Below are 54801 nucleotides of genomic sequence, written 5' to 3' on the forward strand. Positions count from 1 at the left end.
CGTCGCGGCGGCTGGCTTGACGATGCCCAAGACCTCGTCGCGTGCCGTGACCTCGCCGGCCGGGACCGCAGACGTCGTGGAGGTCTTCTGTGACGTCGAGTTTTCGATGGACGAGATCGAGTCGATCGTCGCGGAGACGAACGGCTGTCTCGTCTGGGGCGGCGGCGTCGACCTCTCGCCGGTCGACGACGCGATCATCCGCGCCGAGAACCCACTGTCGATCGACCCGCCGGGCCAGCTCATGGCCTCGGTGCTCTCGAAAAAGCGCAGCGCCGGCTCAACACACGTCGTGATCGACATCCCCTACGGCGAGGGCGCAAAAGTCGAGAGCCTCGCCGACGCCCGCGAACTCGCCGACGACATCAAGCGCGTCGGTGCCCACCTCGACGTGGCGGTCACCTGCGCGATCACCCACGGAACGGAGCCGATCGGTCGCGGTGTCGGCCCTCTTCTCGAGGCCCGGGACGTCCTCGCCGTCTTGGGCGGGGACGGCCCGGAGTCGCTCCGTCTCAAGTCGGTTCGGCTGGCCGAGATGCTCCTTGCACACTGTGGCGTCGACGCATCAGCGACCGAGATCCTCGAGTCGGGCCAGGCGCTCGATCGGTTCCGACGCATCGTCGCGGCACAGGGTGGCGATCCGGATGTCGAGCCCGACGACCTCAAGCCGGGCTCCGAATCGACGACCGTCCAGGCCGACCGGTCGGGCGTCGTAACGAGCGTCGACAACAGGCAGCTCTGTGACCTCGCGCGGCGGGCGGGCGCACCGAAGGACGCTCGTGCTGGCCTCGTCATCCACACGTCGACGACCGAGCCGGTCGAACCCGGTGATGACCTCTATACCATCTACGCGGAGACGGCGAGCAAACGCGCCGCGGCGGAGACGCTGGCTGCGGACCGCGAGCCGATCCGGGTACGGAGCAAGACCGACGCGCTCGTCGAACAGCGGTGAGATCGAGTCGATTAGCGCGTCTCCGAGCCGCGAACCACGCTGACGCTCACCGGCGAGCGGCGAACGACCAGTTCGGCGACGCTCCCGAGTAAGGTGCGACTCGTCTCGGAGCGACCGTGGCTCCCGATGACGATCTCGTCGATGTCGTGTGCGTCGGCGTAGTCGACGATTTCGCGTGCCGGGTCGCCGACTGCCGATTCGGTCGTGAGCTCGCCATCAGCGCCGGCGTCGGCGGCCACCTCGCGTGCCTCGTCGAACAGCTGTGTTTCGACCTCGTGGGCACGGTCGTACCAGGCGTCGGATCCGTGAAGCGGTTCGGTTCGGACATCAACATCGACGGCGGAGCTGTAGCCAGGGTCGTTCGGGTCGATCACGTGGAGCACGACGACGTTTCCATCGTCGTATTCGTCGAACGCGTACTCGAGTGCGCGTTTGGACAGCGGCGACCCGTCGAACGGGACGAGGAGATTCTGTGGCATCGTCACTTCGTGCCACCCCCAGTCTCAAAAGAGTATTCCGGGTCGCTGGACGTGGTTCTGTCAGCCGGAGAGATCGCGTCGCTCGAAGAATTCGCTACTCGCAACGACGAGGACGACGACGGCGATCACGAGGAGTGACAGATCCGGCCACGCAATCTCGCCGTCGACGAGTATCGCGCCCGGATCGAAGTAGCGTGAGAACGCGATATCGCCGAGCCACTCGTACTCGGTGTCGAACGTAAACGTATCGAGCAAGAACAGCCCGAAAACGGCTCCCGCTCCCACGGTCTGTGCCCGACGGATGGAGTCGAACGCGACCGAGGCGACCAGTCCGACGCCGGCACAGGCGAGTAAGTACGCGATCGAGTACGCGTGGACAGCAAACAGCCGGGTCACGGACACCGATTCGCCGACGAGTTCCACGCCGAGATAGATCGCCAGAAAGGTGATCGCGTTGACCAGGACCAGTCCCGGCACGAGTGACAGAAACTTCGCGACGACGAACCGCGTACGCGAGATCGGCAACGACAGCATCACTTCTGCCGTGCCGCGTTCGATCTCACCGGCGACCGTCGATGCGGCGGCGTACGCATAATAGATCGCGAGCAACAACACCCAGCCGAACTGATAGAGCTGTGAGACGAGATACCCCTCGATCGTCGTCAGCGTCGTCACGCTCCCGACGAACGCCCGCGTTGCCTCGGGTGGCAACGACTCGAGATAGGCGTCGAAATCGACACCCGTCTCCTCGATCGACGGAAAGAGCGCGACCGTAAGGACGATCAACGCGATCAGCGCACCGGCGAGCAACAGCGATCCGCGGAGCCGACGACCCGCCTCGAAGGATGTCATCTCGAGCATGCGGCGTCGAATCGTCGCGTTCCGATGCGTGACAGCATCTTATAGGTGCAGGACTGTCAGGCGAGACGACGCGACGTAACGCAGTGTTGGTCGCCGAGCGCTCGAGTAAGTAAGTCGTTCGCGGCTGGAACGGGCCTCGTGGTTTATCCTGTAATCGATCGTTTCGGGTCGGATATGACGGGCGCGGAGCGTGATACGGTCTGCTACCACTGTGTACCGGTGCACCCGCATGACGGGCCGCGGGTGCGCCAGACATGACTGGGAGGAGTCCGTATGAGCCGACACGGCGACACCGCCGCATTGTCGCCCTCTTGCTCGTCGCAGTGGTGGTCGCCAGCGGCGTCGGCAGTGTCGCTGCGCTCCCCGATGGCAGCAGTGTCACGCCGCAAGTTAGCGCGCCAGACAACGCCACGGAGCGCAACGAGGCGGCCACGACGGTCGACGGAGACAGCACTGCCGATGGGACGACCATCCGTCCTCAACCCGGACCGCCTGTGCCCGAAGGTAACGAGACGATCGACACTTCGGAGACGGGAGCATCGACGGCGGAGACGGCAGGCCTCCCCGTGCTACGACCGGCTGACGACAACGTCACGGTTGCCGTCGCGGAGAACGAGTCCGTCCGTGCGGGTGAGACGACGACGATGACCTTCGAGGTGACAAACGACGGCGACGAGGACGTGACAGACGTCGTCGTCACGTTACAGTCGACAGGGACGGTCACGTTCGGCCCGCCGACTGCACCACAGCCGAGCCAGTCGATCTCGATCGAGGAACTCGACGACGACGAGACCGAGACCGTTACCATCGACGTCAGTGCAGCCAGCGTCGAGTCGGGGACGTATCCGGTGTTTGCAACCGTCCAGTACACCATCGACGAGGACGACAACGACGATGATGACGATGACACCGACGAAACAGTCGTGACTGGCGGTCCCTCGCCAGTTCCGATCCCGGTCGACGATGCCCACTCGTTCGACATCACACCGGTCCGTGACCGGATTCCAGTCGACGGGTCTGGAGTCTATACGGTTCGGGTGACGAACGACGGCTCCGAGACAGTGACCGATGTCGTCGCCGCGCTGAACGTGACGCCGCCACTCTCGAGCGAGTCGCCGACTGCGTACATCGGAACGCTCGAGGCCGGCGAGTCGGAAACGGTTCGGTTCGCCCTCGAGTCGTCGTCGGACGCGATCGAGACGACGACCGGCGTCGCGGTCACGCTCAGCTACGATACCGAGACCGAGGATCGCACGAGGACGGACCCGGTGACGACGCCGGTCACGATCGCTGACACCGACGAGCCGACCGACGTCGACTCGGTCGCTCCGTTTGCCGCCGTCGCGGTCGTGTTCGTGCTCGCGGCTATCTGGTGGCTTCGCAGGCGGTGAGCGATCAAGAAGGGGCTGGGCACTCTCAGGCGTCGGACTCCGATCGCGCTGTGCGCTCTCGATCGTCTTCGTCGGACTCGCCGTAGAAATGCATGAACACGTCCTCGATGGACGCCTCACGGACAGTCAGATCGAGAACGGTGTACTCGTGCAAGCGATCGATCAGCGCGTCGAACTCCCGTGCGAGCACGAGCCGGTACGTCTCGTCCTGCCGTTCGACGTGTGCCGTGCCCGGGAACTCGAGCGCCGACACCGGCGGGTTCTCGTCGAGTCGGACGGTAACGACCGTCCCACCCGCTTCGAGGATGTTGTCGACGGTGTCGAGTTCAATCAGCCGACCCTTCCTGATGATCCCGACGCGATCGCAAACGCGGCGGACCTCGCTCAGAATGTGCGAGGAAAAGAAGCTCGTTCCACCTTGTTCCTGGCGTTCATCGAGCAGGTCGTAAAACTCGTTCTGGACGAGCGGATCGAGCCCCGACGTGGGCTCGTCCATGATGACCAGCTCTGGATCGTGCATGAACGTCGCGATGATGGCGAGTTTCTGTCTATTGCCGCTCGAGTAGGCCTTGACGTTGCGCTCGAGGGGAACCGGAAACCGCTCGAGCAGTTCGGCCCGTCGCTCGTCACCTCTGAGTTGACCGAAGTAGTCGAGGACCGCCTCGCCGGTCACCCGGTCGTAGAACGTCACGTCGCTCGGTAGATAGCCAAGGTGTCGTTTCGCCTCGCGCAACCCAGTCCGGTCCGTGACGTCGTGTCCCAGCAGTCGGGCTTCGCCCTCAGTGGGTTTCAACAGCCCGAGCAGGACACGAATCGCCGTCGACTTTCCCGCGCCGTTCGGGCCGAGAAAACCGAAGATCTCACCGCGTTCGACAGCGATCGAGAGGTCCTCGAGCCCGCGGACATCTCCGTAGTACTTCGTCAGCCCGTCGGTTTCGATCGGCGGTGGCTCGGCGCTAGTCACGGGTGTCGAAACGACGGCTCGAGGCTTATAGTGACGACCCGCCGCATACTGGCAGCATCGCCTCGATTCGTTCGCCACGCGGTGGCTGCGTAACCCGCGTACAACCGGGTACTGACCGCGTGACTCGACAGTGACGGCCTATCGCAGAACGATAAGCAATAACGGGACGATCAACAGTGAGATGAGAAAGCCGATAAAATAGCCTCTGTTATCGACAATTTCCTCATACACCATGGTAATACCGCTGACATACCTGTTGTAGAATAGTAACGGCAGCAACGAGATGAGAAACCCGAGACCGAGTAACAACGCGACAGTTAGCACGCCAACAGGAACGTCCAGCGCCACTGCGATAATGAGTGTGTCGACCAGCGTTCCGATATTTGCGCCCAGAATATACGGGATAATCTCACGTCGTTTGATATGGCCGCGGTTGTAGAGTGGTACGATCACGCCGAGAGAGAACGCGACACTCATCGTGAGCCCGGTGAAAACGAGTCCGATGGTAAACGAGGTCCACTTGTCGTTCAAGCGTTTCACATACCGCTCTCGTAACCGCTGTTTGTCGACGCTGTCGAGTATGCGGTCGAAAAGCCGCATACTCAAGAAAATCAACCCAAACGCCAGGAGAAACGCAACGACTGCGCCGACAGCATTGATAATCCACTCAGTGAATACCGGAACGAGATCTGGAACGTTCACATCCGTTTCGGGAACCAGTCGATCGGCGATTCCCGTCTCGCCGGCAATCACGGGATGGGAGACGTTCCACGATTCGACGACGGGGAGTAAGACGTATCCGACCACGAGCACCGGCAGATAGATCGAGTGAGTGAGCAAAAACGTTAGCAGTCCGAGTCGCACCGACTCGCTTACCGACTCGAGTTCTTCGTTCAGATAATCGAACGCCCCGATAAAGAGCACGATCGCAGCCCCACCGAGTCGCGAGCCGACGACCATGAGAAACAACTGCGACGGGATGACGAGTTCAGACCGGAACAGTGTAAGTGACAGGGCAGCGACGATCGAGCCGTTCGCTAACACGTACGACGCGATCCAACTGACGCCGAGCGCCGAGCGATCATTGACGATGATTTGCTCGAGGCTTCGTCTGAGAAGCGGTGAGAGCGTCTCGACCGCTGATCCAAGCAGCTGAATCGCAAAGAGGAACAGAACGACCGTACCCAGTATCTGAAACGAGAGCGGTACTGATGACTGATTGGACAATCCCGCCACCTGTCCGCAGGGATGCGCCAAGCCGACTAAAGAATTGTCAATGGTATAAACAAAAATCACTGAAACGCGACTGTTTCGCGGCGAATTATAACTCGATGTTCTATTTCTGTGCCGCCGATCAGGACTGCGAGTCCGATTCGATTCTGGGTCGGAACTCCTCGCGTCATCGTGTGTGGCAGTCGATACGATTTCGGCTGGGGAGTCGGCGTCACCGTCACGGATCGCTCCCAACAGTGGACGATCACGACGGCTGTGACGAACAGTCGCCAGCAGCAGTCCAAACCGGGTCCAACCTATTTCGGTCGTCCCGGTGTCAGACACACTACGATTATGACGCAACCGACAGCCGGCACCTTCGACCCCCACGATCGTGCGCTGTTCACCGATCGGTACGAACTCGCCATGCTGCAGGGGTACTACGAGTCGGGTCACACACCGACGGCGACGTTCTCACTGTACTTCCGCGATCTTCCGGCAGATCGCGGCTACGCGATCGCTGCCGGCCTCGAGCAGGTGATCGACTACGTCGAAACCCTCGGGTTCGACGACCGGGCGCTCGACTACCTGGCCGAGGAAGGGTTCGACGCGGAGTTTCTGTCGTACCTGGACGCGTTCGAGTTCACCGGCGAGATTCGGGCGCTTCCCGAGGGAACGCTCGTCTTCCCGAACGAGCCGTTGCTCGAGGTCACTGCGCAGATCCACGAAGCACAGTTGTTCGAGACGTTCGTGCTCAATCAGATCGGGTTCCAGACGCTCGTTGCGACGAAGGGGGCGCGCATGGCCGACGTCGTTCGCAGACACGGCGACGGACAGGACCTCGTCGACTTCGGGTCTCGTCGCGCCCACGGGACCGATGCCGGACTCAAGGCCGCGCGGGCGGGGTACATCGGCGGCTTCGATGGCACCTCAAACATGCTGGCCGGCGAGCGATTCGATATTCCGACGTACGGGACGATGGCACACTCGTGGGTGCAGAGTTTCGAGAGCGAACGCGAGTCGTTCGCGGCGTTCGCCGACGTCTACGGCGACGGCGCGATCTACCTCGTCGACACCTACGACACGGTTGCCGGTGCCGAGCGAGCGGTCGCCGTCGCCGCGGATCGCGATCTTGACCTGGGTGGCGTGCGCCTGGATTCGGGCAACCTGATCGAGCTTTCGAAACGGGTCCGCGAGATCGTCGGCGACGCATCCATCGTCGTCTCGTCGGGCGTCGACGAGTTCTTCCTGCGTGAGTTTTTCGACGACGGCGGCGTCGCGACGGCGTTCGGCCCGGGAACAGCGCTGACGACGAGCGCGGACGCACCGAATAGCGGCGTCGTCTACAAACTGACCGCCGTCGAGCGCGACGGGACGCTCGCCCCAAGTATGAAGCTCTCGCCCGGGAAGGTCACCTATCCCGGACAGAAAGCACTCCATCGCGTCGAACGAGACGGGCAGTATCAGTACGACGTCCTGGCACGACGTGACGAAGCGCTCGAGGCCGGTGAGCCCCAACTCGAGCCGATTTTCGAGGACGGCTCGCTCGTCTACACGCCGCCGGAGCTCGAGGCGATCCAGCAGCGAGCTTGCCGGGAACTCGAGACCCTGCCCGACCGCTTCCGGCGCGTGACCGATCCCGAGTCGTACGAGGTCCGAATCAGTGACCGGCTCGAGGAGATTACACAACGGACCGAACGCACGATTCAGGAGCGTGAGCTGTGACGGGTGTCCTTTATTCGGCTGGCGAGCGTTAGCATCTGTAATGGTCCAAACGATCGAACTCGATGACGACCTCGTCGAACGTATGAACGGCCACCTCGAAGACGACGAGACCCTTGAGGAGTTCATCGAAGAGCTGGTCTCGATCTACGAGCAGGAGGGGCGATTCCTGCAAGAAGGCGCATAAGAGCGCACTCACGCAGGACACACGGCTCGAGACTGAGAAGAGAGCCCCCCGTCTATAGTCCCAACTGAGACGGGCTGCTGTCCCGATGTCTCGGTGTACCCGCAGGACGGTCGCAGACCCGCCACCGCCATGTGGATGCGCCGAGATACCGTGACAGCAGACTGTATGATCCGACCGGTCTCTGAGGGCGAACGGTGGTTCAGTACGGTGGCCGCTGTGCCCGGATGACTTCTGCCAGTTCTTGGTGTTCCTCGGCGAGGAGTTCGTTGAGATCGTCGGCCGTGATGATTCCCTCCAAGGCACCGTCTGCAATGACGGGAAGCCGCCGGACACCGTGTTCGCTCATCAGTTCGGTGGCTTCGTAGAAGCCGGCGTCGTGCTCGATCGTCTCGAGGCCGTCCGACATCACGTCTTCAGCGGTCAGTCCATCCGGATCTGTCTGCTCGGCGAGCACCCGCATCGTCAGATCGCGATCAGTGACGATTCCAACTGGCTCGCCGTCAGTAATGACGATGCTCCCGACGTCTTCGTCGTGCATCGTCGCTGCGAGGTCGTGGACGGGTTCGTCAGTTGAAGCTGTAACGACATCACTCCGTGCAAGGTTATCGATAGGCATGGTACCTCTATCATCCGTCCCACAACGAGTGACATAGTGTTTCGCGGTGATCGCGATGACAGTCAACTCGTCTCGACTGCCCCCGACTACACCGAACGTCGATTCGAACACGATGGACAGTACATCAGTCCGTCTCGAACGATCATATACGACTGCTCACAGTGTGGGCACGAACAGCCGAGTGTGACATCCGTTTCACGGGCCAGTCCGCGAATCGTATTTCGCAGCCGTCGTTGTTCGGCTTCGGTCTTCGCTAGTTGTCGTTTCAGCCGCGAGAGTTCTGCAGACACCCGCTGGTCGCGGGTCTTTTCGCCTCTGGATTGGCGTGGTAACATGAATCACAGTACGCGGTGGATCATCAAAAGGGTACGCTAACGTGATACCGGGCCTGAGTGTGGGCAACCTCACTCCCTACTCCTCGAACTCGCGTGCCAGCGGTCACACCGCCTCGCCGTCGCTGTGACATCCCCGAGGACACGACGCGATCGACCGTCAACGACACAACACAGACACCAGCCGAGAGAGCCACGATTCTGCCAGCTGACCGCGGTCGGTTCGCGTGAATCGACTCACGGCCCGGGCTCGATCGGCGTCTGTGGCAGTTGCGATTCTGGCCGTGACTCGAGCGTCACTTCGACCGACTGCTCGTCACCCGACCGCACGACCGTGAGTTCGACCGTGTCACCCGGCGCGGTCTCGAGTGCGAGAGTCGACAACAGCTGTGCCTGGTTCTGAATCTGCTGGCCATCGATGGCGACGATCACGTCGCCGCTGTCAGGGCTATCGACTGTCGCCGACTGGAGGACGCCGTCGGCGGGCGAGTTCGGGACGACCTCCGTGACGAGGACGCCGGTCGCTTCCTCGAGGCCGATCGCGTCGGCGATCTCCGGGCCGACGGGCTGGACGGCGACACCCATGTAGGGGTGCTCGTACGTGCCGTCCTCGATGAGCGCCGGGATGACGCGATTGGCGAGTCGCGGGGAGATGGCAAAGGCGAGTGTCTGGCCGACGCCAGACGAGACGATTCCGTACACGTCGCCCTCGAGGCCCACTAGCGGGCCACCGCTGTTGCCGGGGTTGACCGACGCGTCGGTCTGGATCGCGGCCGGAATCGAGAACCCCGACGGACTGGGCAACACCCGATCGACGCCGCTGATGATTCCCTGCGAGACCGAGGCGTCGAGCCCGAGCGGATTGCCGAGGGCGAGCACCTCCTGTCCGATTGTGGGTTCACGGTCAACGACCGGAAGGCCGGACGCCACATCGGGCATGTTCTCGACGCGCAGGACTGCGAGATCGCTGTACAGATCGGTGCCGACGATCGACGCGGTTCGCCACTCTTCGTTGCTATACTGAATCTCGACGCCATCGTCGCTCGCTGTCTCGACGACGTGGTTGTTGGTCACGACGTGTTGCTCGTCGATGACGAACCCCGATCCGAGACCGCCACTGCCGCGTGGACCGGTGACGGTAACCAGGACGACCGAGTCAATGGTGTCGCGATACACCGCCGTGTACGGACTGTCGACGCCGTCGTCGCCCTCGCCGCTCGACCCGTCTTCGCCGTCCTGTCCGTTCTGTGCGACGCTCGAGCCGAGTCCGATCCCACCGACTGCGACGGTCGCTCCGATCATCCGCAGCGCTCGTCTGCGGGTTGGGTGATCCGAAGACATGGCCATAGCGACCCCGACGAACAGCATAAAAGGGCAACCAGCACACTCACCTGATCGGCGTTCGACCGGTGTCGAACCGTCGCGAGGGCAGTCAGTCAGCGCTCGCCACGAGGCGCTATGCCTCCTATGCCTCCTATGCCTCGTCGAAGAGGTCCTCGCCGTCGACCATGTGCGCCTCGACGGCGTCCATATCGAGCGTGACGCCCAGCCCGGGCGCTTCTGGCACTTCGATATAGCCGTCCTCGATGACAGCCTCCTCGACCAAGTCCTCCCACCAGCCGAGTTCGTAGGAGTGATACTCGACTGCCAACGCGTTCGAGATCGCCGCGCCGACGTGGGCGCTTGCGACCGTCGCGACCGGTGAGGCGACGTTGTGCATCGCGACGGGAACGTAGTAGAGGTCCGCCAGGTCGGCGATCTTCCGGGTCTCGCGCATCCCGCCGACCTTGGGCATATCCGGCGCGATGATGTCGATGGCCTGCTCCTCGAGCAGTCGCCGCTGGCCGTGGGTTCGATACACGTTCTCGCCGACAGTGATCGGGGTCGTCGTCGACTGGGTGACTTCCCGCTGGACATCGTGGTTCTCGGGGGGCACCGGGTCCTCGAGCCACCAGACATCGTACTCCTCTAAGCGCTTCGCGAGCCGTTTGGCGCTGCCAGCCGAAAACGTCCAATGGCAGTCGAAGGCTACGTCGGCCCGGTGGCCGACGCGTTCGGTAACTGCCTCGACGATCGAGGCCTTGTGTTCGATCTCGGCGGGTCGAAGGTGACGGTTCGCGCGGTCCTTCTCGTGGCCGCTTGGCACGTCGAGGTCGAACTTCAGCGCGTCGTAGCCCAGTTCCTCGACGACGCGCTCGGCTTCGTCAGCGCAGGCGATCGGATCGGCTTCCTCCTCGGTGTGACAGTCGCAGTAGACCCGCACCTCGTCGCGGTACTTGCCCCCGAGCAGCTGATAGGCTGGCGTCTCGAGGATCTTCCCGGCTAGATCGTGCAGCGCGACCTCGATGCCCGAAATCGCCGTCACCGTGACGCCGCCAATCGAGCCCTCGCCAGACATCTTCTGGACGAGATGTTCGGTCAGCCGGTCGATGTCTAGCGGGTTCTCTCCCTGCAAGAAGGCTTTCATCCGCTCGATCAGTTCCGGCGCGCCGGCACCCCAGTAGGCCTCGCCAGTGCCGGTGATCCCCGCGTCGGTGTAGATCCGCACGAGCGTCCATGGGAAGTTGCCGTCGACCATCGTCGTCTGCACGTCGGTGATCTCGACATCCCGCCCCTCGCCGCGTTCGCGCGTGACCCCCATCGTCTCGCTCGAGAGGTCCCGCATCGTGTACTCGGCGTTCGGGTCGTGGAGCTGTGAGTAGTCGATGCCCATGGGTTGGCGTTCACTCCTAAGATAGTAATAGTTTCCACCCTCCGTGAGCAAGGTGACCCACACGTGGCCGAGCAGTGAACTACTGCTGGGAAACACGGGGTACACGCCGACCGGAAGGTCACAATCGGATGTGTGTACCCTTGTCATTTATGCTCGCAGGAGAGATAGAATCACCATGGTGGGTGATAACGCACCTGGGCGGCCTGACGACATCGATGAGTGGAATCGGCGGGCGTATCTCGCTGCCACTGCTGGCAGCACCGCAGGAATCGTGTGGTTGAGCGGATGCGTCGATGACACGGGCAATGGTGATAGCGGTGAGGGCGGGACAGACGAAAACGGAGAGGCAGATTCGGAAGCCGAGGAAGAGCTCCCAGAAGGCGTCTCAGAAGAGGAGTTCGAACGCGGCCCGGTGCCGGAAGAATACCGAACGGCGCTGTCGCTCGGTGACGAAGAACGAGATCCCGACGACCTGACCGCGAAAGCGGATGTTGGCTTCTCGGAGTACGACGAGGCCGATGAATACTCGGCACACGAGCCGGGCATGTGCTGTGCAAACTGTGCCGACTACATCCCCGACAAGAACGGCGACACGTTCGGTGCCTGCGCGGAGGTCGAAGGCTACATCGACGGCGCGGATTGGTGTACGATCTACGAGGAACTGCCCGAACCGGCGGTTCCAGACGGGCTATCCGAAGACGAATTGGCCACGGCTGCGGTTCCGGACGAGTACCGAACGGCGACCTCACAGGCTGATGAGGAACGGAACCCCGATGACCTGCAGACGCAAGCGGACGTGAACCTGATGGAGTCCGTCGAGGCGATCGCAGAGGAAGTCACACCCCCTGGCCAGTCCTGTGGGAACTGTGCGGAGTTCATTCCCGATCAGAACGGGGACACATGGGGTGCCTGTGCGAAAGTCGAAGGCTACGTCGCAGTCGAAGACTGGTGTAACCTCTGGGAACACATTAGTGAAGAGGGCTGACCGTGACGACCGGCCACAGCCGGTTCGAGTGACTCTCCCCTCGAGCAATCCGGGATCAGGACCGACATTCCAGCAGCACTCACACGCGCTCGAGTTCGTCGCTAACCCCCTCGAGATCGACGTCTAGTGCCGACGTCGCGGCGAATGCGGCTCGCTTCTCGGCGAGTCGACGGCTGATCGCCTGCGGGCCGACGGCGAACTCGATCCGGATCACGCCCTCGACCGGACGCGAGCAGCCGAGCACGGTGACGGGGCCGATTTCACGGGTGTTCCGGACGTGAGTGCCACCACAGACCGTCACGTCCCACGGGTTCGCCGGCCCGGTCGGTCCGGACAGGCGGGTTTTGTTCTGCGTGTCGGTCTCTTGTTCGATCGTGACGACGCGAACCCGGCCCTTTTCGATGGCACCCTCGTCGGCCTCGGCGTCGAACGCGATCTCGTCGCGCTCGCGTGCCGCCGCGATCGGCATGTCGTCCCACGAAACCGGTCGGGACTCCCAGATCACGTGGTTGACCGTCCCGTCGAGTTCGATCAGCGTCTCGTCGTCGACGGTCGCGTCCGTCTCGAGGTCGACGTGGACCGTCTCCGGGCCGATCTCGAGGCCAGTGTACGAACAGTCCGCGAGCCGCCGGCGTGCGGCCCCCGCGAGGATGTGACTGGCGGTGTGGGCCCGCATGCAGTACATCCGAAACGCCCAGTCGACCGAACACAGCACGCGGTGACCCACCCGAAACGACGGCTCCGTAGCCAGCACGTGAACCGGCTCACCACCGACCAGTTCGACATCGGCGATGTCGATGTCGGCGATCGTCCCGCGATCGGCCGGCTGGCCGCTGCTCGCACCGTAGAAGTGACTGCGCTCGAGCCAGACGCGCCGACCGTCGATAGATGTCACTTCCGTCTCGAACCGCGTGGCATACGGCTCCGCTGCCGCCCGTTGCCCGGTCATCGGTCACAGTCTGTCGGCTGCCGTTAAAAGTCTGCCCGAGGTGACTGTCACCGAATCCGAAAAGAGGTACTTACTCGGACAGCGTCACGTCGAGTCGCTCCTCGAGGGCGTCGATCAGGCCGCCGCCGATGCCAGCCTGGGTCGCACGACCCTGTTCGACGGCGAGAATGTCCGTCTCCGGTGCGCCGAGTTCCGCAGCGAGTTCCTCGCGCTGGAGGCCGGCGTCCCGGCGGGCCTCGACGACGGCTTCGCCGTAGTTCGAGACGAGATACGGGAGCGGATCGTCGTCGTAGTTCGTGCCCTCACTTTCCCAGTGTTCGGAGTCGCCGTCCCAGACCGGGTTCGCTTTCGCGACGTTCTGGGCTGCCTTCTGCGTGCGGCTTGGCTCGTCGGTCGAGCCGCCGTGTGCGTCCCCTTCGCTTCGAGTTCGGTCCCGCTCGTGGGTCTGCGAATCGTCGTGTGGTGCACAGTCCGGACAGACCTCGAGTTCGGCTCCCGCGACCGACGCGAGCCGAAGCGAGTCGCTCTCGGCACCACAGAGTTCGCAGTTCGTCCCGCCACCGCCGCCGGACGAACCGGTCGAATATTTGGCCATGCGACACATTGACCCCTGTCGCATTTTAACCGTTCGGTACAGGGGGCTGCCCGGCGGTATCGACCCGCGAGCGTCGCTCGAGGCCGCGAATTCAGACGGACTGCTGAGAGTCAGTGTCGGTGCATCCGCAGTCTGTCGCAGGGGACGGGACAGAATGACAGCACCCCATCTCAGCGACCGACGTGTTTCCGGATGGTCGCTCGCATCGGTAGCGCGAGCCCACCGAACAGCGGGACGAGGACGAACGCAGCGAGGTCGACTGGCAGCGTAGCCGCGCCCGCTGTGGCAGCGACGAACCCGGCTGCTGGGGCGAGGACGGGCACGACGTACAGATACGACGGCGTCCAGCCGGGCAGCCGCCGCGTGTGGCGAACGATCACGCCGAACAGCAGCGGCATGAGGACCGCTCCCGCGAGCAGTGGCCCGCCAACCAGCGTCGTCGTCGCCCCAAGCGCGAGCGCGACGACGATCGTCTCGTCGATCGTCACTGCCCCCCAGGTATTCTCCCGCCGGACGAGACGCGCCACGAGCAGGGAACCCAGTGCGAGCGCGACCACGCCCGCTAACGCGGCATACCACCGGGTCAGTTCCAGCGGTGGCGCCACGAGTTCGACGCTCTGGACGAACACCACGGTCGTCTCGAGTCCATGGCGACTCTCCGAGAGCAGCGACCAGACGCCAGCCGGATCAGTCCCGGCGGCGCGTACGTCGGCCCAGAGCGATGCAAGCGCCGATTCGTTCGCGAGCGCGAAGTGTGCGAGGCCACCGACGTAGACGAACAGCGAGAGCCAGAGCAGTGGCAGCGAGAAGTTCTGCCGACGCCACCAGCGAGTGACGGGGTTGCCGGTCGTCGTCTCCGGTCGTGACCCGGTCTGCGTGTCCGTCTCGCTCGAGCGACCCGTTCCCCGAGCCGTCCCGCTTGCGGCGTTCGCCGTCCGCCCGTCCGTCTCCGTGTTGTTCCCACCGGCGGCCCCTGTTCCGGTTTGCGTTCCCGTTGCGCTCGAGGCCCCGCTTGCGGTCCCGGCAGACGCCGTTCCTGTCGCCGACCCCGTGCCACCAGCGCTGGTCGTCGTCGACGAGCGACCCGCCGTACTCGAGCCGGCTGTCGCTTGGGAGGTCGCTTTCGTCTCCGATTCAGAATAGCTCAGTTCCGTGTCGTCGGTCTCCTCGTCGTCTCCATCGTCGCTTTTCCAGACGTCGGGCGAGGGCAGGCCACTGGTCCGTTTGGCGACGTAGTCTTTGTGACCGAGTCGGTCGTAGGCCTGTCGTTCGACTGGATCGCCGAGAATATCGTAGGCGGTTTTGACCGCGGTGAACTGGGCCTGTGCGCGGTCGTCGTCGTTCAGGTCGGGATGATAGACCCGGACCTGCTCGCGATAGGCGTCTTTGATTTCGTCCTGGGAGGCGTCGGGAGGGATCTCGAGAAGGTCGTAGAAGTCCTCTGTCATATGAGCGTGGAGACGATGTCGTCTGTACCGTGATTGTTGGGGAGGGGTTATAATTTCAATGTTCTTTTCGGTTCGGATTCTTGCCACTCGTCAGTCGGCTGTCGCTGTGGCTGTGTCAGCCGTCGGAAGCGGCTTCCTCATGAGAAATCGGTCAGCGACGACTGCCCGACCGAGCGATCGTCACTGGCTGGCTTCTCGGCGGGCGACTCGCCAGCAGAATCGGACCCTGAGGCGTCCCCGCTTCGCTCCCAGCTCTCGAGGCTGGCCTGATCGGTAGCCGCGAACTCGAGGTTCGCCACGCGAACGCCGAGTTTGCGGACGGGTGCGGTCTCGAACTCGGTAAAAAGGTCGCGAGCGATGCGGTCGACGAGGTCCGGGTCGTCGACCGGCCCGGGCAGCGATCGCTCGCGTGTGTTGATATCGTACGGCGGCGTGACGGCTTTGACGCCGATCGTCCGGTAGAGCGCGCCTTCTCGCTGAGCGCGATCCGCGACGGCCGCCGCGAGGGTCTCGATCTGCTCGTACTTCGGACTCGGCTCCGTGACCGGCTCGGCGAACGCCGACTCCCGGGAAAAGCTCTTGGGATCGCCTTTCGGCTCGACGCGGCGGTCGTCCTCGCCGCGGGCGCGGTCGTACAACTCCCGGCCCCGCTCGCCGAAGCGCTCGACCAGCGGCACCGGCTCGGTCGCAGCGACGTCGCCAGCCGTCTCGAGGCCCATCTCCCGAAGCTCGCGGGCAGTTACGGGACCGACGCCGTGGAGGAGATCGACCTCGAGCGGGGCCAGAAAGTCACGGACCTCGCCGGGCTCGACGACGGTCAACCCGTCGGGTTTGTCGAAGTCGCTGGCGATCTTGGCCGCGCTCATCGTCGGGGCGACGCCGACGCTGACGGTGACGCCGACCTCGCGGCGGATGCGGTCTTTGATGTGACGGGCGAAGCCGTCCGCGACCTCCCAGGCCGTGCGGTCGGTCACGTCGAGGTAGGCCTCGTCGATGCTGACCTCGCGGACCACGTCGGCACAGTCGTGGAGAATCTCGCGGACGTCGACCGCGACCGACTCGTAGTAGTCCATGTCCACGGGTCGGTAGTAGCCGGTATCCGCACGCTCGAGGTCGTCAAGGTCGCCAGCTTCGTACGCCGCGCGCCTGGGAAGCCGCTCGAGGGCCGTCGAGATGGCCTGGGCGCTCTCGACGCCGAACTCGCGGGCCTCGTAGCTGGCGGTCGCGACCGCGCCGACGGTCTCGCCGGCCTCGTAGCCCATGCCGACGACGAGGGGCTCGCCGCGCAACTCGGGGTCGCGCAGTCGCTCACAGGAAGCATAGAAACAGTCGGCGTCGACGTGACAGACGATGCGATCCTCGTCGTCCTCGCGTTCGACGCCCGGCAACCGCGGGCCATCGGACATTCGTCTACCCGTCGGTTCGTGCGAACAGACGTGAACGTTGCGCCCCAATGGAGGGGACGGGGCCGTTCACGACGGTGGCGACTACACCTCGTAGGCCATCATCACTTCGTCGACGTACTCGTCGTCGATCGTGTAGTGATCCTTGCGGATCGCCTCGGTGTTCCACCCGTGTGCGGTCAGGAACTCGAGCGCGCCGTCGTTGACGACCGGCACGCTGTTGTAGACTTTGCGGTAGCCGTTGGCTTCGGCCCACTCGATTCCCCGCTGTAAGAGCGTGCTCCCGATGCCATGTCCCCGGTAGGCTTTGCGGACGCCGACGGTCTGCTGGGCGACTTCGCGAACCGGATCGACCTGGTGGAGATCGAGGTGAGTCCAGCCGACGACATCGCCGTCGACGGTCGCGACGAAGAATACCCGGGACTCCACTGCGTTGTGTCTGCTGACGGTGTCGTCGTACAGGAGCTGCTCGGCGATCGTCTCGGCGACGACGTAGGTCTCCTCTGCGGTGACGTCCCGGATGGTCTCGATGAGACCGTCGAAATCCTGCTGGCGCGCTGGCCGGACGGTGACGGTGAACTCGCCCAGGTCGTGCTTTTCGATGGCCCCGAACTCGAGTGCGATCCGGAGCGTCCCACCGTCCTCTTCGAGGTAGCCGTCCGTTTTCAGCTCCTCGAGCCGGTCCTGAAACTCCTCGGTCGGGAGCGAGACGACATCCCGAAGCTTGTGCCGTTCAACAGTCCCGTGTCGTTCGACGTACTCGTAGATTCGCCTGCTGGCGTCAGACGCAAACGTCGGCCGATCTATCGCGTCCATACGCACTGTATGGAGAGCCACTGCTTATTCCTTGTGTATTGATACCACATACCTAACTAGTCGTCGAGCGATCCGCTAGTGTCCCAGTCGCCGCAGCCGCCGAAAACGCGGTGTTAATTATAGCCGCGCCACTTCTTCCCGCACTCAGTACACTTGAAAAACCGCGTCGGCGGCTCGTCTGCCGAGGCGGTCTGCTTGAGGGTGTACCACGCCTCCTCGTTGCCACACTCGTCGCAGATCACGTCGGTCGCCTTCGGTTTGCCCTCGAAGTTCGCGTTCTCGTCGGATTCGATCACGTCATCGTCGGTCTGTGACTCGGTCGTGACGAACGCGTCTTCCTGCTCGCGATCCCGTTCGCTCGAGGCCCCACAGTCGTCGTTCGTACAGACCATGCGGTCGCCCTGGGCTTTCATCATCGAGCCGCAGTCGTCGCAGAATTGCATATCGGTCGACTACGGACTCGGCACGCAAAAACGCACCACTTCGTTCGATCCGTGTTAGTCCGGGCGCTCGAGTGCTTCGTCCTCGAGGACGAACGGACAATCTGCAACCCGAAACGTCGTCATCGACGGAACCGCGAGGATCTCGGACCCATCGCGGGTACACGCGAGAGCGGGTGGGTCCGCGAAGTGTTCACAGCCGTGGCAGTACGACCCCTTCTCGACCTCGCGGATCTCGCGATCGCCCGACCGGTCTGGAATCTCGGTCTCGGTCGCGTCGGGATCGTCGGTCTCGAGTTGCGCCCAGAGTTGGTCGGCGTCGAGTTCGTCACCATCGTTTCGGTCGAACGAATCGTCATGCGGCGTCGGTCGATCGCTCGGGTCCGCTTCGGTCTCGTCGATCAGGGCCTCGGTTTCGTCGTGGGTGAGTTCCGTTCCGTCCGCGTTGGCTGGGTCTTCGTCATCGTCGTGACTCGAGGTGTCGGTCATCGATCGTCGCCTCTGAACGCTGTCGGCCCCGCGACGCTTTCGCAAGCGTCAGTGCGGCCTGCGGATGTAGCGGCGGTGATCGTGACGGCCAGCCGGTCGTCGACCGTGGCTGGCAATGCAAACGAGACACCACCCTCGTCGTAGTTCTGGCCCGACATGCGTTCTCGTAGGAACATCAGTCGGATAAGCATTTGTGCCAGCGGGGCTCCGATCGCTGTCCGCATCCGGCGCTTCAGCGCTATCGAATCTTTCGAACGTTGCTGATGTCGAAGCCACCGTCGTGGATCTCGGTCTCGAACCGGACGATGTTCTCGTCCTCAAGTCGGGAGAGCACGCCGCGAAACTGCTCGACGACGAGCGTTCGGGACCGCTCGGAGCCTCCGGACTCCCACTCGAACAGCAGCGTGCCGTCGGTCGCCTCCTTGAGCCGCCCCAGATCGGTCGGCTCGAGGGGGTCCGAGTTGATCAGCAACAAGATCACGCCGCCCCAGCGGTGTGACGCCCGTTTGAGCCCTTTCAACAGGACGGTCAGATCCGAGAGATCGAGTCGATCGTCGGCCAGCGCGATGAGGTCGGTCAGCGAGTCGATCACGACGAGGTTACCCGTCGCGTGTTCGGTCAGGTAGTCACCCAGCGCTTCGAGGACGTCGGTGCGCTCGTTATGCGTGCCGAGTTCGGTGATGTCGGCCATCCCGTCGGCGTACCAGTCGGTCGGGACCGGCGTCAGTTGGAAGTACTCCTCGGCGAGTTCGACGAAGGAGACGTCGTCCACCCCCGACCGGACCAGGTCCTCGTCCATGACGACTTCCATCTCGTCGACGATGGCGCGTCGTTCGTCCGTAAACGAGACGTAGTGGACGGCGTCAGGGACCGTCACTTCCGGCTCGAGGTCGCCGTAGTAGAGGTCGAACAGGTCGGCGTCGGTTTCGACGAGGCCGTTCATCGCGGCGCTGGTGTAACAGAACTCGCGTGCGCCGGCTCCGGATTCACCGGCGAGCAAGACGACGCTCCCCACGGGTGCGCCACCGCCGATGATCCGGTCGAGCCGCGAGATTCCAAGCGGCATCCGCTCCATACGGGTTCGTTCGGTCGGATCGGCTTACCAATTGTGGGCCAACGTTTTACCAAGGGACATCGCAAGCGAGGCGCTGTGTCCCTCGGTAAAAGGTTGCTCAAAAACCTCCTCTCTCCCTTACAGGTCGGCTGTCGGCCCGCTCGCTCAGCCTGTCTCACGGCCTTTGGCCGCTCGACTGTTCGCGGTGCGTCGGGCACGGCTTCGCTCGCGGATGCACCACTCTACTACTGCTCCGCTATCTGCGACTATCGCTGTTCGTCGTCCGTCCGAACGCGAGCCCCGGTTCGTGCCGCTTCTGTGAGAATTACTCGTCCCTCGAGCCCGCGCTCGGCGAGTGCGTCTCGCGCCGCGGCCTCGGCTTCCGCGGCGTGGGCAACGTCGGTGACGCCGTAGACGACGGGCCCCCACGACGACTGGCCGACGCCCGACAGCACCGGACAGCTCTCGAGCGATTCGACGAGCGCGCCCGCAGGCGGCCGAAAGACACCGCCCTGCGCGTCGGCGTACCAGACGCCGTTCTTGCGACCGATTTCCGCGATCGCCTCGCCGAAGGCCTCGAGCCGGCCCGCGGCGGCGGCTGGCAGTAGTTTCCGGATGACGACGCAGGCGATCTCGTCGGCGACGGCGGGATCGGCGCGTTCGACGACCGCGCGCATACTCGCATCCTCGTCGTCGCCGCTGCGACCGGGGTCGGCGTCGGGAACGACGACGAGGAATCGCCACTCTTTGGGCAGGTCGTGGCGGGCGACGACCGGCGGGACCGTCCAGTCGCCTTCGGCCGGTGGCTCGGTGGTAAACCGGTTCGTCGGGTGGCCGGCGTCGACGACGAACCCCCCCTCCTCGAAGGTCGCGACGCCGACGCCGCTGCGACCGCCCCGCCCCATCGCCGGGGCGTGTTCGCGGACACGTGGCTCGAGGCCGTGGGCCCGCGCCGTCGCCGTCAACACGGTCAGCGCCAGCTGGGTGCCGCTGCCTAAGCCGACGTGGCGGGGCAGCGATTCCTCGAGCGTGACCGCGACGCCGGGAACGGAGAGCACGTCCGCGGCTCGGCGTGCGTATCTGTCGACCAGCGGATCGTCGGTCGCGATGTCGGCGGCCGGTTCGGCGATGACGGTCACCCGCGGCTCCTCGAGGCCGACGCCGATGCCGCCGTAGAGACGCTCGCGGGCGAGCGAGAGGTTCTGGAAGCCAACGTGGAGTCGTGCGCCCACGCTGACGGTCGCGGTCGTCATGATCGGTATCTTGCTCCCGGCTATGGAGGCCCCCGGGAAGGGGGTTTCGACGGTGGCAACGACTGACGACGGCTCGCCAGCGGGACAGTTCGGGAAGGCGAACCGAACGACATTCCCGGGTCTCGATCCGAACGCGTTCGGTAGAACCGCTGTCCCGGGAAGGGCTGACCGAGAAGGGGTGACTTATGCCCTTTCAACGTAAGGTCTGACTATGAGCGGCGATAGCGAGTTCGACTATGGCAAAGACGAGGCATTGCGGAGCCGCGAGGTGACCGAGGGCGCAGAGAAGGCCCCACACCGCGCGATGTTCCGTGCGATGGGATTCGACGACGAGGACTTCGGTGCGCCGATGATCGGCGTGCCGAACCCGGCAGCGGACATCACGCCGTGTAACGTCCACCTGGACGACGTCGCCGAGTCCGCGCTCGACGGGATCGACGAGGCCGGCGGGATGCCCATCGAGTTCGGGACGATCACGATCTCGGACGCGATCTCGATGGGGACAGAAGGGATGAAAGCCTCGCTGATCTCCCGCGAGATGATCGCCGACTCCGTCGAACTGGTCTCCTTTGGCGAGCGCATGGACGGGCTGGTCACCATCGGCGGCTGTGACAAGAACATGCCCGGAATGATGATGGCCTCGATCCGGACGGACCTCCCCAGTGTCTTCCTCTACGGTGGCTCGATCATGCCCGGCGAACACGAGGGCCGCGAGGTCACCGTCCAGAACGTCTTCGAGGGCGTCGGGGCCGTCGCCGACGGCGAGATGTCCAACGAAGAACTCGACGAGATGGAGCGCCACGCCTGTCCCGGCGCGGGCTCGTGTGGTGGGATGTTCACCGCCAACACGATGGCCTCGATCTCGGAGGCACTCGGCTTTGCCCCGCTGGGCAGCGCCAGCCCGCCCGCCGAGGCCGAGTCGCGCTACGACGTCGCCCGCGAGGCCGGCGAACTGGCCGTCGAGGTCGTCGAAGCACAGCGCAAGCCCTCCGACTTCCTCACCAAGGAGTCCTTCGAGAACGCCATCGCGCTGCAGGTCGCCATCGGCGGCTCGACCAACGCCGTCCTCCACCTGCTGGCGATGGCCGCTGAAGCCGGCATCGACCTCGAGATCGAGGAGTTCGACGAGGTCAGCCAGCGCACCCCCAAGATCGCCAACCTCCAGCCCGGCGGCACGCGGGTGATGCAGGACCTCCACGAAGTCGGTGGCGTCCCGGTCGTCCTGAATGCCCTCTACGAGGCCGACCTGCTCCACGGCGACGCGCTGACCGTCACGGGCAACACGATCGGCGAGGAACTCGAGCGCCTCGACCCGCCGTCGATCGACGAGCTCGACGCCGAGTTCCTCTACACCGTCGACGAGCCCAAAGACGAGCAGGGTGCCATCCGCATCCTGACCGGCAACCTCGCACCCGGCGGCTCCGTCCTCAAGGTGACTGGCGACGACGACCTCCACCACGAAGGCCCCGTCCGCGTCTTCGAAGACGAGGAAAACGCCATGCAGTACGTCCAAGAGGGACACGTCGAAACCGGCGACGTGATCGCCATCCGCAACGAAGGGCCACAGGGCGGGCCCGGTATGCGCGAGATGCTGGGCGTCACAAGCGCGGTCGCCGGCCAGGGCCACGCCGAGGACGTCGCGCTCATCACCGACGGTCGCTTCTCCGGTGCGACGCGCGGGTTCTCGATCGGCCACGTCGCCCCCGAGGCGTTCGCCGGCGGCCCGATCGGCCTCATCGAGGACGGTGACGTGATCACCATCGACATCGAAGACCGCACGCTCGAGGTCGATCTCACGGACGAGGAACTCGAGGCGCGCCGCGAGGAGTGGGACCAGCCCGATCCCAACTACGAGACCGGCGTCTTGGCGAAGTTCGGCCGTGACTTCGGATCGGCGGAAAACGGTGCCGTGACCAACCCCGGCGTCAAAGACGACTAAGCGCGACGCTCGAGTGCCCTCGATGCCGCGGGTGCCGGTCGAAGCCGTTCCCCTTCCATTTCCTGCACGGGTCTTTCCCGCCGTTGTGAACGATTACCAGCTAGATACACAGATGTGCAAATACTGCCTCGAGTGTGGCTGGCACTGCAGTACTGCTGACGGTTACACGGAAAAAGAGGTCTCCGAGAAGGCGATCGAGCACTTCGTCGAGACGGGACACACCGTCGAGTCGCTCCGGTTGCCGCCGCCGGTCGTCCTCGAGAATTGACACCGTCCGCAACCCGAGCTTATCCGCGCCGCTCGAGAATTCGGTCGATGATCAGTCGCGTCGAGAGCAGCTGGTCGCCGTCGGTCGGCTCGCCGGGGCTTGCCCTGCGAACCTCGCAGTCGATGCCGCGGCGCTCGAGTTCCGAGCGAATCGCCTCGTCGTCGTGGTGCTGGTCGTGACCGAGTGCGATCACGTCGGGATCGAGTTCCTCGATCGGGACGAAGATGTCTTCTTCGTGGCCAAGGATTGCCTCGTCGACGGCCTCGAGTGCGTCGACGACATCGCGTCGCTGTGTCGCGGGACAGATGGGTTTCGCCTTGTGGTCGACGTTTGCCTTGCGGGCGACGATGACGTACAGTTCGTCGCCCATCGCGGCAGCCTCCTCCAGATAGTGGACGTGGCCAGGGTGGAGGATGTCGAAGGTCCCCTGTGCGATAACCGTCCGCGTCATGACTGTCTCACGCTCGGTTCCGTCGTCGGTCGGGATGGCATCGTCTCGAGCATACAAGATCTCATCATCGCAGTTCCTCGTCGATATCCGCCTGCGTGAAATCGAAGAAGTCCTCGGTCTCTGGCAACTCGACGTCGAGGACGTTCAACTGGGTCGGGCTGCCCTGGGAGTCGAAGGCTTTCCAGTCCGTTCGGCGGTAGGGCGCGCCGATGATGACGTGGACGCTGCCCCGACCGAACGTGTCCAGGTCCGCGTTACTCGGGCTGATCACGCCGTTGGGATGGGAATGAATGCTTCCCAGTGCCTTCACGTCGTTTGGAATCTGGTTCGTCTTGACCGTCGCGCTGACGCTGTTGGTCTCAGTGCCCGGCACCACGAGGATGTCCGTGATAACCAGACCGTCGCGATCGAGGTCCAGACGGGCCGCCTCGGTCCCCCGGAGAAACCCCATGTACTCGTTTGGATGGGTTTCCTCGGAGGACTCGAGGGCGAACTCGAGGGTTTCCTCGGCAATGCCGAGGATCTCGCTCGAGCGAAACAGCGAATCGAACAGCCCCATGTCACTCCCTGGGGCTTTGCGAGTGCTAAACGTTCCGATGCCGCTGGCTCCCGATCCCGTTCGCTGGCCCAAGACAAACCGTGTGGGCTATCCCCCATCGGGGGCGGCGTTCATCGAAATGAGCCCGTCGATCTCGCCGCGTAGCACCACCTCGTCGTCTTCGTCGGTGCAGACCGCCGAACTCTCCACGTCGTAGTAGCCGTCATGTTCGGTCACCGACTCGAGACGCACCGTACAGGAGATCCGGTCGCCAGTGTAGACTGGCTGGACGAACTCGAAGGTCATGCTCCGTGCGAGATAGCGGAGGTCGCCGCCGATCTTCGTCGGCAGCGTCGCGGTGAGCAGCCCCTGAACGGTCAGCCGACCCAGTTCGTCGGGCTCGGTGTGGATCGGCTGCTGGTCGCCCGAGAGTTCGCCGAACTCGCGAACGTCCTCGTGATCGAAGGTCCGTTCGAACGTGTACTCGTCGCCCGCTTCGGGCGGGTGTGACACATCCATGCACGGATAGTGCCGATGGGTGCTCTTGTAGCTACTGTTCACTGCGACCTCGAGACCGGCGACTCGAGGTGCCATCCCTTCTTGACAAGGGTTATACGCGACCGCCTCCAACCAGCAGATCAAGATGACACGTGACTCCGCCGGGGAACCCGGCGCAGACGACGGGGATTCCGTCGTCTACGATCTCGCTCCTGACTGTACCGCCGAAGATGTCGAGCAAGACCGTCCCTATCTCGCCGAAATCAACGGTATCGTCGACTACGGCGTCTTCGTCGATCTCTCCGATTCCGTCTCCGGGCTCGTCCACGAGTCCGTCCTCGAGGGCACCTACGCCGTCGGCGACGAACTCGTCGTCGAACTCGAGAGCGTCCGTGAGAACGGCGATATGGCCTTCGAACCCGTCGATATCGACGACTACTCGGTCGAAGAAGTCGGCCACGACTACTCGCTGACCGGCACCCACCGCCTCGAGGACAACCTCGGCGAACAGATCCACCTCGAGGGCGAGGTCACACAGGTCAAACAGACCGGCGGCCCGACGATCTTCCACGTCGCCGACGAGAACGGCGTCGTGCCCTGTGCTGCCTTCGAGGAGGCCGGCGTTCGTGCCTACCCCGCCATCGAGATCGGCGACGTCGTTCGCGTCACCGGCGCGCCGGAACACCGCGAGGACTCGGTCCAGATCGAGGTCGACGGCCTCTCGAAACTTGAGGGCGAGGACGCCGCCGAGGCTCGCGAACGGCTCGAGGACGCCCTCGAAGCCCGCGCCGAACCCCATGAGGTCGCCCCACTGATCGACTGGCCAGCGTTCGAGAAACTGCGCCCCAATCTCGAAGAAGTCGCCCGGCTGCTCCGCCGGACAGTGCTGGAGGGCCGCCCCATCCGCGTGCGACACCACGCCGACGGCGACGGGATGTGCGCCGCCGTCCCCGTCCAGATCGCTCTCGAGCGCTTTATCGCCGACGTCCACGAAGACGAGGACGCACCGCGCCACCTCATCAAGCGCCTGCCCGCGAAAGCGCCGTTCTACGAGATGGAAGACGCGACGCGTGACCTGAACTTCGCGCTCGAGGACCGCGAGAAACACGGCCAGCAACTCCCCCTTCTGTTGATGCTGGACAACGGCTCGACGGCAGAGGACGTCCCGGCCTACGAGACGCTGGCCCACTACGACATCCCGATCGCGGTCGTCGACCACCACCACCCCGACCCCGATGCCGTCGAGGACCTGCTCGACGCCCACGTCAATCCCTACCTCCACGACGAGGACTACCGGATCACGACGGGCATGCTCTGTGTCGAACTCGCGCGGATGATCTACCCCGATCTCACCGACGAACTTCGTCACATTCCCGCCGTCGCCGGCATCTCGGACCGCTCGAAGGCCGACGCGATGGACGACTACCTCGAGCTCGCTGCCGAAGAAGGCTACGACGAGGATCGTCTCCAGGACGTCAGCGAGGCGCTCGACTACGCCGCGTTCTGGCTCCGATATAACTCCGGCGACCAGCTGATCGAAGACCTGCTCCAGATCGCCAGCGATGACGAAGCGCGCCACCGCGAACTGGTCGAGTTCTTCGCCGAGCGCGGTCGCGAAGAAGTCGACGAACAGCTCGAGGCCGCGATGCCCCATCTCGAGCACGAGACGCTCGATAACGGCGCACACCTCTACCGGATCGACGTCGAGAACTACGCCCACCGGTTTACCTACCCCGCACCGGGCAAGACCACCGGCGAGATCCACGACCGCAAGATCGAGGAGACCGGTGACCCGGTGATCACGGTCGGATACGGCCCAGACTTCGCCGTGCTCCGCAGTGACGGCGTCCGCCTCGACATCCCCAACATGGTCTCGGAACTCGAGGCCGAGATCGCGGGCGGCGGCGTCTCCGGCGGCGGCCACCTCGTCGTCGGTTCGATCAAGTTCGTCTCCGGCAAGCGCGAGGAAGTCATCGACGCCTTGGTCGAAAAGATGGCCGAGGCAGACATCGACGAAGCGCTCTCGAGTGCGGCCCCGATCGACGACTGACGTACACACCGTTCTACGCCTGCTTTTCGACGCGCCCGTCCGACAGTCAGACAGCCACAGGTTTCACGGAGCTGATGGGTATCTATCCGAAATAGCCCGGCTGCGACGGGAGCGACGCCGATGACACTCGGCCTCTGAGGTCAAACGCTACACGTCAGCCGTCCAGTGGAAGGAAACGTGGCTGTCGAGCAGCGGCTGGACACGGAAGGCAAAAATCGAGGGACGATTGGAGGCTGATACAGGTGCCGGCACTACTGCCGGGAGTCAGTATGATGCGTAGTCAGTTCTCGAGGGGCCAGTGCTCGCGTTAGTCAGCGCCCTGGCGCGGCATGTAGCCACAGTCGGCACAGACGAGCGACTCGTAACGGGCCGAGAGCTCGCTCGAGCAGTTGGGGCAGTGGTATTCGGCGTCAGGTGAACGCTGTGCGATTGCCATGTATGAGCCGACGAAGCGAGCGTTAATAAGCCCGTTCATTCTGAGAATGAAAGTGTATTGTAGGCCTAGAACACACCTCGAGAGCGGAAATCCGTGCACATCGGTGACAGTGTCCCCATCCGTGGTCGGCGGTAGGCAGCCGTCAACCGTGTGACGATCGGCGGGCCGAACTGACGTCAGAACTGGTAGCGGCGCTCGTCGTCCATCGACGGATACTGGTCTGCGCCGGTCATCTCCTCGAAGGTCATCCCCGAGAGGTATTCGTCGTAGGTCACGTCGTAGGCCGTCCGCAGCTGGAAATCGAGTTTGCCGGTGTCGACGGTCGACTGAAAGAGCATGTGGATCGCCCGGCGGACGAGTTCGTCAGTCTCCTCGGGCTCGAGGGCCGTCTCGAGCAAGGCGAGTTCGTTTCGCGTCTCGCGGTCGAGCGAGACGGCCAGTTCGTCGCCAATGTCCGAATACGAGTCCGTCACGTCGTCGGTCAGGTCATCGAGACTCATACGGGAGGGGACTCGAGCGGGCCGGATAGGCCTTTCCAGTCGCGACGACGGCGGACGGTCGCGCTCGGCGGGCAGGCGCAGGTGGCGACCCCGCCGACGAAGTGCGACACCCACTTACAGCCGACAGTCCAACTCCCGCCGATGACAGCAGAGGCCCAAGAGTGGGGGGTTCCCGACGATCTCGAGGCCGTTCGCGAGGCGCTAATCGCGTGGTACGAGGCCGACCATCGCGACTTTCCGTGGCGACAGACCGACGATCCCTACGCGATCCTCGTCAGCGAGGTGATGAGCCAGCAGACCCAACTCGGTCGCGTCGTCGAGGCCTGGAACGCTTTCCTCGAGCGCTGGCCGACGACTGCCGATCTGGCCGATGCCGACCGCGCGGATGTCGTCGGCTTCTGGACGGGCCACAGCCTCGGGTACAACAATCGGGCGAAATACCTCCACGAAGCCGCCCAGCAGGTCGAAACTGAGTATGATGGCGAGTTCCCCGAAACGCCCGACGAACTGCAGGAGTTGATGGGTGTCGGGCCATACACCGCCAACGCGGTCGCGAGTTTCGCGTTCAACAACGGCGACGCGGTCGTCGATACGAACGTCAAACGCGTGCTCTATCGGGCCTTCGACGTGCCGGACGACGACACGGCTTTCGAAGAAGCCGCCAACGACCTCATGCCAACCGACCGTTCGCGGGTCTGGAACAACGCCGTCATGGAACTGGGTGGCGTCGCCTGCGAGGGGACACCGCGCTGTGACGAGGCTGGCTGTCCGTGGCGCGAGTGGTGTGGTGCCTACGCCAGCGGCGATTTCACCGCACCCGACGTTCCCACCCAGCCGAGTTTCGAGGGAAGCCGCCGGCAGTTCCGCGGTCGCGTGATCGCCACGCTGCGAGAGTACGACGAACTCGAGCTCGATACACTCGGGCATCGGGTTCGCGTCGACTACACACCAAACGGCGAGTACGGTCGCGAGTGGCTCGAGGGGCTGCTCACTGATCTCGAGTCGGATGGACTCGTCGAACTCGACCGCGATGAGGCCAGCCTCGTCGCGCGGCTCCGCCGGTAAGCCGTCACAGGTAGCGAGAAGAAACGCCGCACAGCCTGTATTCCCTGTCAGCCAATTTTTTCGTTGGCTGTTCTGATCAAGGATACGGGGCTACTTGTAAGTAACCGGTACTTACAGGAAGTGAGAACGGTTGATAAATCACGGTCCGCTCACTGCCCTCGGAAATGATTGGTTGCGTATGATTTAGCAGCCAGAGACACACTATTGCTGAGTGACAACTGTCGGCTGCCGCCGAAGGCCCCCCAGAAGTGCTGAATGAATCCGGCGAAGAGTCACGCAAACATGACAGTCGTTGGAATTGGGTGGCGGGAAAGGCTACCGGAAACCAAATCCGTCTATACGTCACCGTGGTGGGCTTCGGTGATGACCACAGTCGTCGAACTCGAGATTCCGGCTGCGCGGCTCGGCTTCGCCCGGACGTTCGATCGAGTGTCGACGTTCGAGTTTCAGGTTGGTGGGATGATCGGTGGGTCGGCACCGCTCGTCTGGACGAACGGGCCGGATCACGAGACAGTCAAGCAAGCGCTCGAGGACGACCCTTCGGTCGAAGTCGTTGCGAGCGTCGCCGACGATAAGCGCTCCGCGACGGACGAGAGTGCAGTCACGAGCCAGAACGATCGCTGGCTGTTCCGACTCGAGTTTGGAGACGGCGTGAAACTGTTCGAACAGATCGTCACCGAGAACGACGGCGCGATCCTGACGGCACGTGGTGCCGACGGGCGGTGGGTGGTGAAGTTGCTCTTTCACGACCGGGAATCGGTGTCGGCGTGTCACGAGTTGCTCGAGCAATACGAGTTTCGGGCCACCGTCACTCGGATTAGCGGCGTCGACGATCTCGCGCGGGCACAGACTCCTCTGACCGAAACGCAGTACGAGACTATCTGTAAGGCCCACGAGCTCGGCTACTTCGACGTTCCGAGGGGAGTAACGCTCAAAGAGTTAGCCGCGGAACTAGACATTTCACATCAGGCGCTGTCGGAACGGCTCCGGCGAAGTCACGCTGCCCTCGTCAGCGCCGAACTGTCCGAACGAACCGCACCGATAGAGATCGACCGGTAACACTGTCTTGGACTCGCAGTGCCACTGTCTACGTGGCCGGAAGCTTGCAGCCTGCCGTGAGCGTGTATCGGCGTCGCTGAACTCACTGCCGGGGGTTTCTACTAGCTTCACTCTATCGGGCTATTTAGCACACATATGTTTCACTTCTTGGCCAAGTCGCCATAATTGGTCTAACGAATAGATTTATTGCTGGACAGAACAATAGTCAACTGTCGGCGTGGTGCCGACCGCTCGATCACCGAGACATGCGGCGCGTATCGGTGGATCACCCATGCTCAATCACATCACGGTCCGCGGTCATTCGTGGCTGTATGATCGCGTTAGTGCTGAACTCATCGCGGGTCGGCTCACGACCCGTCTCCAGCGTTCTCACGGTGAAATAGAGGTCATGATTGTACGAGTGCGTAGTTTTATTTGTTAACCGAGAATACTATTATCCGAGAACTCGCGTGATCGGACAGAGTCGAACGGATGCAGTCAGTGAATCGCCGCGAGCATCCGAGTCGATCGGGAGTTCGTCTGCGCTGTCACTCGACGACATTTACCATCTGCTTCAAACACAACGTCGGCGGGACGTGCTTCGATACCTTCGGACTGCGGACGATCGGGTTCGGTTGCGCGAACTCGCCGAACAGGTTGCCGCCTGGGAGCAAGAGACGACCGTCGACAACCTGAGTTCCGACGAACGCCAGCGCGTCTACATCTCGCTGTATCAGTCACACCTCCCGAAACTCGACAATCACGGCATCGTCGACTACGACAAGGACCGCGGCTGGGTCGAGCCGACACCCCGTGCCGAGCAACTTCACCCGTATCTCGAGCCACCGTCTGCGTCCCAGTCGCCCGATCGGTGGCCACGACGGTACGCGGGAGCGATCGTTTGCTGTGGACTGGGTCTCGCGGCGGTCACCGCAGGGTTCGGCCCGTCCGCCGGACTCGTCGGCGCATGGGTCGTCCTCGTCGCGTTCGCGATTGTTACGAGCGCGCACGCGTGGTCGACTGGTGCGTTCGATCGCTATCTGACCAATTGAGACCGAGTCCTGTCAGTCTGAGTCCGCCGGCCAAGCGTTAAGTATTGGTTTGTGGTAGCGAGTGACATGGCATCAACAGAGACGCTCGAGTTCGGTCACGCAGACCGCAAACAGATCTACGAGTACGTCGAACGACGCGGAGCGGTCGATCCGGAGGAGACACGGAACGACCTCGGCCTCGATCCCGGCGGGTTCCGCCATCACGTCGCGATCCTCAAGCGAGACGGACGGCTCGAAGAGAAAGACGGCACGCTCCGGGTCGCGCTCGAGGCGGGCACGGAAGAGGAGTACGTCGACGATGACCTCGAATTTCATATCCGACCGGCGCGCCAGGAGGACCTGACGGGGATCGTCGGGGCGATCAGACAGGTCGCCGAGGAGAAAACGTACATCGTCGCCGAGACCGTCGCAGACGAGATCGACCACGAGAGCGCCTTACTCCGGCACAACGAGATCGAGTCGCGGATGTTTTTCGTCGCAACCGTCGACGACGACGTCGTCGGCTGGGTTCACCTCCACGCGCCGGAACTCGAAAAACTGAGCCACACCGCCGAACTCACCGTCGGGGTCATCGAGGAGTACCGCGGACACGGTGTCGGTGCACACCTTCTCTCGCGGGGCCTCGAGTGGGCTGGCGCCAACGGCTACGAAAAGGTCTACCAGAGCGTCCCCTCGGCCAACGAGGAGGCGATCGCGTTCCTCGAGCGCCACGGCTGGGAGACCGAAGCGGTCCGTGAGGACCACTACAAGCTCGAGGGCGAGTACGTCGACGAAGTGATGATGGCCGTCGAACTCTAGGGTCGAGACTGCGCCCTGCTCGTTCGAGCCGCCATCGTCGGAATCGAAAGGTAGTTTTCCCGCACTCTGCTACGGAGAGCCATGCTTTCGATCGCACTTGCCGGGAAGCCAAACGCCGGCAAGTCCACGTTCTACACGGCGGCGACGATGGCAGATGTAGACGTCGCCAACTATCCCTTTACGACGATCGACGCCAACCGTGGGGTCAGCTACGTTCGGACTGAGTGTCCCTGTCTCGAGCGCGACGAGCGCTGTAACGCCGATAACTGCGAGGACGGCAAGCGCTACGTCCCGATCGAACTCTTAGACGTGGCGGGGCTCGTCCCGGGTGCCCACGAAGGGAAGGGGCTGGGCAATCAGTTCCTCGACGAACTGACGAACGCGGACGTCATCGTCAACGTCGTTGATGCCTCCGGGGGGACAAACGAAAAGGGCGAACCCGTCGATATCGGCGAGCACGATCCCCTCGAGGACATCGACTTCATCGAGGAGGAGATGGATCTCTGGCTGGCGGGCATCGTCGAGCGCAACTGGGAGTCCGTCGAGCGCAAGTCCCGCTCGCCCGACTTCGACATCGACGACGCGCTGGCGGAGATGCTCTCGGGCTTTGGCGCCTCGCCGAAACAGATCGCCATGGTCCTCCGCGATCTGGACTATCCCGACGACCCGATCCAGTGGGAGGACGAACATCGCGAGGCGCTTGCGCGTGACGTCCGCCAGCGCACCAAACCGATCGTCGTCGCGGCGAACAAGATCGACATCGCCCCCGAGGAAAACGTCGAACGCCTGCTCGAGCTGGACAAGCCCGTCATTCCGACCACCGCGGAGGGCGAACTCGCGCTCCGCCGGGCCGCCGACAACGGGCTCGTCGACTACGACCCCGGCGACGAGACGATCGCGATCGGCGACGATGTCAACGACGCCCAGCGCGACGCGCTCGAGGATCTTGCGGACACGATGGCCGAGTGGAACGGCACTGGCGTTCAGGCTGCACTCGACTACGCGGTCTACGACCTGCTCGAGCACATCACCGCCTACCCGGTCGAGGACGCCGCGAAGTGGTCCGACGGCAGCGGCAACATTCTGCCCGACGCATTCTTGCTCCCCGACGGCTCGACGCCGGTCGATCTCGCCTACGCGGTCCACTCCGACATCGGCGACGGCTACCTGCACGCCGTCAACGCCAAGTCGAATCGGGAGGTGGGAGAGGATTACGAACTCGAGGAGGGCGATGTGATCAAGATCGTAAGTACTAATTGACAATATTCCCACAAGACGGACTCTGCGTTTTAATCGGACGTACCGATCAATACTGGTAAGTCACAGAACAGCCAGCGAAGAACAAAGTATATATTTTCATAATTCCAACACTTAGGGAGTGGCCGCTACACAACGTGACCTCATCGACCGAATCGGGCGGATTCTCGTCGTAGCAGTACTCATTTACGCAACCGCATTTGCTATCGCGTACCTCGTGGGGATGCTCCAGATGAGTATTCATCCGCTGCTTCTGTTGGTTCTCAGTATTGCCATTGTTGTGGGGGGCTGGAGATATACTACCATCAACAGCCAGAGAAATCCTTCCTCTAACGGACGTAGTAGCAGATTCAATACCGTTTCCATTTGGAGTAACCGCGAAGATCGAATCGGACCAAAACGGCGATTATAGGGTGTGTCCACTATGTGCACAGCATCCGTGATCAAGTTCGTGAGCACGAATTGACGATCGGCCCACACGTCGGATCGCTATCGCTCTCTCCGTTACCGTCGAGTGTAGTGATTTTCTGAGCGAGAAACACGCGCTCGAGAATTAAGTACTGGGCAGCGAAACGAGACAAATATGGCATCCACCACACAGCATTCCCGCGCTTCGTTTCTCGTCTCGACATGAACGCTCGTCGTAATCGCCATCTGAGTGCCATCGTTGGGACGTTTCTGATCCTCATCGCTGGTGGGGCGGCCCTCTTTTGGGAGAGCCTGAGTGAAACGCCGGTGCTGCTTGCTGCTCGGTCAGGTGACGTTACTGGGACTGGCTGGCTGCTGCGATATCATCGCTGCGACCGACACACGACTGACCGACCGCTGGGCGTGGTATCAATGGAGTGGTCTCGGAAACGTCTTGCTTGGACTGGCACTCCCGCTCGGGTTCGTGGGGAGCGATAACGGCCTCGTCTTCGCTGTCGTGGCCGGCATCGGTGGCCTCTCGTTAGTGGCAATGGGTATCGACATGCTCGTATACCACGGGACGTACACCCGTGGTGAGCGACTCGACCGAAACGGTGTCTAGCCGGGTGGTTCGCAACTCCGCGCGATCCGAACGCGAGCGCGAACAGTCGCACTCACTCCCCAGTCGATAGGGCTCGCTCCGTCTCGATGTTACCGGCGCTCGTGGCGAATTGTTTGATGATCTTCTCCTCGGCCCGGTGAAGGGTTTCGCTACACGTCGACTTGGCGAGATCGACATCGGCAGCGAGTTCCGTCAGCGTCGCTTGGCGTGGCGTGTCGTAATAGCCCAGTTCGATCGCACGCTGGACGAGCGCGGTCTGTTTCTCGCTCAACAACTGTGTCGTTTCGATGCGGTGCGTGACGGACTGTACCTCAAAGGAAATCTCGAACTCGCGTAATTGATCTGCAAGCAGGGAGAGCCGTTCTCGTGACGCAGTGATCTCCCAGTCGACCACGCCGTCAGCGACAGTAAACGGTAACTCGAGTGGCGTCCCGGCTTCTCGAACCGGGAACAAGAGTATCGGCGACGACGTCTCGAACTGTGCGAGGACGCTGTCGTCCGTTCGCTGGAGCAGATCGATGTTCGTGACGTCGTCGTAGCTGCCCATCGTTTGCATGACAGCGCCGATATTCGAATGTCTGATCTCGGTGAGTGCAACACCGCCCATCTCTTTGGGAAATGCGGTGAGAATCTCGAAAACGGCATCTGGATACTCCCGGGAGAGTTCCCCGATCCAAATCCGGTCAGGGATCGTTATCCTCATCTCAGCACTGGGCATGGCGGTCGATACGGGACACTGCTGTGTATCAGTGTGGTCGAACATATTCGGGTATGGTGGGAGCAGCGGGAGCGACGAGCGCTCGCCGGACCGGGGCCGACAACACCGTCAACGGTAAGCCGTCGCCACGGTTTGTTCCCTGCATGGCAACGGTCTCGCTGTCACGGCGGTTCGACGCGGATCCGGAGACGCTCCGCGAGCGCATCACTGACGTCGAGCCGTTCATGTACGGGGCCAACTTCGACGCCGTCGATCGGACGGGAACCACGCTAACACTCGAGAACAGCGTCGGTCTCGCGACGATCGAGCTCGAACTCGAACTCGTCGACGATCCGGATGCCGTGCTCGCCTACGAGCAGCGTGACGGCATCTTCGATGAGATGACGACACGATACGAACTGACGCCACATGGCGACCAAACGGAACTGATGGCGACGACTGTCTTCGAAGTCGACATCGCGCTTGTGGGACTGCTTCTGGATGCGACGGTTATCAAGCGACAGCGACGACGGGAACTCACCGCACAGTTCGACTATCTCGCGGAAACCATCTGAAGAGCATACAGAACGACGATCCTGAGAGAGACTATCGTGGATCGTCTACTGCGATAGCGCTCTCACACTGGTATAATAGTAACAACTGAACCGAGTGACACACCGATTGCATCGTCCGCGGGTCTCGCTCGCGGCGCTCGCTCCGAGCCGCGATCCCGTCGTGCGATCGGGTGTGCAGTGACGGTCAGTGGCTACGATAGCTGCTGCGACCACTGATTTCAGTTTTCAGATTGTCAGTCACGCGATCTGATCTTCGTACTCGTCGGCCGTCAACAGCTCCTCGAGTTCGTCAGTGTCGTCCGGGTCGATCTCGAGCATCCAGCCGTCGCCAAAGGGGTCCTCGTTGACGAGTTCGGGGGCGTCGAACAGGTCGTCGTTGACCGCGACGACCTCGCCGGTGACGGGTGCGTAGAGGTCGGACACGGCTTTGATCGATTCGACGACGCCGAACTCACCTTCCTGCTCGAGGTCGTCGCCCTCATCGGGGAGTTCGACGAAGACCACGTCGCCGAGTTCGTCCTGGGCGAAATCGGTGATGCCCACGCGGACGACGCCGTCTGTCTCGAGTGCCCACTCGTGCGATTCCAGGTACCGTCTCTCGTCGGGAACGTCGAAGCTCATGTTATACTGTGTCAATGAAGGGGGTGGTCTCAACTCTTGCCTTTTTCGACTGGCCGCGGACGACGACCTGCAGCGTCGTGCCGGGCTCGGCGTATTCGACCGGCACGTAGCCGAGTCCGATCGGCTGTGCTAAGGTCGGGCTCATCGTCCCGCTGGTGACGGTGCCGATGACCCGGCTCTCGGTGGTCGTGATGTCGTAGCCGTGGCGGGGGACGCCGCGGTCGATCAGCTGGAAGCCGACGAGCCGTTCGTCGACGCCCGCCTCGTCGATCTCCGCCAGAGCGTCTCGGCCCACGAACTCGGTTTCGAGCGCGACGGTAAAGCCGATGCCGGCCTCGTAGGGCGTCCGTGGGGCGGTCTCGTGATCGAAGTCCTGCCCGGCGAGCAACAGGCCGGCCTCGATGCGCAGCGTATCGCGGGCGCCGAGCCCGCAGGGCTGGCAGTCGAATGCCGTCCAGATCTCCTCGGCTGCGGTCGAGGGAACGATCAGCTCGAAGCCGTCTTCGCCGGTGTAGCCCGTTCGGGCTGTCCAGCAGTCGACGCCATCGATCGTCGCGTACTGGGCCTCGAAGCGCGCGAGGTCGGTGACCGACTCGTCAGCGACGTCCTCGACCAGCCCGGGCGCGTTCGGTCCCTGAACGGCGAACATGGCGTACTCGTCGGTTTGGTTGTCGACGGTCGCCTCGAGGTCCCACTCGTTGCGGTAGCTGAGCCACCGTTCGTGGGTCGACTCGTCGGTGCCGGCGTTGGGGACGAACAGGTAGGTCGCCTCGCCGTCCTCGTCAGGCAGTCGGTAGACGACGGTGTCGTCGATGATGATCCCGTCCTCGTCGGTGATCGCGGCGTACTGGGAGTCGCCGACCGCGAGCCGGGTGACGTCGTTCGACGTCAGCCGTTGCATCAGCTCCGTCGCGTCCGGGCCGGTGACGTGAATCTGGCCCATATGCGAGACGTCGAAGATGCCAACGTCCTCCCGAACGGCCGCGTGCTCGGTCTGGATCGAATCGAACTCGACCGGCATGTCCCAGCCGCCAAACTCCGTAAACTTCGCTCCGCGCTCGTCGTGTAACCCACGTAACGGCGGCGTCTGAAGCGGCATACTCGAACCGTCATCCGCAGCATAGTAATGTCTTTTCGTCGGTCGGTCGGTAGTAAGCCCTGCAGGATCGGCCCGCCAGCCTGGCAGCGCGTTTCGTCACATCTATTTCACGGCCACGGGAACACCGAGTATGTTCGACCGCGTTCGCGCCCGTCTCGCCCAGTTGGGCGATCCACAGTATGCTGCCGAGCCCGCGGTGGGCCTGTTCGTCGACGGGCCGAACGTCTTCCGCGACGAGTTCGACGTCGATCTCGATGACCTGCGCGACGCAGCGCGCGACCTCGGTCGGGTCGGCGTCATCCGGCTCTATCTCGACGAACACGCCACGCCCGGTCTCATTCAGGCCGCCGAGGCCCGCGGCTTCGAGGTGATCGTCACCAGCGGCGACGTCGACGTCAAACTCGCTGTCGACGCGACCGCGTTTGCCGGCGACGGCACCATCGACCGGCTCGCGATCGCCTCGAGAGATACCGATTTCAAACCCGTCCTCGAGCACGCGGGCACCGTCGGGATCGAGACGATCGCGATCGCCCCGGGCTCGTACGGTCGCTCGGACGCGCTGCGAAACGCTGCCGACGAGGCGATTACGCTCGAGCCAGAGCCGTAACTCGAGCGTGCCGGGAAAAGATGTGTTTTAGCCGCTGTAGGAGCTTTCACCAACGACCTCGAGCAGTTCGCCCTGTCCCGTCGCGGTCGTCTCGTCGAAGTCGGTTACGCGCACGCGGACCTGTTTCTCGACCGTCTCCGGGCCGGCACCGTCGACGATCAGTTTCGTATCGCCGATGTATGCGCGACCACTGGTGCCGTTAGTCTCCGCGATGAAGACATCGATCTCGGAGCCGGGTTCGAGAGCGGGTCGATTCGCACGGAACTGCCAGCCCGCGAGGTACTTGCTGAAGAGGCTCATACGCGGGCCACCTCCTCGCTCTGGCGGTCGATAATGTATTCGCGACCGAACCCGGTCAGTGCCGCGACGACGAACACCGCGACGAGCAGCCAGCCCTGGAAGACGAACGGGACGACGTCGATCGGCGTGACGACCATCGACTCGCCGAACCAGTCGTACTCGCCGGGCAGTTGCTGCATCGCCGAGTAGCCGGCCAGCACCCCGCCCGACCACGGGAAGATATAGCCCATGGCGGCGGTCTGGCCGTCTAAGATGTTCGCGCGCCGGTACCCGTTCAGGTTGAACCGCTCGCCGATCTTCGAGATGTAGGGACCGATCGCGACCTCGGCTGCGGTGTTGATGGTGATGATCGCGTTGATCAGCGCCGCCGACCCCACCATCGTGAGTTCGGCGTTGCGGACGTTCGTCGCGAGGTTCTCGATCGACCACTCGAGGAGCGACTCGAACGCGCCGCCGCGGATCATGATCTGGGCCGCACCGATGATCAGCAAGACGAGAATCGACAGCTCGAGAAAGCCCGCGACGCCGGTCATCAGACTGCCGGTGACGCCGACCGCGTCCGCGTCCTCCACGACGGTGAGAATCGGCAGCCCAGCAAGCGGTTCGGACAGCGGCGCGTCCGGTGGTGCGTTGAACATGACGATGTCGCCGATACTCGCGAGGCCGAAGACGAGGTTGAACACGACTGCGATGACGATCCCCCACGAGATGGCCTCGACGATGTGGCGGCCGGCGATCGCCGCACCGATGACGGCGAGCATCGAGATCACGTGGACGAGTCCGATCGCCTCGCTGCTCTCGAGGAAGATCGCCTGGGCTTCGGCACCGATCTCGAGGCCGCTCATCATGCCGCCGGCGACGACGTAGCCGACGAAGGCGATGGCCGCGGCGACGATCACGTACTTGAACCGCGAGGCGACGACGCCGCCGATGTCGGCGTCCTGGGTGACGGCGCTGACGATCGTCGTGTCGCTGACGGGTGCTAAGTTGTCACCGAAGATCGCACCAGAGAGGATCGCGCCGAACAGCAAGACGGGGTTCGCACCGAGTAATATGCCCGCGGGGAAGAACAGGCCGACGAAGGCGACGGTCGCGCCGTAGCCGGTCCCGATCCCCGTCGTGAAGACGGCGGCGAGGACGAACGTGATCGCCGGGAACAGCGCCGCGCCGATACCTGCGGTGTCGGCCAGCCAGACGAGGCCGCCGACGAAGCCGCCGTCCTGCAGGAGCTGGGCGAACATCCCGGCCCAGATCCACGCCACGATCGCGGTCACGGCGACCGGCTGGGTCATCCCTTCGAAGATCGTGTTCGCGTAGGACTGCCAGTTACCCCGGACGAAGAACATGCCGAGGATCAGGCCGATCAGGATGCCGACGATGAGCCCGCCCGTGTCGCCGATCCGCCAGAGGGCGGTCTGGACGATGGCCCACACGATGAAAAAACCGATCGGGAACGCGCTCATTCCCCGACCGCCGTAGAACTCGACGGTCGGTCCGCTATCGCGATCCGGTTGTGTAAACTGGTCTGTCGGTCCGTCATCCGCCGACCCGTCTCCGCTATTACTCATACAGGACCACCATATTGGTGTACGCTAGCACTATTCGTATCCCCAAGTATAACTATTCCCAATAGGAACGGCCACGAACCCGTCCACTGCTCCGGGTTACCCACGACAATAAGTGGTCGACTTGGTGTCTTTCCAGACCGTCTCTCTGTTGACCAATGGGGATAGGCCGCAGTCTCCCGCCAGTGTCCCGAAGTCGGTGACTTTTCGAGCGCGGCCTGCCGAACATCGGATATGATCGACGATCGCCCGGTACTGGACGATCACCTCCACCTCGACCCGGACAACCACCGGGGTATCGACGCCGTCAAAGACTTCGTCCGCGTCGGCGGCACCCACCTGCTCGTGGTGAACAAACCCTCCTGGCACCTCGGCGTCGAGGCCGAGACCGGCGAGGACTTCCGAGCGGTCTTCGAGCGCACGATCGAGGTCGTCGACGAGGCCTCGAGCGAACTCGCAGGCCGGGCCTGGCCGGTGCTTGGCGTCCATCCGGGGTTGATCTCGCGGCTGGTCGACGACCGCGGCTTCACGCCCGCTGAGGCTCGCGATCTCATGCAGGCCGGGATCGATGTCGCCGCAGAGTTCGTCGGCTCGGGTGACGCGCTGGCGCTGAAATCGGGCCGCCCCCACTACAAGGTCGACGACGCCGTCTGGGACGCCTCGAACGCGGTCATGCGCCGGGCGTTCGAGCACGGGGCCGACCTCGAGTGTGCCGTCCAACTGCACGCCGAAGCCAGCGAGGACATGACCGAGGTGGCCGACTGGGCCGTCGAGGCCGGCATGCCGGCCCACAAGGTCGTCAAACACTATGCGAGTGGCCGCCTCGCGGGCCCGACGCCGAGCGTGATCTGTGACAAAGACGAACTCGAGCGCGCCGCCGAGCGCGGCGAGCCGTTCCTGATGGAGACCGACTACATCGACGACCCCGACCGCCCGGGTGCGGTGCTCGGGCCCAAAACGGTCCCCCGGCGGGTCAAGTGGCTGCTCGAGAACGGCTCCGACGAAGCGGTTCGCAACGCCCACGTCGAGACGCCGAAGCGAGTGTACGGGATCGATACGGAAGCGACGCTCGAGATGGGCGAGTGAGCGACCGTGGCGCTGGCGACGGACTCGAGTGTCCGGACCGGGTTTGGACAGGACTCGGTCAGGAACGACGGGTTCGTCGGCGTCGAAATCAGAAGCGAGCGTCTCAGCGCCTATCACTTCCGTTTAGTAGATCGTGACGGTCGCTGGATGCGGCTAGTGTAGAGAAAGGCATTTCAAGCGGCCGGTGTAGGTGTCTGTATGAGCAATCCCCCGACCGAGTTCTACTCGGAGGAACGCTGGCAGAACTGGATCGATCGCATCAAAGACGAAGACATCGATCCGGAAGACGAAGACTCGGCTCGACTCCTGTTGAACCTGCAAGACGACACGGCGATCGCGATCGCGAAGATCGTCGCTGCCTACGACGATGGGGAACTCGCCGAGGAGGAAACGCTCGCGGAGATCGAAGACGTCCGCGAGATCGTCCTCAGCGAAGTCGGTATCGACGACGAGGAGAAACTGATCCTCGTCGACGGCGTCCAGACGAGTCTGGTCTGTGTCTTCTTCGCGGCCGAGGAGTACGTCGCCAACGGTCCGGCCGAAGACGGCACTGTCAGCGACTATCTCAGCGCTGCCGCCGACGCCGAGGCGGAAGAAGACCTCGATGCCGCCCTCGGCTACGCAGCCCAGGCTGGCACGCTCATTATCGACGGCGACGAACTCGATATGACCGTCGCCGAAGACCTCGAGTACGGGCTGGTCACCGAGTGGATCAACGGGCTCGACAGCCTCCAGAGCGCGATGAGCGATCCAGAAGTCGTCGAAGAAGACGAGTAGCGACCGGAACCGACGCGCGCTGATTTTCGCCGGTCGGTAGCCACCAGACGTTTAAGCAATCACGACTATCCTCGGCTATGGAATTGCGGCGAGACGAGCGTGCAGTGACCGTCCAGATCGGGGCGGTGTTGCTGCTCGCGATCGTCTTTACCGCACTCGCGCTGTATCAGGTCAACGCGGTCCCTGCGGAAAACAGTGCAGTCGAGTACGAGCACAACCAGCAGGTCAACGGCGAGCTACAGGAGCTGCGAAACGGGATTCGGAACGCGGGGATGACGAACACATCCCGGTCGGCATCCGTCACGCTCGGAACGCAGTATCCGACTCGAACCTTTTCGATGAATCCGTCCGACCCGACTGGACGGCTCGAGACCATCACCCCATCATCGATGGTCCGGATCGAGCCAGCAAATGACACACAAGACTACGCGTACGAAACCCGCTTTCTCGCCTACGAACCGGATTACAACGAATACACCGACGCTCCACGCACCGTCATCGAACACTCGTTGCTTTACAACCAGCATGATGGAGCAAACGTCTCGATTGGGTCCCAGCAGTTAATTCAAAACGAACGGATCACGCTCGTGTTGCTCGATGGCAATCTGTCGAAGACGAGTTCGGGTGTGACATCGGTCTCCCTCGAGCCCCTCGACGGCACCCGAACGCGTGACCTCGCGGCTGGAACCGTCATCACGCTCCCTACTGAGCGACCGGCGATCTGGGTCGACCAACTCGAGGACAACAGCGGCGTCACCGTTCGAGAGGCAGCTGACGGTAAGGTAACACTCGAACTCAATCGACAGTACACCCTCGAAATCGCTCGCGTCGGCGTTGGGGACGATGCCAGTTCGGACGAGGGATTCACCATCGGCACCGAGAAGAACGTCGAGAGCAGTGACCGAACGAGCAGTGGGTACAGTGTGTCGTTCGACGATCCACAATCTGCAACGCCGTGTACGGACGGATCGACCTGCGACTACACTATTTCGGCAGGGACCGATACGACGTTCTCTGCGAGTGCAACCGCTCGCGAAGCAGACCTCGATTTCGCCTATTCTGCCGACGAGAACGTCTCTGTCGAGCGGTTCAACGAGAGTCCCACTGATGTCGAGATCCGTGCACAGGGGTCAGATGGTGCGCTGATTGATCTGTTCGTCTCGAGTGGCGGCAGCAGCGATACGATTCAGCTGAGGATCGTCAAGAACGCAGCCACTGGCCCACAATTCGAACGGCTCGAAGCAGAAGTGACTGGGCAACGCGGTGGCCCTACTAGCGCAGAAGCAACGGAAGTCACGTTCGGATATGAGTTATCGACCGATGCCGATGATGTCGTCGTCACCATCGAAGATCAGATCGGTCAAGAAGCAACCAACAGTGGTGCAACCGCTGGCGGCGAGTTCCACGGTGGACAGACGGTTTCGTTCAACTCGGGGAACCAACCAACCGAGAACTATCCAGTCGTGATCACCGTAGACATCGTGAATGGAGAATGTCGAACCGCCGAACTCGAGAATTTCGAGGATGTCGCCTCACTCGATTCGGATGATTGGCAGTCGTGTTGATATCTGGCTGCGCGAGTTCGACGGACGTCGAAACGACGAACGACAATACCTTGTACTATCACACCTAGTGGACAGGTATGACAGCAGTCGGCATCGACGCCGTCGAAATCTGGACTGGAAACCTCAAACTCGACCTTCCCGGAACGTTCGCCCCGGAGAAGGGCGAAGACCCGGAAAAATACACGAAAGGGCTGGGTCTCAACGCCAGTTCGTTCCCCGACAGCTACGAGGACATCGTCACGATGGGGGCAAACGCCGCCCACCGCTTGATGGAGCGCAAAGGCCTCGAGCCTGACGATATCGGTCGCATTGACGTCGCGACCGAGAGCGCCTTCGACAACTCGAAGCCGGTTTCGACGTACGTCGCTGGCTGCCTCGAGCAGGTCTACGACGGTGACTTCCACCACGCGAACAAAGGAGAGCGGAAGTTCGCCTGTATCGCGGGGACCCAGAGTCTAGACGACGCCTGTAACTGGATCCGTGCGGGCCGCAACCGCGGTCGCTCGGCGCTGGTCATCGCGACCGACACGGCACTCTACGCGCGTGGTGACGCCGGCGAGGCGACCCAGGGTGCGGGGGCCGTCGCGATGCTCATCAGCGAGGACCCGAGTCTCGTCGAACTCTCGACCGAGCAGGGCTATGGCTCGGCCGACGAGACTGACTTCCTGAAACCCAACCAGCAGTTCCCCTCGGTCGACGGCAAACGCTCCGTGCAGGTCTATCTCGCACGCATGCGCGAAGCGCTCGAGGATTTCGAGAGCGTCGCGGGCGAGGTCCACGAGGACGATTTCGTCTACGCGCCGTTCCATACGCCGTTCCCGGGGATGGTCCGCAAGGCCGCCCTGCTGGCGTTCCGCCACGTCATTCGCGATACGCCGACCGAAGACGAACTCGCCGAGGAGATCGGTCGCCAGCCCCGTCCCGAAGCGTTCGACTCCGACGAGGAATACCGCGATGCGCTCCGGGAGTACATGGACGCGCTCAAGGACACCGACCGCTACGCCGAGTGGTACGACGCGACGATCGACCCGACGCTGACGATCTCCCGCGAGGTCGGCAACTGGTACACCGGCTCCGTCCACGTCGCCCGCGTAAGCGCGCTCAAACACGCGCTCGAGACAGGCCGCGACATGACGGGTGAGAAACTGCTCGTGGGCTCCTACGGCAGCGGCGCACAGGCGGAGATCCACGCCGAGACGGTTCAGAACGGCTGGGTCGACGAACTCGAGGCCCTGAACGTCGACGCACAGCTCGCGGATCGCTACGAAATGGCGTGGGAAGACTACGAAGAGATCCACGACGTCCACAACCACGAGATGGATGTCGACGTCGAGGAGTTCACGACGCCGAGCGAGGAGTTCGTCTTCGACGGCTGGGGCCGAATGGGCGAGCGGAAGTACCGATACGTGGAATAACGGCGTTTTTGGCGGTTTCATACGATCTACTGTCCGTCAGTGTCGGTAGGCCCGCGGCCCGCTGTACGGGTGTACCGGGAAATAGTGACAGCAGACCGTCTCAGCGCACGACTGTCACCGGAACGGTCGCGCGTTCGACGAGCGACTTGGCGACGCTGCCGAGCATCAGTCCAGCACGTTCCGATCGACCACGGTGGCCAGCGTAGATCGCGTCGAACCCCTCGTCCTCGGCGTAGGTGGCGATCTCCCTGACCGGATTGCCATAGAGGAGTTCGACATCGGCGTCGTGGCCGAGCTCCGCGGCGAGGTCGGCCGCGTCGTCGGTGATGTCGATCCCCCGCTGTTCGGCGTCTTCGACGCTCTCGACGATCAGTCGCTGGTCCTCCCAGAGCGACGCGGTCGGTTCGCTGCCGCCCTCGTCGTACGCGGTAGGATCGACTGCGTGAACGATCGTAATCGAGCCACCCATCGCGTCGACGATGTCGGCGGCGTAGGCGAGGGCGTTCTCGGATTCGTCGGAGCCGTCGACGGCTACGAGTGTCTTCATGATCTGCTATTTGTTCTCGAGCCATGTGAATCACGAGGGCGACTCTCACAGCACTGCAGCCGGCGTCGTTCGGGACTGCTGTAGCCCCGACATAGCTGAAACGGTCTGCTGTCTCGCTGTCCCGGTGCGCCCGCAGGGCGGTCGCGGGCCCATCGGCACTGACGGACAGTAGTCCGTATGATAGGTCATATCACCGGACTAATGTATCGTGGCGTTGCAGATCAGCCCATGCCAGACAGTCCCGAGCCACCGGACTGGGTCGTCGAGCAGCCCGCGATGACCGCGCTCGCACTGGTGAGCGGTCTTCTCGCGTTGTTCGTTCTCCTGCCGTATCTGCAGTACGTCCTCTTCGGCGTCGTCCTCGCCTACATCCTGTCTCCAGTCCAGCGACGGCTCGAGGAGTACGTCAGGCCGACGATCGCGGCGATCGCGGTCGTGGTGGCGACCCTGATCGTCGTATTGTTGCCGCTGATTTACGTCGCCACGATCGCCGTTCGGCAATCGCTCAGACTCGTCCGCTCGATCAGACAGGGTGAGATCGACGTCGAGACGATCGAGTCGGTCCTCGAGACCAACGGGTACGCGGTCGATCTCGTCTCCCTGTACGAATCGAACCAGGACCGGATCGCGACGGGCATCCAGCAAGTCACGACGGGGGCGATCGATCTCGCCGGAAGCCTGCCCGGGATCTTCATCGGCATCACGATCACGCTGTTCGTCCTCTTTGCGCTGTTGCGAGACGGGGACCGGTTCGTCGTGTGGCTCGAGTGGGTGTTACCCGTCGACGACGAGGTGCTCTCGGAGCTGCGTACTGGACTGGATCGGCTCATGTGGGCCTCGGTCGTCGGGAACGTCGCTGTCGCGGCCATTCAGGCGGTGATGCTCGGCGTCGGACTGGCGGTCGCTGGCGTCCCCGCCGTGGTCTTTCTCACCGTCGCCACCTTCGTCCTGACGCTGCTCCCGCTGGTCGGTGCGTTCGGGATCTGGATTCCGGTCGCGGCCTATCTGGTCGCGATGGGACGACCGACCGCCAGCGCGGCGATCGTCGTCTACGGACTGATCGTCACGTTCTCGGATTCGTACCTTCGGCCCGCGCTGATCGGGCGAACCGGTGCCTTCAACTCCGCGATCATCGTCGTCGGCATTTTCGGCGGTCTCGTCGTCTTCGGCGCTGTCGGCCTCTTCATCGGCCCCGTCGTCCTCGGCGGCGCGAAACTCGTCCTCGACAGTTTCGCTCGCGTACACACTGGCGAGCGAGCCGCCGAAGACACACTCGAGCACAGTGAGAGCAATACGGATGTCGACAGCGATGCCGATGGATAAGCTACTCGCTGTACTCGAGTCGAACGCCTGACCGGACGGTCTCCCGTTGCGAGCGTCGTCCCGACGTTCGTCGCCGACGCGAGCGGACATCCGAAACGAGTGCGTTCATTACCCCCTGTCCGCTAGAGGTGCGTATCGTGTCTCGGATCGAACGCTGCACTCGACGGCAGGAGGGGTCGACCTGCTCGATCGATCGAGACCACTGTTAGTCATGCACGGATCACACACCACAGGGAGTCCGTACGCTCCCCACACGGCGGAGGACCGCACCGCGATGCTCGAGGCGGTCGACGCGGAGACGGTCGAGGATCTCTTCGACATTCCGGGCGATATCAGGTTCGACGGTCAGTTCGGCATCGACGCGCGAACGGAACGGGAGACGCGACGGCTGGTTCGCTCGGTGCTGGGTCGTAACGACGACCGCACCGAGTTGCTCGGGCGGGGCCACTATGGCTACTACATCCCGTCGCTGGTCGATCACCTCGCGGACCGGTCGGAGTTTCTGACGTCCTACACGCAGTATCAGCCCGAAATCTCGCAGGGGTTCCTGCAGGCCTTATTCGAGTACCAGTCGCTGCTGGTCGAGTTGACCGGCCTCGAGATCGCGAACTGCTCGATCTACGACGCGGCGACGGCACTCGGCGAGGCTGCGACGCTAGCCGACCGCGTTCGTGACACCTCGGGCCACCGGGTGCTGGTCCCCGAACTGCTCCGCGAGGAACGACGGAGTACGCTCGCAAACTACGTCGCCGGCACCGACCTCGTCGTCGAGGAGTATCCGATCGACGACGGCAACGTCGATCTCGCGGGACTCGAGGAAACCCTCGACGAGGACGTCGTCATGGTCTACGCCGAGACCCCGACCGTTCGCGGGACGATCGAAGAACGGCTGAGTGAAATCGGTGACCGTGCGGCTGACGCCGACGCCTTCTTCGTGCTCGGCTCCGATCCGATTGCGCTCTCCTTGCTCGAGCGTCCCGCCGATGTCGGTGCGGACGTCGTCGTTGGCGACGCGAGCGTACTGGGTCTCCCGACGAGCTACGGGATGGGACTGGGCCTGTTTGCCACCAGTGAAGACTACCTTCGGCAGGTTCCCGGTCGACTGGTCGGGGTCAGCGAGGACGCAACCGACCGCCGAGCGTTTACGCTCACGCTCCAGACGCGCGAACAGCACATCCGCCGCGAGCGCGCGACGAGTAACATCTGTACGAATCAGGCCTGGGTCGCGCTGCGAACGGCGATCCACGCTGCCGTCCTCGGGCCAAGCGGGATGGTCGAGCTGGCGAAACGTGCCGTCACACGCGCGGAGGACCTCGCGGAGCGCCTCGACGACATCGTCGGCGTGCAAGCACCGATCCACGACCGCCGACACTTCCGGGAGTTCGTCGCCAGCGTCGACCAGCCCGCCAGTGCCGTCGCCGAGGACCTCGAGCAACTGGGCTTTGCGGTCCACGTCGTCGGCGACCACGAGATCCAAATCTGTGTCGCCGGCGTTCCTGACGAAGAGCTCGATCGGTTCGTCGCCGCACTCGAGGAGGTGGCACGATGAGCGACGACGGACCCGACCGCGACACCACACCCGCACAGTCGCGCTACGATCAGGCCCGCTACGTCGAGAACGGCGAGTACGAATCGCTGCTCTCGGAGAAGGACCTGACTCGGATCACAATCGGCAGCGGAGACGACGGCGACAGCGACGATGGAGAGACGACCGACTCACCGCTACCTGACGATCTGACGCGGGATTCCCTCGAGTTACCCGAACTCTCAGAGCCCGAACTCGCGCGCCACTACACGCGCCTTTCGCAGATGATCTACGGAATCGACAGCGGTCCGTATCCGCTGGGGTCGTGTACGATGAAGTACAACCCCAAGTTCACGGAGGACGTGGCCGCACTGCCGTCGGCAGCCGTCCACCCCGACCGCACCGAGGCGTCCGTGCAGGGCACCCTCGAGCTTCTGTACCGACTGCAGGACTATCTCGGTCGGATCGGCGGCATGGACGCAGTGACCCTCCAGCCGCCCGCGGGCGCAGCCGGTGAGTTCGTCGGCATCCGCGTTGCCGCCGCCTACCACGAACACAACGGCGAGGGCCACCGTAACGAAGTCATTATCCCCGAGAGCGCCCACGGAACCAACTTCGCGAGCGCCGCCCTGGGTGGCTACGACGTCGTCTCTCTGCCCAGCGACGACGAGGGTCGGGTCGACCTCGAGGCGCTCGAGGCCGCCCTCTCGGAGAACACCGCGGCACTCATGCTGACCAATCCGAACACGCTCGGGCTCTTCGAGCGCGATATCACGGAGATCGCCGAGATGGTCCACGACGTCGGCGGGCTGCTCTACTACGACGGGGCGAACTTAAACGCCTTGCTCGGTCGCGCACGACCGGGCGACATGGGCTTCGACGTGATGCACTACAACGTCCACAAAACGTTCGCGACACCCCACGGCGGTGGCGGGCCGGGTGCGGGTCCGGTCGGCGTCGTCGACGAGCTGGCTCCGTTCCTCCCTGCGCCACGCGTTCGCGAGCGCGACGCGGACCCGAAAGCAGGTGAGCCGGTGTACGAACGCTTCGAGCCCGAGCACACGATCGGCAAGGTCCACGGGTTCGACGGCAACTGGCTGGTGCTCGTCAAGACCTTCGCCTACATCGCCCGCCTCGGCGACGAGGGCCTCGCGGACGCGAGCGCGAGCGCGGTGCTCAACGCGAACTATCTCGCCGAGGGGATCGACTACGAGATCCCCTACGGGCCGTTCCACCACGAGTTCGTCGCCAGCGCCGGCGAGCAAGACGCCGCCGACGTAGCAAAGCGGATGCTCGACTACGGCGTCCACCCGCCGACGACCAAGTGGCCCGAGATCGTCCCCGAGGCGCTGATGACCGAGCCCACCGAGATCGAGAGCAAGGACACCTTGGATCGACTCGCCGCCGCGTTCAACGCCGTCGCCGACGAAGACGACGACACGCTCGAGGCCGCGCCGGAACGAACCACCGCCCGCCGGATCGACCAGACCAGCGCGGCGCGGAACCCGCGGCTGTCGTGGCAGGCACTCGAGGACGATTCGTAGCCGTTCCCGCCCTGATTTTTGCGGCGATCGCTACGTGGAGACGGTTTTGTAACCGTAGTAGGGAGCCCGACTGCGAATCGGTTCGGGAACGAGAAAGACGGCTCTCGGCGCGAGAACGGAAGCAGGCAGAAGGCGGATTATGCCGTGCTCGAGTCGACGGCGGTGCCGTTGTCTCCGATGCGGACGAAGCCGTAGTCACAGTCCGGGCAGTGCCACTTGACTTTCTCGCCGAGATGCAGCGTCGTGCTGGCGGCGCGGTAAAACGTCTTTTCCTCCCCGCAGTTGGGACACTCGTGTTCGAGTTCCAGAGCCATGGCCGGTGGTAGCCAGCGAAGCGAGTTTAACGTACTGGTTCCGGCGGGGTTCGCGCGTGACGCTCGAACGGCGAGCCGGCGACAGCGGCGGTGACACGAAAGTTAAGTGGCCGCCATCCGTCGGTCCAGCCATGTCGATCTACACCGGTCGCGGCGACGAAGGGGAGACCGACCTCCGCGATATGACCCGCGTTTCGAAGGCCAGCGCCCGCATCGAAGCGTATGGGACCGTCGACGAGCTCAACGCACTGATCGGGACGGTCCGACCGACCGACCACGACGACATCAACGACAAACTGGCGACGATCCAGAATCACCTCCACGTCGTGCAGGCGGACTTCGCAAATCCCGATCCGGATGAGGATGACCCTGCGATCAGCCCCGAACACGTCGAGACGGTCGAAGACTGGATCGACGCGTATGACGACGACCTCGAGCCGCTGACCTCCTTTATTCTCCCGACCGGCAGCGACCACGGCGCGGCGCTCCACCACGCCCGCACGGTCTGTCGACGCGCGGAGCGACGTGCGGTCGCACTCGCTACCGAAGAGGAGATCAACGAGGACGCGGTCCAGTACCTCAATCGACTCTCGGACGGACTCTTTACCCTGGCGCGGGTCGTCAACGCACGCGACGGTGAACCGGAAGACGCACCCGACTACTAGACATCGCCCAGTTGGTGGTACAGCGCTGGGAACAGCGATTCGCTGCCGATTCTAGAAGAGACCGACGTTCAGCGCGTAGCCCCACGGCTCGCCGGCGAGAACCAGCATGAACAGGGATGCACCCAGCAGTTGGACGTTCTTGAGGAAGTGTGTTAGCTCGTTTTGCTGCTGGTCTGCCGGCACGGCCCAGAAGTCGTGCATCAACGGCGTCACGGCGAGGAAGAACACAACCAGCATTCCGGCTGCGACGACGGTGTACGCGCCGAGCGCGATGCTGAGCCCACCGAGGACGAGCATGACTCCCGACGCGACGACGCCGAACCGTGCCGCAGGAACGCCTTTCGATTCCGCGTAGCCGGCCATCGCGTCCGTCTCCATGAAGTGGTTGAGTCCCTGAAAGACGAGGAGACCGCCGAAGAGGAGCCGCCCGACGAGCAACAGGGCTGCACTGCTGCCGGTCTCGAACACCATCAGCGGCTCACCCCCGTCTGCGTCGCGATCGATCGGTGTCTCTGATTCCGTACTGTGAATCGAAGCTGTGGTTGTATCACGTTAGCTGGTTCGTATCCGAACCTCATATAGTCTCGCTAACAGCCGTGTCACCGGGTGTACGGCGCGTTATCAGTAGATTCGGGTGTTATCGAAGCGAGACAAAACGGGGTGTCTGTGACCGCTCTCGGTAAGACTGCCCGCCTCGAGCCATCCCTCCCATCGCCGTCGGTCGCCAATTCTGTTGTCTACGGAAGAACTATATTCTCACCCAGCCTTCTTACGACAACATACCCCATGGACAAACACTTCCACGACAGCCTGTACTACCTGCGGCGAGCTGCCACCCACGCCCGGCTCGGTGCGACCGAGTACCGAACACGACCCACGAAGTGGATTCGCGCGCAACTCGGTCGGGAGCCCGATCCCGAACCCAGCCACGTGGATGGGATCCGTGAAAATGTACACGTACTCGAGCACCGCGCCGAAACGCGCATCCGGAAGACGGTCAGAGACGTACGTGACCGTGTGAATCGGTGACGCTCTGACGAGCGTACGGCGACCGATGAAAGGAAGTCTTAAGTCGAACGCACGGGAACGCTTTCGTGCGGGTTGGTGATCTAGTCCGGTTATGATACCTCCTTCACACGGAGGAAGTCGGCAGTTCAAATCTGCCCCAACCCACTAATTTTGCTGCGAGCAACTACGCGAGCAGCAAATTCGTTACGTTGGGCAGTTTGAACCAGACGAGTCGCGCGCAGCGAAGCGAGCACGTCTCGGCGTGGTTCAAATCTGCCCCAACTAGCTTGTTAATTCCCTGAAATCAAACGGTCGGGCTCCAGTGGGGCCACAGCCGGCAGTGACCTGCGTTCATCGATCGGAAACAATCTGCGACCGCTCGAGCCACACAGAGCCAACCGAACGGATGACGGCTCGCAGCCGGAGTGTCAGGTGTGGTGTGTTCGGTTAGTCTTCCACGGCTGTTTCAGACGCCTCACGTGATGAATCATGGGATGATTCGGGGTCGTCGGCGTCCGGGATCTGCCGTGGCAAGAACGTCGATGCGAGAAGCAGGAGCAACACGAACAGGACGAGGAGGAGCAGCGCCGCCCGTTGTGCGTCGAACATCGCAGCCTCGAAGATCCCCTCGAGCAACTGTCGTTGCGCCGGAGTGAGTTGGGTCAGGAACTGTTGCTGCGTGGCGTCGGTCGCTGTCTCCGCTGCATCCTCGAGTGCGATCACCAGATCGTTTCGTTGCGCCGCTGAAACGGTCTCGCCTTCTGCTCGGAGCACTCGATCGACGACACCACCATAGAAGTGGCCGAGAAAGTACGAGCCAACGACTGCTGTCCCCAGGGAAAACCCGATCGAATAGCTGACGTTCAGGACGCCGGATGCCTCGGCGGAGTACGCGTTCGGGACAGCCGACATCGTCATATTGGTGATCTGTGCCAGGATGAGTCCGACACCGGCTCCATAAAGCGCCACTGGCAGAGCCATCGTGAGGATCGTCTGATCGGGGCCTGTCTGTTCGTACAACACCACCAGTGCAACGCCCATACACACGATCCCGATCTGGATAAGCGTCTTTGGCGAGGTGTACTTCCGCCAGTTGGGCGTAACCGTCGAAAAAGCGATCGACGCGAGTGAATACGGTAACAACGCGAGCCCTGTTTCGAAGGCAGTGTATCCGAGTACGGCCTGGAGATAGACCGGGAAGATAAAAAAGAAGCCAGCCGAGACGATCGAGCGCATGTTGTAGGTGAGAATGCCGGCTAAAAACGGGCGATTCGTCAGGACGTGCAGCGGAACGAGCGGTGACTTCCCGGCACGTTCCAGTCGGCGTTCGTACTGAACGAACACGGCGAACGCGAGGAATCCGATCCCGAGAAGCCAGATCGCTGGCGACGTTCCAAGCGGATTGAACTGCATCCCGCCGACGACAAACGGCCGCCGTTCGACTAGCCATCCATACTTCCCGCTCAGAAGGAATCCAGTGACGAGCGACGTCGAACCGACGATGGACAGCGCTGTCCCCCCTTTATCCAGTGAACTGGGCGTTTCCGACAGCGGGTTCGGACTCACATACTGAGCGAAGAAGAGAACAACCCCCACACCGATGAGTTGAAGCGTAAACCCCCACCGCCAACTCGCGTACGTGGTTAGTGCGCCACCGATAATCGGTCCGATAGTCGAGCCGACCCCGCTTACGCCAGCCAACAGTCCGAATGCCGTCGCCCGGTCATCGTCTTCGTAACTGAGTATCAAGACAGTGAACGTCAGGGGAAATATCACAGCCGCCGCGGTACCCTGGATGAGCGACCAGCCGAGATAGAGGATCGTCGTATTCCAGCTAATCGACGCAACCACTGTCCCACCGGCATAGACGATCAGTGCGACTGTCAGTACACGCCGTATACTATGCCGAGCCGGCAGCGTACCGGCCGGGAGAACCAGCGCAGCGGTCACCAGCGAGTAGAGTGCAACCGCCCCCTGAATCACTGTGACCGTGGTATCGAACTCGTCGACCATCGTGGGGATCGCCACGTTCATCAGGGAAGCATTGAGGACCACGATGAACGTCGTCAGACTCACGGCGATCGCAGGGGCCCAGTATTGAACTCTCGTCTTTACGTCCGGAGAGCGACGAGAACTCCCGTTGGAAGGCGGGTCATCCGGGGGCATACAGTGATCTAACACGTTTGACCGCCAAATAGCGTGGACCCAGTTAGTCACCGAGAGGCGAAAATACTGTCCGGCTCTCGCCCATCACTGCCGCTCGAGAAACCCAGTCACCACAGCCCGCTCGGCCTTACGCAGCAGTTCTCCAGCCGTACTCGAGGCACACTCGAGAATCCCCGCGACATCCGCAACGGTGCCATCACGGGGAACTTCGTAATAGCCGACCGAGACGGCTGCCTCGAGTGCGGCCCGCTGGCGATCAGTCAGCGCCGACGGCGTGGATCGGCGTTCGAACTCGTGGACCTGCTCGACGGTGACCGCGCCGAGTTCGGAGAGGTTCTCGTAGAACGTGCTGAGCGCTGCCGGTTCGCCGACCGCCTCGAACTGCACCTCGCCAGTCTCGAGAAAGATGACGGGCGGGAGGAAGATCACCGCTGCATCCGCGATCGTCTCGAGAATGGCCGGCGCAAACTCGTAGTCGGCCTGGCGGAGAAACACGCAGGTGCCATCGGAGACATCGACGGCGGTGTGTACGAGCAGTGAGTCGAGCCCGGCGACGAGCTGTTCGGTTGCCGCTCGGTCGCCATCACACCAGAACAACGTCGTCGCATCGTCCGTTGGACTCCACATCAGTAACTCGGCTCGAGCGAGCGGCGTCGACTCCATGAGCCGTCGCTGAAGCGGATGCACGAACCGGTCTGGATAGGTGACCGCGAACTGAACGCGTTTCATCCCGCCGATAGCCGCCGTTTGGTCGAGCGACATATCAATCAGGGTGATCCGTCACCCGTGTCTCGCCAGCACGTCGGGGCCGCTTTGCAGGAGCGTCTGCAGGTGATCTGCCTCGTCAAGAACTCGTAACGTTGCGGTCGGGAGCTGCGCTGTGAGCCGTCGAACGCCGTCGATCGGGACGTTCGTGTCGTTCTCGCCGTGCCAAAAGCACACGTCGGTCTCGAGGTCGGCCAGATCAACCCTCCAGTCGGACACCGTATTGCGGAAGTCGGTGACGGCACCGTTCCGGTGTCGGGCGAACGCGGTGACGAAATCCGCCTGCACGATCGCCGCGGCGTCGTCCGGGATCGACTCAGCGCCCCCAGCTGCTGTGTACTGGGAGACGACGACCGATGGATCGAGCCGGGCGGCGAGCCACGCCTGGCCGCGAAAGAGGCCGCGAAGCACGGTGGGTACCCTCGTCGCCAGGCCTGCGAGCAGCTGCTGTGTCGCGGGTTGGTCCTCGATGACATCGGGTGGCACAGCCCCCGAAACGATATCGACGCGGGTGACACGATCCGGTCGCGTCACAGCAGTCGCGAGTGCGTGTGGCCCACCACCGGAAAAGGCGACGAGGCCGGCGCGCTCGATGTTTGCGTCGTCAAGGACGGCACTGACGACCGTCCCGGCGTCACGCAACGAGCGTGACGGCCACGGTGTCGAGTGGCCATAGCCGGGTCGCTCGAGCGCGAGTAATCGAATCCCTTGTTCCCGTGCGACCGTCTCGAAGAGCGCTCCCAGTCGGTGAGAGCCGGGTGTCCCGTGTAGAAAGACGACCGGAACGCCATCCGGACGCCCGTATCGGGTGTAGGCGAGGTGGCGACCTTCGTCCAGCGACGTCGTCGTCAACTGACGA

Annotated in this window: 58 protein-coding genes and 1 tRNA gene (2 of these 59 only partly in view); 26 read left to right on the plus strand and 33 right to left on the minus strand. The window is 63.1% G+C overall.

The window, feature by feature from the left end:
* Positions 1–949, plus strand: partial view of an AMP phosphorylase gene (locus ACERI1_RS13245; protein WP_373618703.1) — the 3' portion only. It extends 527 nt beyond the left edge of the window; only the last 949 of its 1476 coding nucleotides appear in the window; its start codon lies off the left edge, out of view; it ends in the stop codon at positions 947–949.
* A gap of 11 nt (positions 950–960) precedes the next feature.
* Here the strand turns inward: ACERI1_RS13245 and ACERI1_RS13250 are convergent, their stop codons facing one another.
* Together ACERI1_RS13250 and ACERI1_RS13255 are read right to left on the minus strand one after the other, a co-directional pair.
* Positions 961–1428, minus strand: a complete 468-nt coding sequence (locus tag ACERI1_RS13250; RefSeq protein WP_373618705.1) for a universal stress protein — start codon at positions 1426–1428, stop codon at positions 961–963.
* Between the two features lie 60 nt (positions 1429–1488).
* Complete coding sequence (locus tag ACERI1_RS13255; protein WP_373618707.1) at positions 1489–2289, minus strand: ABC transporter permease; 801 nt, start codon at positions 2287–2289, stop codon at positions 1489–1491.
* Between the two features lie 254 nt (positions 2290–2543).
* On the opposite strand from ACERI1_RS13255, the gene ACERI1_RS13260 reads away from it, so the two are divergent.
* Positions 2544–3680, plus strand: coding sequence for a COG1361 S-layer family protein (locus ACERI1_RS13260; protein ID WP_373618708.1), 1137 nt, complete (start codon positions 2544–2546; stop codon positions 3678–3680).
* A 25-nt stretch (positions 3681–3705) separates the two neighbouring features.
* On the opposite strand, the gene ACERI1_RS13265 is transcribed toward ACERI1_RS13260, so the two are convergent.
* Together ACERI1_RS13265 and ACERI1_RS13270 are read right to left on the minus strand one after the other, a co-directional pair.
* A complete protein-coding gene (locus ACERI1_RS13265) occupies positions 3706–4644 on the minus strand; it encodes an ATP-binding cassette domain-containing protein (protein ID WP_373618710.1) in 939 nt (312 codons plus the stop codon).
* A gap of 138 nt (positions 4645–4782) precedes the next feature.
* Entirely contained in the window at positions 4783–5880 is a 1098-nt protein-coding gene (locus ACERI1_RS13270) for a sodium:phosphate symporter (RefSeq protein ID WP_373618711.1), read from the minus strand.
* 330 nt (positions 5881–6210) lie between these two features.
* Here ACERI1_RS13270 and ACERI1_RS13275 point away from each other — a divergent pair, with 330 nt between their 5' ends.
* Together ACERI1_RS13275 and ACERI1_RS13280 are read left to right on the plus strand one after the other, a co-directional pair.
* A complete protein-coding gene (locus tag ACERI1_RS13275) occupies positions 6211–7581 on the plus strand; it encodes a nicotinate phosphoribosyltransferase (RefSeq protein ID WP_373618712.1) in 1371 nt (456 codons plus the stop codon).
* 40 nt (positions 7582–7621) lie between these two features.
* Positions 7622–7765, plus strand: a complete 144-nt coding sequence (locus tag ACERI1_RS13280) for a hypothetical protein (protein WP_373618714.1) — start codon at positions 7622–7624, stop codon at positions 7763–7765.
* 199 nt (positions 7766–7964) lie between these two features.
* On the opposite strand, the gene ACERI1_RS13285 is transcribed toward ACERI1_RS13280, so the two are convergent.
* The 3 genes from ACERI1_RS13285 to ACERI1_RS13295 form a co-directional block, all read right to left on the minus strand.
* Positions 7965–8381, minus strand: a complete 417-nt coding sequence (locus tag ACERI1_RS13285; protein WP_373618715.1) for a CBS domain-containing protein — start codon at positions 8379–8381, stop codon at positions 7965–7967.
* Positions 8382–8950: 569 nt separating this feature from the next.
* Positions 8951–10054, minus strand: a complete 1104-nt coding sequence (locus tag ACERI1_RS13290; protein ID WP_373618716.1) for a S1C family serine protease — start codon at positions 10052–10054, stop codon at positions 8951–8953.
* 133 nt (positions 10055–10187) lie between these two features.
* Positions 10188–11426 carry a mandelate racemase/muconate lactonizing enzyme family protein gene (locus ACERI1_RS13295; RefSeq protein WP_373618717.1) on the minus strand — a complete coding sequence of 413 codons (1239 nt, stop codon included), beginning with the start codon at positions 11424–11426 and terminating at the stop codon, positions 10188–10190.
* A gap of 175 nt (positions 11427–11601) precedes the next feature.
* On the opposite strand from ACERI1_RS13295, the gene ACERI1_RS13300 reads away from it, so the two are divergent.
* On the plus strand, positions 11602–12411 hold the full coding sequence (locus ACERI1_RS13300; protein ID WP_373618718.1) for a high-potential iron-sulfur protein: 810 nt from the start codon (positions 11602–11604) through the stop codon (positions 12409–12411).
* Positions 12412–12490: 79 nt separating this feature from the next.
* Here ACERI1_RS13300 and ACERI1_RS13305 read toward each other — a convergent pair whose 3' ends face one another.
* The 10 genes from ACERI1_RS13305 to ACERI1_RS13350 form a co-directional block, all read right to left on the minus strand.
* Positions 12491–13360 (minus strand): alanyl-tRNA editing protein, encoded by an 870-nt coding sequence (locus ACERI1_RS13305; protein WP_373618720.1) that lies wholly within the window; start codon positions 13358–13360, stop codon positions 12491–12493.
* A gap of 70 nt (positions 13361–13430) precedes the next feature.
* Positions 13431–13955, minus strand: a complete 525-nt coding sequence (locus tag ACERI1_RS13310) for a multiprotein-bridging factor 1 family protein (RefSeq protein ID WP_373618722.1) — start codon at positions 13953–13955, stop codon at positions 13431–13433.
* A 170-nt stretch (positions 13956–14125) separates the two neighbouring features.
* Positions 14126–15403, minus strand: a complete 1278-nt coding sequence (locus ACERI1_RS13315) for a DnaJ domain-containing protein (protein WP_373618723.1) — start codon at positions 15401–15403, stop codon at positions 14126–14128.
* Positions 15404–15540: 137 nt separating this feature from the next.
* A complete protein-coding gene (dinB, locus tag ACERI1_RS13320) occupies positions 15541–16809 on the minus strand; it encodes a DNA polymerase IV (RefSeq protein WP_373618725.1) in 1269 nt (422 codons plus the stop codon).
* 81 nt (positions 16810–16890) lie between these two features.
* Positions 16891–17622 carry an N-acetyltransferase family protein gene (locus tag ACERI1_RS13325; protein ID WP_373618726.1) on the minus strand — a complete coding sequence of 244 codons (732 nt, stop codon included), beginning with the start codon at positions 17620–17622 and terminating at the stop codon, positions 16891–16893.
* Between the two features lie 113 nt (positions 17623–17735).
* The gene (locus ACERI1_RS13330; RefSeq protein ID WP_373618727.1) at positions 17736–18065 is read right to left on the minus strand and encodes a transcription factor S; all 330 of its coding nucleotides are present in this window, start codon (positions 18063–18065) and stop codon (positions 17736–17738) included.
* 54 nt (positions 18066–18119) lie between these two features.
* Positions 18120–18551 carry a hypothetical protein gene (locus ACERI1_RS13335; protein WP_373618728.1) on the minus strand — a complete coding sequence of 144 codons (432 nt, stop codon included), beginning with the start codon at positions 18549–18551 and terminating at the stop codon, positions 18120–18122.
* Positions 18548–18709, minus strand: coding sequence for a hypothetical protein (locus tag ACERI1_RS13340; RefSeq protein ID WP_373618730.1), 162 nt, complete (start codon positions 18707–18709; stop codon positions 18548–18550). The genes ACERI1_RS13335 and ACERI1_RS13340 overlap by 4 nt, the downstream gene beginning before the upstream one ends.
* 80 nt (positions 18710–18789) lie before the next feature.
* The gene (locus tag ACERI1_RS13345) at positions 18790–19626 is read right to left on the minus strand and encodes an RAD55 family ATPase (protein ID WP_373618732.1); all 837 of its coding nucleotides are present in this window, start codon (positions 19624–19626) and stop codon (positions 18790–18792) included.
* Between the two features lie 245 nt (positions 19627–19871).
* Positions 19872–20858, minus strand: a complete 987-nt coding sequence (locus ACERI1_RS13350) for a beta-ribofuranosylaminobenzene 5'-phosphate synthase family protein (protein ID WP_373618734.1) — start codon at positions 20856–20858, stop codon at positions 19872–19874.
* Between the two features lie 211 nt (positions 20859–21069).
* On the opposite strand from ACERI1_RS13350, the gene ilvD reads away from it, so the two are divergent.
* Both ilvD and ACERI1_RS13360 read left to right on the plus strand, forming a co-directional pair.
* Entirely contained in the window at positions 21070–22797 is a 1728-nt protein-coding gene (gene ilvD / locus ACERI1_RS13355; protein ID WP_373618735.1) for a dihydroxy-acid dehydratase, read from the plus strand.
* Positions 22798–22909: 112 nt separating this feature from the next.
* Positions 22910–23065, plus strand: coding sequence for a hypothetical protein (locus ACERI1_RS13360; protein ID WP_373618737.1), 156 nt, complete (start codon positions 22910–22912; stop codon positions 23063–23065).
* Between the two features lie 19 nt (positions 23066–23084).
* On the opposite strand, the gene ACERI1_RS13365 is transcribed toward ACERI1_RS13360, so the two are convergent.
* The 3 genes from ACERI1_RS13365 to ACERI1_RS13375 form a co-directional block, all read right to left on the minus strand.
* Positions 23085–23516, minus strand: a complete 432-nt coding sequence (locus ACERI1_RS13365) for an adenylyltransferase/cytidyltransferase family protein (protein WP_373619013.1) — start codon at positions 23514–23516, stop codon at positions 23085–23087.
* A gap of 64 nt (positions 23517–23580) precedes the next feature.
* A complete protein-coding gene (locus tag ACERI1_RS13370) occupies positions 23581–24075 on the minus strand; it encodes a Mov34/MPN/PAD-1 family protein (protein ID WP_373618738.1) in 495 nt (164 codons plus the stop codon).
* An 87-nt stretch (positions 24076–24162) separates the two neighbouring features.
* A complete protein-coding gene (locus ACERI1_RS13375; protein WP_373618740.1) occupies positions 24163–24573 on the minus strand; it encodes a MaoC/PaaZ C-terminal domain-containing protein in 411 nt (136 codons plus the stop codon).
* 124 nt (positions 24574–24697) lie between these two features.
* Between ACERI1_RS13375 and ACERI1_RS13380 the strand changes: the two genes are divergently transcribed.
* A complete protein-coding gene (locus ACERI1_RS13380; RefSeq protein WP_373618742.1) occupies positions 24698–26602 on the plus strand; it encodes a DHH family phosphoesterase in 1905 nt (634 codons plus the stop codon).
* Positions 26603–26909: 307 nt separating this feature from the next.
* Here ACERI1_RS13380 and ACERI1_RS13385 read toward each other — a convergent pair whose 3' ends face one another.
* Entirely contained in the window at positions 26910–27038 is a 129-nt protein-coding gene (locus ACERI1_RS13385; protein WP_373618743.1) for a hypothetical protein, read from the minus strand.
* A 176-nt stretch (positions 27039–27214) separates the two neighbouring features.
* Positions 27215–27538, minus strand: coding sequence for a hypothetical protein (locus tag ACERI1_RS13390; RefSeq protein WP_373618744.1), 324 nt, complete (start codon positions 27536–27538; stop codon positions 27215–27217).
* Positions 27539–27679: 141 nt separating this feature from the next.
* Here ACERI1_RS13390 and ACERI1_RS13395 point away from each other — a divergent pair, with 141 nt between their 5' ends.
* The 6 genes from ACERI1_RS13395 (at position 27680) to ACERI1_RS13420 (ending at position 33778) form a co-directional block, all read left to right on the plus strand.
* The gene (locus tag ACERI1_RS13395; protein ID WP_373618746.1) at positions 27680–28603 is read left to right on the plus strand and encodes an A/G-specific adenine glycosylase; all 924 of its coding nucleotides are present in this window, start codon (positions 27680–27682) and stop codon (positions 28601–28603) included.
* A gap of 363 nt (positions 28604–28966) precedes the next feature.
* Positions 28967–29662 carry a helix-turn-helix domain-containing protein gene (locus ACERI1_RS13400; protein ID WP_373618748.1) on the plus strand — a complete coding sequence of 232 codons (696 nt, stop codon included), beginning with the start codon at positions 28967–28969 and terminating at the stop codon, positions 29660–29662.
* Positions 29663–30111: 449 nt separating this feature from the next.
* Positions 30112–30693, plus strand: coding sequence for a hypothetical protein (locus tag ACERI1_RS13405; RefSeq protein WP_373618750.1), 582 nt, complete (start codon positions 30112–30114; stop codon positions 30691–30693).
* 66 nt (positions 30694–30759) lie between these two features.
* Positions 30760–31491: a GNAT family N-acetyltransferase gene (locus ACERI1_RS13410; RefSeq protein ID WP_373618752.1), complete on the plus strand. Its 732-nt coding sequence runs from the start codon at positions 30760–30762 to the stop codon at positions 31489–31491.
* Positions 31492–31572: 81 nt separating this feature from the next.
* A complete protein-coding gene (locus tag ACERI1_RS13415) occupies positions 31573–32751 on the plus strand; it encodes a redox-regulated ATPase YchF (RefSeq protein ID WP_373618754.1) in 1179 nt (392 codons plus the stop codon).
* 721 nt (positions 32752–33472) lie between these two features.
* Positions 33473–33778 (plus strand): hypothetical protein, encoded by a 306-nt coding sequence (locus tag ACERI1_RS13420; protein WP_373618756.1) that lies wholly within the window; start codon positions 33473–33475, stop codon positions 33776–33778.
* 52 nt (positions 33779–33830) lie between these two features.
* Here ACERI1_RS13420 and ACERI1_RS13425 read toward each other — a convergent pair whose 3' ends face one another.
* Entirely contained in the window at positions 33831–34496 is a 666-nt protein-coding gene (locus ACERI1_RS13425) for a helix-turn-helix domain-containing protein (RefSeq protein WP_373618758.1), read from the minus strand.
* A 53-nt stretch (positions 34497–34549) separates the two neighbouring features.
* Here ACERI1_RS13425 and ACERI1_RS13430 point away from each other — a divergent pair, with 53 nt between their 5' ends.
* Complete coding sequence (locus tag ACERI1_RS13430) at positions 34550–35050, plus strand: SRPBCC family protein (RefSeq protein ID WP_373618759.1); 501 nt, start codon at positions 34550–34552, stop codon at positions 35048–35050.
* A 237-nt stretch (positions 35051–35287) separates the two neighbouring features.
* On the opposite strand, the gene gcvH is transcribed toward ACERI1_RS13430, so the two are convergent.
* Both gcvH and gcvT read right to left on the minus strand, forming a co-directional pair.
* Positions 35288–35671, minus strand: coding sequence for a glycine cleavage system protein GcvH (gene gcvH, locus ACERI1_RS13435; protein ID WP_373618760.1), 384 nt, complete (start codon positions 35669–35671; stop codon positions 35288–35290).
* 1 nt (position 35672) lies between these two features.
* Entirely contained in the window at positions 35673–36770 is a 1098-nt protein-coding gene (gcvT, locus tag ACERI1_RS13440) for a glycine cleavage system aminomethyltransferase GcvT (protein WP_373618762.1), read from the minus strand.
* Positions 36771–36900: 130 nt separating this feature from the next.
* Here gcvT and ACERI1_RS13445 point away from each other — a divergent pair, with 130 nt between their 5' ends.
* A complete protein-coding gene (locus ACERI1_RS13445; RefSeq protein WP_373618764.1) occupies positions 36901–37377 on the plus strand; it encodes an NYN domain-containing protein in 477 nt (158 codons plus the stop codon).
* Between the two features lie 27 nt (positions 37378–37404).
* Here the strand turns inward: ACERI1_RS13445 and ACERI1_RS13450 are convergent, their stop codons facing one another.
* Positions 37405–37677, minus strand: coding sequence for a TRAM domain-containing protein (locus tag ACERI1_RS13450; protein ID WP_373618766.1), 273 nt, complete (start codon positions 37675–37677; stop codon positions 37405–37407).
* Positions 37674–39245, minus strand: coding sequence for a Na+/H+ antiporter NhaC family protein (locus ACERI1_RS13455; protein ID WP_373618768.1), 1572 nt, complete (start codon positions 39243–39245; stop codon positions 37674–37676). The genes ACERI1_RS13450 and ACERI1_RS13455 overlap by 4 nt, the downstream gene beginning before the upstream one ends.
* 231 nt (positions 39246–39476) lie before the next feature.
* Between ACERI1_RS13455 and ACERI1_RS13460 the strand changes: the two genes are divergently transcribed.
* The 4 genes from ACERI1_RS13460 to hmgB all read left to right on the plus strand — a co-directional run bounded on the left by ACERI1_RS13460 (position 39477) and on the right by hmgB (position 44085).
* Positions 39477–40328, plus strand: a complete 852-nt coding sequence (locus ACERI1_RS13460) for a TatD family hydrolase (RefSeq protein WP_373618770.1) — start codon at positions 39477–39479, stop codon at positions 40326–40328.
* 198 nt (positions 40329–40526) lie between these two features.
* Positions 40527–41105 (plus strand): DUF2150 family protein, encoded by a 579-nt coding sequence (locus ACERI1_RS13465; protein WP_373618771.1) that lies wholly within the window; start codon positions 40527–40529, stop codon positions 41103–41105.
* Positions 41106–41182: 77 nt separating this feature from the next.
* Positions 41183–42670, plus strand: coding sequence for a hypothetical protein (locus tag ACERI1_RS13470; protein WP_373618773.1), 1488 nt, complete (start codon positions 41183–41185; stop codon positions 42668–42670).
* Positions 42671–42747: 77 nt separating this feature from the next.
* Positions 42748–44085 (plus strand): hydroxymethylglutaryl-CoA synthase, encoded by a 1338-nt coding sequence (gene hmgB, locus ACERI1_RS13475; protein ID WP_373618775.1) that lies wholly within the window; start codon positions 42748–42750, stop codon positions 44083–44085.
* Between the two features lie 100 nt (positions 44086–44185).
* On the opposite strand, the gene ACERI1_RS13480 is transcribed toward hmgB, so the two are convergent.
* Positions 44186–44632 (minus strand): universal stress protein, encoded by a 447-nt coding sequence (locus ACERI1_RS13480; RefSeq protein ID WP_373618777.1) that lies wholly within the window; start codon positions 44630–44632, stop codon positions 44186–44188.
* 228 nt (positions 44633–44860) lie between these two features.
* On the opposite strand from ACERI1_RS13480, the gene ACERI1_RS13485 reads away from it, so the two are divergent.
* The 3 genes from ACERI1_RS13485 (at position 44861) to gcvPB (ending at position 49024) form a co-directional block, all read left to right on the plus strand.
* Positions 44861–45955 carry an AI-2E family transporter gene (locus ACERI1_RS13485; protein ID WP_373618779.1) on the plus strand — a complete coding sequence of 365 codons (1095 nt, stop codon included), beginning with the start codon at positions 44861–44863 and terminating at the stop codon, positions 45953–45955.
* A 211-nt stretch (positions 45956–46166) separates the two neighbouring features.
* On the plus strand, positions 46167–47504 hold the full coding sequence (gene gcvPA / locus ACERI1_RS13490) for an aminomethyl-transferring glycine dehydrogenase subunit GcvPA (protein WP_373618780.1): 1338 nt from the start codon (positions 46167–46169) through the stop codon (positions 47502–47504).
* Positions 47501–49024, plus strand: coding sequence for an aminomethyl-transferring glycine dehydrogenase subunit GcvPB (gene gcvPB, locus ACERI1_RS13495; RefSeq protein WP_373618781.1), 1524 nt, complete (start codon positions 47501–47503; stop codon positions 49022–49024). Before gcvPA ends, gcvPB begins: the two co-directional genes overlap by 4 nt.
* A 137-nt stretch (positions 49025–49161) precedes the next feature.
* On the opposite strand, the gene ACERI1_RS13500 is transcribed toward gcvPB, so the two are convergent.
* Positions 49162–49338, minus strand: coding sequence for a hypothetical protein (locus ACERI1_RS13500; protein WP_008012739.1), 177 nt, complete (start codon positions 49336–49338; stop codon positions 49162–49164).
* 131 nt (positions 49339–49469) lie between these two features.
* On the opposite strand from ACERI1_RS13500, the gene ACERI1_RS13505 reads away from it, so the two are divergent.
* Positions 49470–50003, plus strand: coding sequence for a cob(I)yrinic acid a,c-diamide adenosyltransferase (locus ACERI1_RS13505; RefSeq protein WP_373618782.1), 534 nt, complete (start codon positions 49470–49472; stop codon positions 50001–50003).
* A gap of 51 nt (positions 50004–50054) precedes the next feature.
* Here the strand turns inward: ACERI1_RS13505 and ACERI1_RS13510 are convergent, their stop codons facing one another.
* A complete protein-coding gene (locus tag ACERI1_RS13510) occupies positions 50055–50474 on the minus strand; it encodes a DoxX family protein (protein ID WP_373618783.1) in 420 nt (139 codons plus the stop codon).
* A 315-nt stretch (positions 50475–50789) separates the two neighbouring features.
* On the opposite strand from ACERI1_RS13510, the gene ACERI1_RS13515 reads away from it, so the two are divergent.
* Both ACERI1_RS13515 and ACERI1_RS13520 read left to right on the plus strand, forming a co-directional pair.
* On the plus strand, positions 50790–51032 hold the full coding sequence (locus ACERI1_RS13515) for a hypothetical protein (protein ID WP_373618785.1): 243 nt from the start codon (positions 50790–50792) through the stop codon (positions 51030–51032).
* A 69-nt stretch (positions 51033–51101) separates the two neighbouring features.
* Positions 51102–51176 (plus strand) — tRNA-Val (locus ACERI1_RS13520).
* Positions 51177–51458: 282 nt separating this feature from the next.
* On the opposite strand, the gene ACERI1_RS13525 is transcribed toward ACERI1_RS13520, so the two are convergent.
* From ACERI1_RS13525 to ACERI1_RS13535, 3 genes are all read right to left on the minus strand, one after another.
* Positions 51459–53087, minus strand: coding sequence for an MFS transporter (locus tag ACERI1_RS13525; protein ID WP_373618787.1), 1629 nt, complete (start codon positions 53085–53087; stop codon positions 51459–51461).
* Between the two features lie 174 nt (positions 53088–53261).
* Entirely contained in the window at positions 53262–53939 is a 678-nt protein-coding gene (locus tag ACERI1_RS13530) for a helix-turn-helix domain-containing protein (protein WP_373618788.1), read from the minus strand.
* Between the two features lie 18 nt (positions 53940–53957).
* Positions 53958–54801, minus strand: the 3' portion of a protein-coding gene (locus ACERI1_RS13535; protein WP_373618790.1) for an alpha/beta fold hydrolase. It continues 50 nt past the right edge of the window; only the last 844 of its 894 coding nucleotides appear in the window; its start codon lies off the right edge, out of view; it ends in the stop codon at positions 53958–53960.

Source organism: Natrinema sp. HArc-T2 (assembly GCF_041821085.1).
GTDB lineage: Archaea > Halobacteriota > Halobacteria > Halobacteriales > Natrialbaceae > Natrinema.

Coding starts and splice junctions, on each gene's coding strand:
- ACERI1_RS13450 (WP_373618766.1), bottom strand. CDS start 37,677: ATGAGCCTCTTCAGCAAGTACCTCGCGGGCTGGCAGTTCCGTGCGAAT.
- ACERI1_RS13395 (WP_373618746.1), top strand. CDS start 27,680: ATGACAGCAGAGGCCCAAGAGTGGGGGGTTCCCGACGATCTCGAGGCC.
- ACERI1_RS13325 (WP_373618726.1), bottom strand. CDS start 17,622: ATGGACGCGATAGATCGGCCGACGTTTGCGTCTGACGCCAGCAGGCGA.
- gcvH (WP_373618760.1), bottom strand. CDS start 35,671: ATGAGCTTCGACGTTCCCGACGAGAGACGGTACCTGGAATCGCACGAG.
- ACERI1_RS13385 (WP_373618743.1), bottom strand. CDS start 27,038: ATGGCAATCGCACAGCGTTCACCTGACGCCGAATACCACTGCCCCAAC.
- ACERI1_RS13335 (WP_373618728.1), bottom strand. CDS start 18,551: ATGACCGACACCTCGAGTCACGACGATGACGAAGACCCAGCCAACGCG.
- ACERI1_RS13480 (WP_373618777.1), bottom strand. CDS start 44,632: ATGAAGACACTCGTAGCCGTCGACGGCTCCGACGAATCCGAGAACGCC.
- ACERI1_RS13445 (WP_373618764.1), top strand. CDS start 36,901: ATGTTCGACCGCGTTCGCGCCCGTCTCGCCCAGTTGGGCGATCCACAG.
- ACERI1_RS13425 (WP_373618758.1), bottom strand. CDS start 34,496: ATGCCCAGTGCTGAGATGAGGATAACGATCCCTGACCGGATTTGGATC.
- ACERI1_RS13465 (WP_373618771.1), top strand. CDS start 40,527: ATGAGCAATCCCCCGACCGAGTTCTACTCGGAGGAACGCTGGCAGAAC.
- ACERI1_RS13515 (WP_373618785.1), top strand. CDS start 50,790: ATGGACAAACACTTCCACGACAGCCTGTACTACCTGCGGCGAGCTGCC.
- ACERI1_RS13315 (WP_373618723.1), bottom strand. CDS start 15,403: ATGACAGAGGACTTCTACGACCTTCTCGAGATCCCTCCCGACGCCTCC.
- ACERI1_RS13310 (WP_373618722.1), bottom strand. CDS start 13,955: ATGGCCAAATATTCGACCGGTTCGTCCGGCGGCGGTGGCGGGACGAAC.
- ACERI1_RS13485 (WP_373618779.1), top strand. CDS start 44,861: ATGCCAGACAGTCCCGAGCCACCGGACTGGGTCGTCGAGCAGCCCGCG.
- ACERI1_RS13305 (WP_373618720.1), bottom strand. CDS start 13,360: ATGACCGGGCAACGGGCGGCAGCGGAGCCGTATGCCACGCGGTTCGAG.
- ACERI1_RS13285 (WP_373618715.1), bottom strand. CDS start 8,381: ATGCCTATCGATAACCTTGCACGGAGTGATGTCGTTACAGCTTCAACT.
- ACERI1_RS13530 (WP_373618788.1), bottom strand. CDS start 53,939: ATGTCGCTCGACCAAACGGCGGCTATCGGCGGGATGAAACGCGTTCAG.
- ACERI1_RS13290 (WP_373618716.1), bottom strand. CDS start 10,054: ATGTCTTCGGATCACCCAACCCGCAGACGAGCGCTGCGGATGATCGGA.
- ACERI1_RS13330 (WP_373618727.1), bottom strand. CDS start 18,065: ATGCAATTCTGCGACGACTGCGGCTCGATGATGAAAGCCCAGGGCGAC.
- ACERI1_RS13400 (WP_373618748.1), top strand. CDS start 28,967: ATGACCACAGTCGTCGAACTCGAGATTCCGGCTGCGCGGCTCGGCTTC.
- ACERI1_RS13350 (WP_373618734.1), bottom strand. CDS start 20,858: ATGACGACCGCGACCGTCAGCGTGGGCGCACGACTCCACGTTGGCTTC.
- ACERI1_RS13340 (WP_373618730.1), bottom strand. CDS start 18,709: ATGTCGGGCCAGAACTACGACGAGGGTGGTGTCTCGTTTGCATTGCCA.
- ACERI1_RS13410 (WP_373618752.1), top strand. CDS start 30,760: ATGGCATCAACAGAGACGCTCGAGTTCGGTCACGCAGACCGCAAACAG.
- gcvPB (WP_373618781.1), top strand. CDS start 47,501: ATGAGCGACGACGGACCCGACCGCGACACCACACCCGCACAGTCGCGC.
- ACERI1_RS13295 (WP_373618717.1), bottom strand. CDS start 11,426: ATGGGCATCGACTACTCACAGCTCCACGACCCGAACGCCGAGTACACG.
- ACERI1_RS13455 (WP_373618768.1), bottom strand. CDS start 39,245: ATGAGTAATAGCGGAGACGGGTCGGCGGATGACGGACCGACAGACCAG.
- ACERI1_RS13390 (WP_373618744.1), bottom strand. CDS start 27,538: ATGAGTCTCGATGACCTGACCGACGACGTGACGGACTCGTATTCGGAC.
- dinB (WP_373618725.1), bottom strand. CDS start 16,809: ATGTCCGATGGCCCGCGGTTGCCGGGCGTCGAACGCGAGGACGACGAG.
- ACERI1_RS13365 (WP_373619013.1), bottom strand. CDS start 23,516: ATGACGCGGACGGTTATCGCACAGGGGACCTTCGACATCCTCCACCCT.
- gcvPA (WP_373618780.1), top strand. CDS start 46,167: ATGCACGGATCACACACCACAGGGAGTCCGTACGCTCCCCACACGGCG.
- ACERI1_RS13380 (WP_373618742.1), top strand. CDS start 24,698: ATGACACGTGACTCCGCCGGGGAACCCGGCGCAGACGACGGGGATTCC.
- ACERI1_RS13415 (WP_373618754.1), top strand. CDS start 31,573: ATGCTTTCGATCGCACTTGCCGGGAAGCCAAACGCCGGCAAGTCCACG.
- ACERI1_RS13360 (WP_373618737.1), top strand. CDS start 22,910: ATGTGCAAATACTGCCTCGAGTGTGGCTGGCACTGCAGTACTGCTGAC.
- ACERI1_RS13375 (WP_373618740.1), bottom strand. CDS start 24,573: ATGGATGTGTCACACCCGCCCGAAGCGGGCGACGAGTACACGTTCGAA.
- ACERI1_RS13430 (WP_373618759.1), top strand. CDS start 34,550: ATGGTGGGAGCAGCGGGAGCGACGAGCGCTCGCCGGACCGGGGCCGAC.
- ilvD (WP_373618735.1), top strand. CDS start 21,070: ATGAGCGGCGATAGCGAGTTCGACTATGGCAAAGACGAGGCATTGCGG.
- ACERI1_RS13500 (WP_008012739.1), bottom strand. CDS start 49,338: ATGGCTCTGGAACTCGAACACGAGTGTCCCAACTGCGGGGAGGAAAAG.
- ACERI1_RS13255 (WP_373618707.1), bottom strand. CDS start 2,289: ATGCTCGAGATGACATCCTTCGAGGCGGGTCGTCGGCTCCGCGGATCG.
- ACERI1_RS13345 (WP_373618732.1), bottom strand. CDS start 19,626: ATGGAGCGGATGCCGCTTGGAATCTCGCGGCTCGACCGGATCATCGGC.
- ACERI1_RS13370 (WP_373618738.1), bottom strand. CDS start 24,075: ATGGGGCTGTTCGATTCGCTGTTTCGCTCGAGCGAGATCCTCGGCATT.
- ACERI1_RS13510 (WP_373618783.1), bottom strand. CDS start 50,474: ATGGTGTTCGAGACCGGCAGCAGTGCAGCCCTGTTGCTCGTCGGGCGG.
- hmgB (WP_373618775.1), top strand. CDS start 42,748: ATGACAGCAGTCGGCATCGACGCCGTCGAAATCTGGACTGGAAACCTC.
- ACERI1_RS13460 (WP_373618770.1), top strand. CDS start 39,477: ATGATCGACGATCGCCCGGTACTGGACGATCACCTCCACCTCGACCCG.
- ACERI1_RS13280 (WP_373618714.1), top strand. CDS start 7,622: ATGGTCCAAACGATCGAACTCGATGACGACCTCGTCGAACGTATGAAC.
- gcvT (WP_373618762.1), bottom strand. CDS start 36,770: ATGCCGCTTCAGACGCCGCCGTTACGTGGGTTACACGACGAGCGCGGA.
- ACERI1_RS13300 (WP_373618718.1), top strand. CDS start 11,602: ATGGTGGGTGATAACGCACCTGGGCGGCCTGACGACATCGATGAGTGG.
- ACERI1_RS13275 (WP_373618712.1), top strand. CDS start 6,211: ATGACGCAACCGACAGCCGGCACCTTCGACCCCCACGATCGTGCGCTG.
- ACERI1_RS13505 (WP_373618782.1), top strand. CDS start 49,470: ATGTCGATCTACACCGGTCGCGGCGACGAAGGGGAGACCGACCTCCGC.
- ACERI1_RS13250 (WP_373618705.1), bottom strand. CDS start 1,428: ATGCCACAGAATCTCCTCGTCCCGTTCGACGGGTCGCCGCTGTCCAAA.
- ACERI1_RS13260 (WP_373618708.1), top strand. CDS start 2,544: ATGACTGGGAGGAGTCCGTATGAGCCGACACGGCGACACCGCCGCATT.
- ACERI1_RS13470 (WP_373618773.1), top strand. CDS start 41,183: ATGGAATTGCGGCGAGACGAGCGTGCAGTGACCGTCCAGATCGGGGCG.